This is a genomic window from Nostoc sp. NMS9, from assembly GCF_017114995.1.
Lineage (GTDB): Bacteria > Cyanobacteriota > Cyanobacteriia > Cyanobacteriales > Nostocaceae > Nostoc.
This window is the reverse complement of record NZ_JABXKL010000087.1, coordinates 1-45,880: the sequence shown is the minus strand read 5'-3', so window position 1 is coordinate 45,880 and position 45,880 is coordinate 1. Positions and strand designations below refer to the sequence as shown.

The 45,880-nt window shown below is 41.9% G+C and carries 42 protein-coding genes and 3 pseudogenes; 35 read left to right on the top strand and 10 right to left on the bottom strand.

All coding sequences use genetic code 11. The features are described from left to right. The first annotated feature begins 600 nt into the window (after positions 1–600). The 17 genes and pseudogenes from nifH to HWQ40_RS28255 all read left to right on the top strand — a co-directional run bounded on the left by nifH (position 601) and on the right by HWQ40_RS28255 (position 15,736). Positions 601–1,425 (top strand): nitrogenase iron protein, encoded by an 825-nt coding sequence (gene nifH, locus HWQ40_RS28335; protein ID WP_292784833.1) that lies wholly within the window; start codon positions 601–603, stop codon positions 1,423–1,425. A gap of 164 nt (positions 1,426–1,589) precedes the next feature. Continuing rightward, complete coding sequence (locus HWQ40_RS28330; protein WP_292784831.1) at positions 1,590–1,985, top strand: hypothetical protein; 396 nt, start codon at positions 1,590–1,592, stop codon at positions 1,983–1,985. Between the two features lie 424 nt (positions 1,986–2,409). Beyond that, on the top strand, positions 2,410–3,666 hold the full coding sequence (locus tag HWQ40_RS28325) for a substrate-binding domain-containing protein (protein ID WP_292784830.1): 1,257 nt from the start codon (positions 2,410–2,412) through the stop codon (positions 3,664–3,666). Between the two features lie 315 nt (positions 3,667–3,981). Then, complete coding sequence (nifV, locus tag HWQ40_RS28320; RefSeq protein ID WP_292784827.1) at positions 3,982–5,100, top strand: homocitrate synthase; 1,119 nt, start codon at positions 3,982–3,984, stop codon at positions 5,098–5,100. Between the two features lie 256 nt (positions 5,101–5,356). Continuing rightward, positions 5,357–5,485: pseudogene (locus HWQ40_RS28315) on the top strand (CopG family transcriptional regulator); the annotation flags it as partial. A gap of 185 nt (positions 5,486–5,670) precedes the next feature. Continuing rightward, complete coding sequence (locus HWQ40_RS28310; protein ID WP_292784824.1) at positions 5,671–5,802, top strand: hypothetical protein; 132 nt, start codon at positions 5,671–5,673, stop codon at positions 5,800–5,802. A gap of 48 nt (positions 5,803–5,850) precedes the next feature. Continuing rightward, the gene (locus tag HWQ40_RS28305; protein WP_292784823.1) at positions 5,851–6,597 is read left to right on the top strand and encodes a 2OG-Fe(II) oxygenase; all 747 of its coding nucleotides are present in this window, start codon (positions 5,851–5,853) and stop codon (positions 6,595–6,597) included. Between the two features lie 510 nt (positions 6,598–7,107). Then, positions 7,108–7,929 carry an NADPH-dependent oxidoreductase gene (locus HWQ40_RS28300; protein ID WP_292784821.1) on the top strand — a complete coding sequence of 274 codons (822 nt, stop codon included), beginning with the start codon at positions 7,108–7,110 and terminating at the stop codon, positions 7,927–7,929. A 431-nt stretch (positions 7,930–8,360) separates the two neighbouring features. Then, the gene (locus HWQ40_RS28295; RefSeq protein ID WP_292784818.1) at positions 8,361–8,591 is read left to right on the top strand and encodes a hypothetical protein; all 231 of its coding nucleotides are present in this window, start codon (positions 8,361–8,363) and stop codon (positions 8,589–8,591) included. A 136-nt stretch (positions 8,592–8,727) separates the two neighbouring features. Further along, a complete protein-coding gene (locus HWQ40_RS28290; RefSeq protein ID WP_292784835.1) occupies positions 8,728–9,228 on the top strand; it encodes a phosphate-starvation-inducible PsiE family protein in 501 nt (166 codons plus the stop codon). A gap of 270 nt (positions 9,229–9,498) precedes the next feature. Then, on the top strand, positions 9,499–10,062 hold the full coding sequence (locus HWQ40_RS28285; protein WP_292784816.1) for an ISAs1 family transposase: 564 nt from the start codon (positions 9,499–9,501) through the stop codon (positions 10,060–10,062). 369 nt (positions 10,063–10,431) lie between these two features. Further along, positions 10,432–10,923 (top strand): DUF2231 domain-containing protein, encoded by a 492-nt coding sequence (locus HWQ40_RS28280; protein WP_292784814.1) that lies wholly within the window; start codon positions 10,432–10,434, stop codon positions 10,921–10,923. Further along, positions 10,923–11,528, top strand: a complete 606-nt coding sequence (locus HWQ40_RS28275) for a DUF2231 domain-containing protein (RefSeq protein ID WP_292784811.1) — start codon at positions 10,923–10,925, stop codon at positions 11,526–11,528. The genes HWQ40_RS28280 and HWQ40_RS28275 overlap by 1 nt, the downstream gene beginning before the upstream one ends. An 82-nt stretch (positions 11,529–11,610) precedes the next feature. Next, complete coding sequence (locus tag HWQ40_RS28270; RefSeq protein ID WP_292784808.1) at positions 11,611–12,573, top strand: cytochrome c oxidase subunit II; 963 nt, start codon at positions 11,611–11,613, stop codon at positions 12,571–12,573. A gap of 86 nt (positions 12,574–12,659) precedes the next feature. Then, positions 12,660–14,306 carry a cytochrome c oxidase subunit I gene (gene ctaD / locus HWQ40_RS28265; protein WP_292784806.1) on the top strand — a complete coding sequence of 549 codons (1,647 nt, stop codon included), beginning with the start codon at positions 12,660–12,662 and terminating at the stop codon, positions 14,304–14,306. A gap of 182 nt (positions 14,307–14,488) precedes the next feature. Next, positions 14,489–15,091, top strand: coding sequence for a heme-copper oxidase subunit III (locus tag HWQ40_RS28260; protein WP_292784803.1), 603 nt, complete (start codon positions 14,489–14,491; stop codon positions 15,089–15,091). 414 nt (positions 15,092–15,505) lie between these two features. Then, positions 15,506–15,736: a hypothetical protein gene (locus HWQ40_RS28255; protein ID WP_292784801.1), complete on the top strand. Its 231-nt coding sequence runs from the start codon at positions 15,506–15,508 to the stop codon at positions 15,734–15,736. Here HWQ40_RS28255 and HWQ40_RS28250 read toward each other — a convergent pair. Further along, positions 15,709–15,858, bottom strand: a complete 150-nt coding sequence (locus HWQ40_RS28250; RefSeq protein ID WP_292784798.1) for a hypothetical protein — start codon at positions 15,856–15,858, stop codon at positions 15,709–15,711. The genes HWQ40_RS28255 and HWQ40_RS28250 overlap by 28 nt on opposite strands. Positions 15,859–16,092: 234 nt before the next feature. Here HWQ40_RS28250 and HWQ40_RS28245 point away from each other — a divergent pair, with 234 nt between their 5' ends. The 4 genes and pseudogenes from HWQ40_RS28245 (at position 16,093) to HWQ40_RS28230 (ending at position 21,973) form a co-directional block, all read left to right on the top strand. Further along, entirely contained in the window at positions 16,093–18,819 is a 2,727-nt protein-coding gene (locus HWQ40_RS28245; protein ID WP_292784796.1) for a TonB-dependent siderophore receptor, read from the top strand. A 68-nt stretch (positions 18,820–18,887) separates the two neighbouring features. Continuing rightward, a pseudogene (locus tag HWQ40_RS28240) lies at positions 18,888–19,658 on the top strand (alpha/beta hydrolase). A 258-nt stretch (positions 19,659–19,916) separates the two neighbouring features. Continuing rightward, on the top strand, positions 19,917–20,936 hold the full coding sequence (locus HWQ40_RS28235) for an iron ABC transporter permease (RefSeq protein ID WP_292784793.1): 1,020 nt from the start codon (positions 19,917–19,919) through the stop codon (positions 20,934–20,936). After that, positions 20,933–21,973, top strand: coding sequence for an iron ABC transporter permease (locus tag HWQ40_RS28230; RefSeq protein ID WP_292784790.1), 1,041 nt, complete (start codon positions 20,933–20,935; stop codon positions 21,971–21,973). Before HWQ40_RS28235 ends, HWQ40_RS28230 begins: the two co-directional genes overlap by 4 nt. Positions 21,974–22,020: 47 nt before the next feature. Here HWQ40_RS28230 and HWQ40_RS28225 read toward each other — a convergent pair whose 3' ends face one another. Next, on the bottom strand, positions 22,021–22,224 hold the full coding sequence (locus tag HWQ40_RS28225; protein WP_292784789.1) for a hypothetical protein: 204 nt from the start codon (positions 22,222–22,224) through the stop codon (positions 22,021–22,023). Positions 22,225–22,297: 73 nt separating this feature from the next. Between HWQ40_RS28225 and HWQ40_RS28220 the strand changes: the two genes are divergently transcribed. From HWQ40_RS28220 to HWQ40_RS28200, 5 genes are all read left to right on the top strand, one after another. After that, positions 22,298–23,110: an ABC transporter ATP-binding protein gene (locus tag HWQ40_RS28220; RefSeq protein ID WP_292784787.1), complete on the top strand. Its 813-nt coding sequence runs from the start codon at positions 22,298–22,300 to the stop codon at positions 23,108–23,110. 286 nt (positions 23,111–23,396) lie between these two features. After that, positions 23,397–23,789, top strand: a complete 393-nt coding sequence (locus HWQ40_RS28215) for a hypothetical protein (protein ID WP_292784785.1) — start codon at positions 23,397–23,399, stop codon at positions 23,787–23,789. A gap of 6 nt (positions 23,790–23,795) precedes the next feature. After that, the gene (locus HWQ40_RS28210) at positions 23,796–24,797 is read left to right on the top strand and encodes an iron-siderophore ABC transporter substrate-binding protein (RefSeq protein ID WP_292784783.1); all 1,002 of its coding nucleotides are present in this window, start codon (positions 23,796–23,798) and stop codon (positions 24,795–24,797) included. 303 nt (positions 24,798–25,100) lie between these two features. Further along, a complete protein-coding gene (locus HWQ40_RS28205; RefSeq protein ID WP_292784780.1) occupies positions 25,101–26,120 on the top strand; it encodes an iron-siderophore ABC transporter substrate-binding protein in 1,020 nt (339 codons plus the stop codon). Between the two features lie 252 nt (positions 26,121–26,372). Beyond that, entirely contained in the window at positions 26,373–27,593 is a 1,221-nt protein-coding gene (locus tag HWQ40_RS28200; protein WP_292784778.1) for an acyl-CoA dehydrogenase family protein, read from the top strand. A gap of 113 nt (positions 27,594–27,706) precedes the next feature. Here HWQ40_RS28200 and nifE read toward each other — a convergent pair whose 3' ends face one another. After that, positions 27,707–29,065: a nitrogenase iron-molybdenum cofactor biosynthesis protein NifE gene (gene nifE, locus HWQ40_RS28195; protein WP_292784776.1), complete on the bottom strand. Its 1,359-nt coding sequence runs from the start codon at positions 29,063–29,065 to the stop codon at positions 27,707–27,709. 1,001 nt (positions 29,066–30,066) lie between these two features. Here nifE and HWQ40_RS28190 point away from each other — a divergent pair. Then, entirely contained in the window at positions 30,067–30,192 is a 126-nt protein-coding gene (locus HWQ40_RS28190) for a hypothetical protein (protein ID WP_292784774.1), read from the top strand. 186 nt (positions 30,193–30,378) lie between these two features. Here HWQ40_RS28190 and HWQ40_RS28185 read toward each other — a convergent pair whose 3' ends face one another. Beyond that, the gene (locus HWQ40_RS28185; protein WP_292784771.1) at positions 30,379–30,756 is read right to left on the bottom strand and encodes a hypothetical protein; all 378 of its coding nucleotides are present in this window, start codon (positions 30,754–30,756) and stop codon (positions 30,379–30,381) included. A 21-nt stretch (positions 30,757–30,777) separates the two neighbouring features. Continuing rightward, positions 30,778–31,185 carry a hypothetical protein gene (locus HWQ40_RS28180; RefSeq protein ID WP_292784768.1) on the bottom strand — a complete coding sequence of 136 codons (408 nt, stop codon included), beginning with the start codon at positions 31,183–31,185 and terminating at the stop codon, positions 30,778–30,780. 896 nt (positions 31,186–32,081) lie between these two features. Between HWQ40_RS28180 and HWQ40_RS28175 the strand changes: the two genes are divergently transcribed. Further along, complete coding sequence (locus HWQ40_RS28175; RefSeq protein ID WP_292784766.1) at positions 32,082–33,266, top strand: AbrB family transcriptional regulator; 1,185 nt, start codon at positions 32,082–32,084, stop codon at positions 33,264–33,266. A 612-nt stretch (positions 33,267–33,878) separates the two neighbouring features. Next, positions 33,879–36,281, top strand: coding sequence for an FAD-dependent oxidoreductase (locus HWQ40_RS28170; protein WP_292784763.1), 2,403 nt, complete (start codon positions 33,879–33,881; stop codon positions 36,279–36,281). A gap of 10 nt (positions 36,282–36,291) precedes the next feature. On the opposite strand, the gene HWQ40_RS28165 is transcribed toward HWQ40_RS28170, so the two are convergent. Further along, positions 36,292–37,359 (bottom strand): NAD/NADP octopine/nopaline dehydrogenase family protein, encoded by a 1,068-nt coding sequence (locus HWQ40_RS28165; RefSeq protein WP_292784760.1) that lies wholly within the window; start codon positions 37,357–37,359, stop codon positions 36,292–36,294. Between the two features lie 896 nt (positions 37,360–38,255). On the opposite strand from HWQ40_RS28165, the gene HWQ40_RS28160 reads away from it, so the two are divergent. The 5 genes from HWQ40_RS28160 (at position 38,256) to HWQ40_RS28140 (ending at position 42,497) form a co-directional block, all read left to right on the top strand. Then, complete coding sequence (locus tag HWQ40_RS28160) at positions 38,256–39,533, top strand: substrate-binding domain-containing protein (protein WP_292784756.1); 1,278 nt, start codon at positions 38,256–38,258, stop codon at positions 39,531–39,533. Positions 39,534–39,537: 4 nt separating this feature from the next. Then, complete coding sequence (locus HWQ40_RS28155; protein WP_292784838.1) at positions 39,538–39,708, top strand: hypothetical protein; 171 nt, start codon at positions 39,538–39,540, stop codon at positions 39,706–39,708. Positions 39,709–39,756: 48 nt separating this feature from the next. Then, positions 39,757–40,635 carry a substrate-binding domain-containing protein gene (locus tag HWQ40_RS28150; RefSeq protein ID WP_292784753.1) on the top strand — a complete coding sequence of 293 codons (879 nt, stop codon included), beginning with the start codon at positions 39,757–39,759 and terminating at the stop codon, positions 40,633–40,635. Positions 40,636–40,719: 84 nt separating this feature from the next. Beyond that, entirely contained in the window at positions 40,720–41,418 is a 699-nt protein-coding gene (locus HWQ40_RS28145) for an ABC transporter permease (RefSeq protein WP_292784751.1), read from the top strand. Further along, positions 41,415–42,497 (top strand): ABC transporter ATP-binding protein, encoded by a 1,083-nt coding sequence (locus HWQ40_RS28140; protein ID WP_292784748.1) that lies wholly within the window; start codon positions 41,415–41,417, stop codon positions 42,495–42,497. The genes HWQ40_RS28145 and HWQ40_RS28140 overlap by 4 nt, the downstream gene beginning before the upstream one ends. 71 nt (positions 42,498–42,568) lie before the next feature. Here the strand turns inward: HWQ40_RS28140 and HWQ40_RS28135 are convergent, their stop codons facing one another. Together HWQ40_RS28135 and HWQ40_RS28130 are read right to left on the bottom strand one after the other, a co-directional pair. Continuing rightward, entirely contained in the window at positions 42,569–42,970 is a 402-nt protein-coding gene (locus HWQ40_RS28135; RefSeq protein ID WP_292784745.1) for an HNH endonuclease signature motif containing protein, read from the bottom strand. Next, positions 42,970–43,329: a hypothetical protein gene (locus HWQ40_RS28130; protein WP_292784742.1), complete on the bottom strand. Its 360-nt coding sequence runs from the start codon at positions 43,327–43,329 to the stop codon at positions 42,970–42,972. Before HWQ40_RS28130 ends, HWQ40_RS28135 begins: the two co-directional genes overlap by 1 nt. A gap of 267 nt (positions 43,330–43,596) precedes the next feature. Between HWQ40_RS28130 and HWQ40_RS28125 the strand changes: the two are divergent. Beyond that, positions 43,597–43,707, top strand: a pseudogene (locus HWQ40_RS28125) (tyrosine-type recombinase/integrase); the annotation flags it as partial. Positions 43,708–43,769: 62 nt separating this feature from the next. Here the strand turns inward: HWQ40_RS28125 and HWQ40_RS28120 are convergent. Both HWQ40_RS28120 and HWQ40_RS28115 read right to left on the bottom strand, forming a co-directional pair. Next, entirely contained in the window at positions 43,770–44,468 is a 699-nt protein-coding gene (locus tag HWQ40_RS28120; protein ID WP_292784739.1) for a type 1 glutamine amidotransferase, read from the bottom strand. Between the two features lie 46 nt (positions 44,469–44,514). After that, a complete protein-coding gene (locus HWQ40_RS28115) occupies positions 44,515–45,138 on the bottom strand; it encodes a TetR/AcrR family transcriptional regulator (RefSeq protein WP_292784736.1) in 624 nt (207 codons plus the stop codon). Positions 45,139–45,880: the final 742 nt, after the last annotated feature.

The window sequence follows — 45,880 nt, the reverse complement described above, 5'->3', positions numbered from 1 at the left end:
TTAGCGCAAGTAAATTGGCCGGATGTATGATATTCTTGATTTATAGGGAATCTAATACCAGAAAAAAAACTCCTTAGATTCCTTTGAAGTGAGTATCAGCCAGCCTCATCAGTTATTGGTGACGGCATAACGTTAATCGAAGTGGAGCAAAACCGCCTAAAAATCGGTTTTTCGTTTGGCGAAGCCATTGCCATAGCGTAGGCTGGACTGATTTTTTTATGTATCTTCTTTGCAGCCAAAATAATGCTTGTCTTGCTGTGATGAAGTAAAAGTTTCTCATGCACCTGCCGTATCTTTGGAAGTTTTTTTAATTTTTGGTGACAGGATTGGAACTAATTTTTAGCACCCTTGTTGTATCTCGCATCCCACTAATATTTACTGACATATCTGTAAAAAGCTGTTTAACTTCTAGTAGATAACTGCAAGATTTATAGTACTGAATAGACAGCTAATCTCCACTATCTAACAGCATCAATGCAGTCACAAACTGGGTAGTAAATACTTTCAAGAATTACAACTCCAATTGGATTCAATACTCTGCTTGATTACACCATAATCTTGAAGCCGGATCAATAAGTCTGCGCCATTATTGAGGTTTTTATGCGGAAAATCGCTATTTATGGAAGAGGGGGAGTTGGCAAATCCACAACGACTCAAAACGTCGTAGCTGGACTGACCGATATGAGTCGTAAGGTGATGGTTGTAGGGTGTGACTCGAAAGCAGACTCCACTCGGCTCCTCTTGGGGGGATTCCACCAGAAGATTGTACTCGATACGTTGCGTAAAGAAGAAGATGATGTGAATCTAGAAGATTTCCGCCAGGAGGGATGGGGGAAGACGCTGTGTGTGGAATCGGGTGGGCCGGAACCTGGTGTGGGATGTGCAGGTAGAGGCATTCTGACATCAATTGGGTTGCTGGAACAACTTGGTGCTTATGATGATGCAGTTAGACTTGATTATACATTTTATGATGGTCTGGGTGACGTAGTATGCGGTGGATTTGTCATGCCCATTCGTGAACGCAAAGCTCAAGAAGTTTACATTATGACTTCTGGGGAAATTATGGCAATGTATACCGTTAATAACATCTGCCGAAGCATTCAAAAGTATGCTCCGATAGGCGGTATACGTTTGGGAGGATTGATTTGCAACTCTCGCAAAGTCGATGAGGAAAATGATTTGATCGAGGCTCTGGCAGAGAAACTGGGGACTCAAATGATCTACTCCATACCCAGAGACAACATGGTGCAACGGGCAGAGTTCCACCGCAAGACAGTGATTGAGTATGCTCCTGAGTCTGAACAGGCGCAGCACTATCGCAACCTGGCAACGGCAATTGACCAAAACACAGATTTTGTGACTCCGAAATCTATGTCTAACGATCAGCTAGAGGAACTGCTGGTGAAGTTTGGGTTGTTTGACTAGGACGATGCAGTAGGGGTTACCCCTCATACAAAGTGTCTGGAGCAATGGCAATCTCTTACTCGAAACAGCAGAAAAAACTGCGTAAACTTCTTACCACATTTGAGAAATCGGCGTTCTGAACTACGCCAAAATTCGTCTACCTCATGGAAGGAGGAGAACTCATTATGTTGACTGAAGAGGTTTTAGTCCAAAAATTTACTACCGTAGTCAAGGGACGCTGTGCCAAAGTCGGCGAGTTGCTCCAGTACTGCCACGTCGAACTCGTAAACTCTTACTGGGGCTGTCCTCCAAAACTTATACAACATTTTGTTGTTTATTATCCTAATATGCTGTTTGCCTCAATTAATGCCTACAAAGACGTTTTTAGAGGCGTTGCCCAAGATTTGGGGATATGTGAGGCTGTTTGCATAAATGCCACACGCATTATCCGCGATCCTGCCTCAAGGTTGAAGGAAAAGAACCCAATCTTATGGTTGGAACTCCAGTGGGTAGCGGTACCAACTAAAAAAGGCAATTGGCATTTAGATCAGGATTTACCGCACTCGGACGAATGGCACTAAGAAAAGCCCAAAGGTTTGTGTAGCCTCGTTCCTAGTCTTAAGACTGGGAATGTATTCCGAGAGGGCTGCTGCCTCTCGTCAAGAAAGAGGAGGCGGAGCCTACCAGAATGGCTTCCCAGCCTGGAGGCTGGGAACCAGTTAGGGCAAGGGCTGTATCTTAATTTAGTGCCATTCCGCACTCGGAATAAGTTTTCTTTTGGTGATGTAGGCATCGCCTTAGTTAGCGATCGCTAAATTGCTAAATAGTATCTAAAATTGCAAGTATTTTAGCAAGATGCATGTTATGCTTGCATAAAATAAGCGAAATTGTCAAAACATCAACATGTCTTCCAACAAAAACGGCAAACACTAGAAAACTTTGCTATTGACCCAACAAATTTAAGTTTGTCCGCTGCGGCTTTTTCTAACGGAGAGATACAGCCTCATGAAACTGGATGTGAATCTTTGCAATAACCTGAAGTCAATTAGAACTCGCTTGGGCATGAGTCAACAAGAATTAGCTAATATAGCTGGCGTAACTCGTCAGAGTATTGGTGGTGTGGAATTGGGACAATATGCTCCTTCTGTTGCTATGTCACTACGTTTAGCTAAAGCGCTTGGTTGCCAAGTCGAGGACTTATTCTGGTTTGAGGAAGATTTACCAGAAGTTGAGGCAATTCTTGTGGGATCAGCCCCTAAGCAACAGCAATCACGAGTTAGTCTAGCGCGGGTTGGGGATCAATGGATAGCTTATCCCCTTGTTGGGAATGATGCTTTTCGGATCGAAATGATTCCAGCTGATGGTGAGACAGTTGCGGTGAGTCATCCCGTTGGGAGTGGGGAACCCGTTCATCCTTACGGGTTTCCCAGCATTAGCAAATTGCCATTAGCGTTAGAGGTAGCTAGTAACGAGCCTCACTCTGAAGGTGAAGCACAGAGCCAGAATGGTACAAATAAAGTCCAGGTTCGGCTTCTGGATGATATAGATAAACTGCACAATACAGTTGTGATTGCTGGTTGTACACCTGTGCTTTCCCTCTTGGCAAGAGCAACTGAACGTTGGCATCCAAAACTACGAATTCATTATCGTTTCGCCCATAGTGCGGCTGCATTGCGTAGTTTGTGCCGAGGTGAAGTTCACATTGCAGGTATGCACTTATACGATGCTGATACTGGGGAACATAACATTCCCTTTGTGCGGGAAGCTTTAACAGGTAAGAGTGCCGTTTTGATTACCCTTGGAGTTTGGGAAGAAGGTTTGTTAGTCGCACCAGGAAACCCGATGGGAGTTAAAACAGTTTCTGACTTAGTAGAATTTGGAGCAACTATTGTTACCCATGAAGTGGGTTCTGGTAGTCGGATGCTTTTAGAACGGAAACTCCAAGAAGAAGGAGTGCCATTGCACAAAGTTAAAGGATCTGACCATATCGTTCACAGCCATCAAGATGTTGCCTTATCTGTAGTCTCAGGAATCGCTGATGCAGGTATCAGTACGGCATCTATAGCTGCTGCCTTTGGGTTGGGATTTATCCCCCTTCATCGGGCGCGATATGACTTGGTGATTATTAAAGAATACTTGGAAGAAGTACCAGTAAAGCAGTTTCTCAGTATCTTGGGACATCAGCTAGTGCGATCGCAACTAGAGATTCTCGGTGGCTATGACACTAGCAATATTGGGGAAGTTGTAGCAAATATTTCATAATTCGTAATACTCGCCAAAGGCGAGAAGCAAGCTACGTAATTCGTAATTATTACCGCACGGCTAAGGAATATGTCTTTTACTTTCCACAACTCAAGTTAGCTGCTCTGTCTTTCAATTACTAATTAACGCGATGTGCAACTTATCCTTAGAATCCTACTTCCATTCCTCTTCCCCACTCCTGAGAGGCTTTGATTCTTAGTCCTCAACGCTACAAGGGTTGGGGTTAGGTCTGAAGGAAAGTTGCACACGGCGTCAATTATTCAAGTAAATCAAAATCACCCAACAAGTTAGCTGGTCATGAATCATCACTTCACTATGAACAAACATCCCGTTCAGATTAACGATACAACCTTGCGAGATGGTGAACAAGCTGCGGGTGTAGCCTTTAACGTTGAAGAAAAAATTGCGATCGCCACTTTTCTTGATGCCATTGGTGTTCCAGAATTGGAAATTGGCGTTCCGGCAATGGGACAAGAAGAAGCAGAATCGATCCGAGCGATCGCTAATCTGGGATTAAATGCCCAATTACTTGGCTGGAACCGTGCTAAATTGTCCGATATTCAGGCATCTATAGATTGTGGTTTGGAACGGGTGCATATTTCCGTTCCCGTCTCGGAAATTCAGATTGCCGCCAAGTTTGGGGGTAAGCAGCAGGTAATGCTGGATCTTCTGCGGGATGCGATTAATTTCGCTTGCGATCGCGGCTTATCTGTATCTGTTGGCGGAGAAGATTCTTCCAGAGCCGATCCATCTTTTCTATTGGATGTGGCGTATTATGCTCAAGAGTTGGGAGCTTTCCGGTTTCGCTTTTGTGACACTGTAGGAATTCTCGACCCTCTAAACACTTACAGCAAAGTTCGCTCCCTTGTGCATCATCTATTCATTCCCATAGAAATGCACACGCATAATGATTTTGGATTGGCAATGGCGAACTCGCTAGCTGGTATTGAAGCAGGGGCACGATCAGTCAACACTACAGTAAATGGGATTGGCGAACGCGCAGGTAATGCGGCGCTGGAAGAAATGGTGATGGCACTGAAACACCTCTACGGCATTCCAACGGGTATTAATACAAAACGATTGCTGGAACTGTCACGGTTAGTTGCTAAAGCTGCTAACTGGCCGATTCCTCCCTGGAAAGCGATCGTGGGTGAAAATACCTTTGCACACGAATCGGGCATTCATGCTCATGGTGTGTTGCAAAATCCCGGTACTTACGAACCGTTTGCGCCGGAAGATGTTGGTTGGGAACGTCGCTTGGTAGTAGGCAAACATTCCGGTCGGCATCTGATCATCAGTGTGCTGCAAGAACATGGAATCATACTCAGTCAGCCAGAAATTCAATCAGTGCTGGATGCTGTAAAGCATGAATCAGTAAAAGTTAAGCGCAGTCTAACGGTTGAAGAACTCCTGAGTTTTGTTCCCCAAAGGTAAATGCACAACACCTATCAAAACATTACAGGGAAATGGAGAGTAGGGAGTGGTGTAGTTAAATTACTTGAAAAACGCTGAAGTTAGATTGTCCTTTTACCAATTAAAACGTAAGTATATGAGCTTGTAAGCTTTCAGTCAGTTTGACCAGAAATCAAAAGTGAAGTTGGTTAAGAAAGCATCACAATTCTCTCCCAGGTTAGCGATCGCAATCATTGTACCAACTGCTAGAATATTACCAATTATGTTGGTAGCAACTATGCCAAGAAAAGAGCAAGGATGGATCACTTTTCAATTGTCTCCAGAAGAACGGCAACTTCTAGAGCAGTACTGCAAGCAGTTCCAACGCACTAAGACTGATGTTTTGCGCTCCCTGTTGCGTAGTCTCCAAGCACAATCACTCAAACAGGAGGGAAAGCAGTTTGATTCTGGGGAGGTTGATCTCGATCTACTTTGAGCAGTGTTGAAGAATCGCTATCGGTAAAGCCAGTTTTCTTGTAGTCAAACAAATTTGTAATGGGGTTGGTAATCCCTCTGGAATTGTAAAAAAGCGTTCAAGTTCAAAAGTTGACTATGACAAATCCTACAAAACTATTGCGATCGGGTGAAATTCCTTTCAATTCCGAAATTGATTGCAATGACTCTCTAAGCGTTCCGGTGTTGAAACTTCTGCGGCTTGAGCAAAGCTTCTTGATGCAGAGCTAAATCGATTGTTGATCGTCTAATGCCACTTGATATCCAGGGTAGTCAGGATTGGTTAATTCTACTAAAGCATTTTTTTCTACCATGCTTAATTTTGATTCCATTCGTGCCACAGCAATGCAAAAAGTCCCATATAATTGGGCTTTGATCAAAAACCTGCTTTCACCAGAAGCAAGCTTAGAACTAACTGCGAGTTTTCCCCACGAAGAGTTTCGCCTGTCGGAGGGAGAGGGATACGGATACTCTTGGGGAAAGATGCTTGCCACTAGCGAGGATATTTCCTTGATGCTCAAATCTAGCGATAATCGCTGGCGAGAGCGGATGGCACAAGGCAGACTTACTTATGACTTGAGACACCTGAGTAAAGTCTGGCGACAGTTGATAGAAGGACTGTGGACAGATTCTTACCGCGCAGCAATAGCTGAAATGTCTGGGTTGGAACTAAAAGACTGTGTAATGGATATTGGATTTCGCCGATATCAATTAGGACAGTTGCATCACCCTCATACAGACGAGCCGAGCAAAGTTTTAACTCATCTGCTATTTTTCAATCAACAATGGTCTGTAGACTGGGGAGGCTGTTTGCGAATTCTCAAAGATTCCCAGCCGGAATCTGCCTTCCAAGATATTCTACCCCTTAGTGATTCCTCAGTTGCGATCGCGCGTTCTGACAATTCTTGGCATATGGTAACTCCGCTTACTTCCCCTGTATCTGAGTCTCGGCTAGCTTTACGAGTTGCTTTTTTTCGGAATAATCGCCTAACTTCAGATTTTGGAGAAACCCAGCTAGCTGCGTAGCAGTCAAGTATTCTTCTATAGAGGCTTAATATGAATAAAGGGCGTTGCAGAACAGCGGGATGAATTGGGGTAAGCAGGGGGAAAGATTTTATCAGTTGCTAAATCATCCTGCTTTCTCTGCAACACCGAATAAATGATTCTATGATTTCACGAACATTCTGTCCGAATAGTTCTAAGTTAAACTGTATAGTAGCCTGTGTAAGGGTTGCTTCAAGGGCGGAGGGGCAAAGGGGCTTTAGCTTCAAATGATAGAGTATTATCCTCCTTTTGTTACTTCCGTCAGAGAAAATTCCAAAGTTCATATTTCAAAAGGCTTTTATCCATCAGATATCGATGGGCTTAACGAGTGAAACTTAACCAAGCTGAAATCCTTGATTAACAATGTCTTGCTTTTCTAAATTGACAGAATAAGGATCGTATCGATTTTTGTTAGTTAATCAACCTCCTTGTTTTTCGTCGTTGAGAGTCTCTTTGAAAACATAAAAAAGTGTTGGAGTTCAAAAGCTGACTATGACTAATCCTACAGAACTACTGCGATCGCGCTACGGTGAGATTCCCTTCAAGTACGAAATTGACTGGAACGACTCTCTACAAACGCTACTATCTCACCGTTCAGTTCGGTCTTATCTATCTGACCCTTTACCACCAGGAACCCTAGAATGGCTAGTTGCAGCTGCTCAATCTGCTGCTAGTTCAGCTAATTTGCAAACCTGGAGTGTGGTAGCGGTTGAAGATCCAGAGCGCAAAGCAGAATTATGCAAGCTGTCTAATAACCAAGCATGGGTTAACCAGGCTCCTGTCTTTTTGGTTTGGTTAGCAGATTTAGGTCGTATGGCTCATATTGCTGACAGTCGCGGACTACCTCATGTGGCTCTGGATTACATAGAACTGTTGTTTAAAGCAGTAATCGATGCCTCGGTAGCAGCGCAAAATGCGACTCTAGCTGCTGAATCTATTGGTTTGGGAACGGTATATATTGGCGCAATCCGCAATAACACGCAAGAGGTGGCAACACTATTAAATTTGCCACCTTATGTGTTCCCCGTATTTGGATTGTGTGTGGGTTATCCCAATCCTGAAGTACAACCTGCTATTAAGCCGCGTTTACCCCAGTCAGCTATACTGCACCGGGAAATCTATAAATTGGCAGAACAAGATGAAGCGATCGCTCACTACAACGATATCATGAAGGAATTCTATACTGAACAAAAGATGAATGCCGCTGTTGATTGGTCGCAAAACTCAGCCGAGCGGATCGCAACCTTAGACTATTTAAAAGGATGCAAAAACTTACGTGAAACTCTCAACAACTTTGGCTTAAAGTTGCTATAAAAGGATTCAGCAGCCAGAAGACACAGAGAACTCTGAGCATCTACCGTACCCCTAGTAGAGAGCAAGCTACGCGCAGTAGGGACTAAAGAATAACTTCTGATATCTGCACCAAAGCTTCTGACGCTTAAAGACTTGTTACCGCTTCACTAAAGACTCAAAACTCTACACCTGTCTTAAAAGATAATTTCAGTGCGTAAGTCCTAAAATAGACCTGCTAACTTGCCACATATAGCAATTCTGTTGCTTGAAACCTTTGTACGAATTTGGGGAATCTGAAGGCATTTAAGCAGTCAACAGGCGAACGATTTAATGTGTATTCCAGCAAGCTTTATCTTTCAAAAAAGGGCTGAACTGTAAGAATTGCTCTTGTCATCAGAATTGCTAACCAAAAATGTAGAATTAACCTGCAAAGCAGAAAGGAGCTTCAAACAATGAATAATTTGTCTACTAAAGACCTCAACAGACTACGCTCTCAAGCCAAAATAATTATGAATCGAGTAGAGATTTTCATAGAAACTTACTTATTAGAAGCTCCCCCTGATGAAAAACTGATTAACGAAACCTTACAAGAGATCATCAAGGCTACGAATAGCTTAACAACCGCAGCATCAAAGATGAAAACTGCAGAACCCGTACCTCATGACGCCAACAGAGCAAAATAGTTTAATAGGGTTGAGTGGAACCCCATAGCTAAATAATGGGGATTGAATACAGTTGCGAGTGCTGAGTAATCGACGATAGATACTCAGCACTATTTAAGTTATGGAGATAGATGAATCTAGACCGTTAGGAAGTACCATGCTAAAAGGGCTAAGTTCAAACTTAAAAAACTGGTTACAAAGAAATAAAATTGTGCGTAACCTAGAGTTTTTTCAAGACTTTATTATCATTTCTCTCTGTCTTGGTTTATTCTGTGTAATGCTTATTCGACTGGGAGATATGTTCTTCTCCTTTTTGCATCCCTTGGATTTGCGGCAAGTAACATCTGATATCCTGTTCATTTTGATTTTAGTAGAATTGTTCCGCCTGTTAATAGATCATCTACAACAACAGCGGACATCCGTAACCGCAGCAGTAGAAATTACTATTGTTTCTGCTTTAAGAGAGGTAATTTTACGCGGTGTACTCGAAATTCCCCGCGACCAAATTTGGGGAATAGCTGTATTTTTAGTAGTTTTAACAGGAATTATGGTGGCTTTACCTTGGATATCTCGTTTTTTAGAACAGGTCAAAATTGCTAATCCAGAAACAGCAGAAAAAGCGCACCTGTTGGATAAAAGCTCTCTAGCTTCTGATTAATTGTAACTACAAATACTGTTTGAAAATTAGTTGGCGATCGCAAGTACTTTTAACAAATGTATGATATTCTTTATATATGGAGAATCAAAAGTACAAAATTCTTCAAAAAAATAAAGTACACTCCAAGACCAGCAATTCTCATTATGAGCTTAGGGCATAATAATATCCGAAGCCTATTTAGTCATTGAAGAGGACAAGGGGCAGGGAGCAGGCAGGGCTGTTTCATTCCCTAAAACAGGTAAAATTGTAAGTGTTGAGTTTAATATAATCATGCCTGCTTCTCTGATTGAACATCTGCGGCAAGTAGAAGACTTCAGAACAAGTGATGGTCGAAGACATCCACTGTGGTTGGTGTTGCTGTTTGTAATAATGGGCACTATGAGTGGATATGTTGGATACCGCGCGTGGGGGGATTTCGTCAAACGGCATCGTCGAGTGTTGATCAAAACGTTTGAAATACAAAAACACGGTGTTCCCTCATACTCAACTATCAGGCGCATAGCGATGGGAGTCGATTTTGATAAACTGGTGACAAAATTTAATCACTGGGCGCAAAATTACGTTGAAATAGAAGAATCTGAGTGGTGTAGTATCGACGGTAAAAGCATTAAGGGAACAGTCCAAGACTACGAAAAATCATGTCAGAATTTTATCAGTATCGTATCAGTGTTTGCGAGTAAAAGAGGACTAGTTGTCAATATGGAAAAGCTCCAAAACAATGAAGAGAGCGAAATCGTAGTGGTGCAAAATTTAATTGCGGCTTTGGAGCTAAAAAATTCTGTATTTAGCTCTGATTCTTTGCACCGCCAAAAAAACTTGCCAGTTAATCCATAGACTGTGGAAATAATTACGTGATTGCGGTCAAAGACAATCAGCCAAGGATGATTCCAAAATACGTAAGGGTAATGCCGCTCCCAATCTCTCCATCATTGTTTGACTTCACAGATGGAAAGTAGTAACTCGTTCGTTAGCATTTACCAACTAGTAAAACCTTTTTCGATAACTTGCTATTCTATATTCATTCCAGTGAGCTTTTGCCTATCAGAATCAAGCTACTCTGTGAAAGAATTCTCCTCATCAGAATTGCTGTTGTTATTTAGAAGGATTTTAAGTGCAATCTAAATTGTTGTAGAAATTAAAAGATTGTGAAGTATTGATTGTTAAGCACTAAATACTAACTAACTAACATATCAGTAGAATACCATGCTTGAGAATCTTCTGAATAACCATAATTTACCGTATCCTGATACGATACATCCCATCATTGTCCATTTTGTGATTGCGATGGTGTTGTTTGCCTTCTTGTGTGATGTAGTTGGATACTTTACTAGCAACTACCGTCTTTTCGAGGTGAGTTGGTGGAATATGTTTTTCGCTACAATCTCCATCTTCGTCGCCGTTATTTTTGGTCAATTTGAAGCAGGTTTAGCAGAACCTTATAACGCAGCCGAACGAGTACTTAATTTACATATGATTCTTGGCTGGGCACTTGCAGGAATTCTGGCAGCCATTACAGCTTGGCGTTACGTGATTCATTGCCGCACTCCAGAAAAGATATCAGTTTATTACCTAGCAGCAAGTCTACTTTTGACTGTTTTGGTAGGCGTACAAGTGTATTTCGGAGATGAATTGGTTTGGGTATATGGGCTGCACACTGTACCAGTTGTTGAAGCCATAAAGGAGGGCTTACTGTAATGAACCCTGAAGTTATTGAGCAATTAAAGACTCAGATGGGAGCAAATGGGTTGCCCTACACTATACCCATTCATCCAAATTTAGTTCATCTTACTCTAGGTTTGTTCTTCCTTGGGATTACCTTTGATTTTATTGGTGTGTTCTTCCCCCTACAAGAACCAATCTTCAAGTTTTTAGCAGTTCCTGCCAATCGTTCCAGCTTCTTTGATGCTGGCTGGTACAATATGCTAGGTTCGGCACTCATCACAATTTTTACAGTAGCAGCAGGTTTTTACGAAATCATGTTGGCAGAACCACTCACTGGGATAAAGAGTGCCTGGGGATTGGAAGCAATGGAGACAATGCTTTGGCATGGAGTGGGTGGTGTTTTTCTACTAGCACTGATTCTTGGGATGGCTATTTGGAGAGGATTTCAGCGTTATATTTGGCGTCAGGATGACAGTCAACAAGTGCAGTGGACTTATTTACTTTCTGGAGTGTTCATTATGTTCATCATGTTCATCCACGGAACGCTAGGGGCGCACTTAGCTGCTGAGTTTGGAGTTCACAATACTGCTGATATGTTATTGCGCTTGGGCAAAAACCCCAACTTACTGCTGAAGTAATCGATGTTAGTCCTTTGTATGAGTATGACCATTGTAGAGACGCGATTAATCGCATCTCTACTGACCAATGACTTTTATGGCCATGAAAATCCGAAATATTTTGATCTTGAGTGCGATCGCGATCGCCTTAGCTGCTGTTAGTCTTTTGATAGGGCAGTGGACGTATTCCTGGATGCCTCCTCAAGCCGCAGCAGAATCGCAGCTGGTCGATAAGTTGTTTAGTTTTTTAATCACGTTGGGAGCATTTATCTTCCTTGGAGTCACAGGAACACTTATCTACTCAGCGATTTTCCATCGAGCAGAGCAATATGATACCAGCGATGGCCCTCCTATTGAAGGAAATATCACACTAGAAATTGTCTGGACTGCAATTCCTGTATTGCTAGTGTTTTGGATTGCCACTTACAGCTACCAAATCTACGAGCAAATGGGAATTCAAGGCCCAATGGAAGCTATGCATATACATATTCCAATAGGGATGCAATCGGCATCTGCTGCACCAATTAACGGAGATGCAGGGATAGTTTCCGCCTCCCCGACTTCTTCAACTGTATCAACTGATGTCACATCAAATGTAATCCCATTTGAAGACATTGAAGTGAATGCCAAACAGTGGGCTTGGGTTTTTCGCTATCCAAAAACAGGAATCACCAGCACCGAACTACATTTACCCGTTAATCATCGCATCCGTCTAGCAATGCAATCTGAGGATGTTCTCCACGGCTTTTATATTCCGGCTTTCCGAGTCAAGCAAGACATTATTCCCAACCGCAACATTGACTTTGAATTCACCCCCATCCGCATTGGCAAATATCCATTGACCGATTCCGAATTCAGCGGTACTTACTTTGCAACCATGCGGGCAAATGTTGTTGTCGAGTCTTCTGAAGATTATAAGAAGTGGCTTGCAGAAGCAGCAAATCGTAAACCATGTACTGCAAATAATCAAGCAGCTTCCGAATATGCCCAAGAATCAAAAGAATTAATCAAAGGCTGGGTTACGGTAGCACCCGCACAAGCCCCTGTAGTTAATTACAGCAATTAGTCGTAGAGACGCGATTAATCGCGTCTCTACAATGGTCATTAGTTTTGGACAAGTGACAAATGACAAAAAACAAAGGATAAAAGACAATGACAAATATTTCCGTTGAAGATATTGATGACGCACCTCAACAGGAACCGAGAGCAGACTGGAGGCAATACTTTAGCTTCAGCACAGACCACAAAGTTATCGGTATTCAGTATATTGTTACCGCTTTCATTCTCTTTTTAGTTGGTGGCATATTTGCAATGATCATTCGTGGGGAATTGATTACCCCAGAATCAGACCTCGTTGACCGTAGTGTTTATAATGCAATGTTCACCATGCACGGCACTGTGATGCTATTTGGATGGACATTCCCCATACTCACAGGTTTTGCTAACTATCTCGTACCTCTGATGATTGGGGCGCGAGATATGGCGTTTCCCAGACTCAATGCTGTTGCCTTCTGGATGATACCGATCGCTGCTATCCTACTGATGGCCAGTTTCTTTGTACCCGGTGGGCCAGCGCAAGCCGGTTGGTGGTCATACCCTCCCGTTAGTCTGCAAAACCCGACAGGCAACTTAATCAATGGTGAAGTAATCTGGCTTCTAGCAGTGGCAATATCAGGTGTTTCCTCAATTATGGGGGGGATTAACTTTGTCACCACGATTGTGAAGATGCGCGCACCTGGGATGACATTCTTCCGTATGCCCATCTTTGTTTGGAACGTATTTAGTGCCCAGATTATCCAACTGTTTGGACTACCTGTATTAACAGCAGGTGCAGTCATGCTTTTACTCGACTTAACAGTTGGAACTAGCTTTTTTGACCCCGCCAAGGGAGGCGACCCAGTTCTATTTCAGCACTTTTTCTGGTTCTACTCCCACCCTGCTGTTTACGTGATCATTCTGCCAGTCTTCGGAATCTTTTCAGAGATATTCCCTGTTTTTGCTCGTAAACCTCTGTTTGGCTATAAGATTGTCGCTATTTCATCACTCCTGATTGCTGGAGTTAGCGGTATAGTCTGGGTACACCATTTATACGTCAGTGGTACTCCAGGCTGGATGCGGCTGTTTTTCATGCTCACAACAATGTTTGTTTCTGTGCCCACTGGCATTAAGGTGTTTGCCTGGACTGCAACGATTTGGGGTGGCAAGCTACGATTTGATACACCAATGCTGTTTGCGTTTGGTGCATTAATAATGTTTGTGTTTGCAGGTATCACTGGCATCACCCTTTCCTCTGTTCCCATTGATGTCCATGTCAACAACACTTACTATGTGGTGGGTCACTTCCACTATGTTCTATATGGCACGGTAACAATGGGGATGTTTGCTGCTATTTACTTCTGGTTCCCCAAGATGACTGGACGTATGTATTACGAAGGCTTGGGCAAGTTGCACTTCTGGCTGGCGTTCATTGGCACTAACCTCAACTTCTTCCCAATGCACCCATTAGGATTACAAGGAATGTTGCGTCGAGTTTCTTCTTATGCCCCAGAGTATGAATTTTGGAATATTATCGCCAGTATCGGCGGATTTTTGCTAGGTGTATCCACTTTGCCCTTCATTCTGAATATTATTGGTTCTTGGATACATGACAAGCAAGCACCGAAGAATCCTTGGCGAGCAATTGGACTGGAGTGGTTAGTTTCTTCACCACCTCCTGTAGAGAACTTTGAGGAAATTCCAGTTGTTATAAGTGAACCCTACGGCTACGGTAAATCTGAACCATTGGTAGCCGAGCATTAGAGGGCAGGCCAAATGTTTGATTTGATTTTTAAACGCATAGGCGCTTCGCCTTCCCGCAGGGTAGGTACGCAGAGGGACGCAGAGAGTTTGAGGTGAGGTATTACGCGATCGCAAACTACTACTTTACTCTCTTTTCTTGCTCTGTGCCTCTGCGTGAGATAAATATATAGGAGTTTCAAGCAATGGACAGTTCTATCATTTCAGAAGAATCAGATCATCCCTCACACGAGCATACCCATGATGAAGAAGGCAGCAAGATGTTCGGCTTCATTGTCTTCTTGCTGTCAGAGACTTTCATTTTCCTCGGTTTTTTTACAGCATATATTGTCTATAAAACAGCAAATCCTGACTGGCTACCAGCTGGTGTTTCTGGACTGGAAGTCAGAGATCCGGCAATTAATACGGTAATTCTTGTTTCTAGTAGCTTTGTCATCTACTTGGCAGAACGCGCCCTTGCAAGCCACGACTTGTTGAAATTTCGCCAGTTTCTAATGCTTTCGATTGCAATGGGATCTTACTTTTTAGTCGGACAAGCGATCGAGTGGAGCCATCTTTCTTTTGGCTTTACCACAGGTGTCTTTGGTGGAATGTTCTACTTACTGACAGGCTTCCACGGTTTACACGTTCTTACTGGCATTTTGTTGCAGATACTTGTTTTTGGTCGCTCTTTCATTCCTGGTAACTACGACACAGGTCATTTTGGTGTCAATGCCACTTCTATTTTCTGGCACTTTGTTGATGTCATTTGGATTGTTTTGTTTGTCCTGATTTATATCTGGCAATGACACTCTGTGGTTTGAGGTTTTGGGTGGAACATAGATATTAGGACTTACACAACACTACTAAATTTCCTCTTACGATCGCTCCAGCATTAAATCATAAAACAGGAGCTGTTGCCAAAAGAAGGAAGAATCTCCGATAGCAGAGCATATTCACGAATCATGTCAGCATTCGTCCGCGCACAATTGATGAAGTTATGAGTGCCAAGCACCTGAGAAATTGGTTGCCTTGATTTGCTCAAAGTTGCCTAATTAATGACTTAATTAAAATACCAAAGGCGCATTATATGCCCTTGGAATAATGAAATCACGAACCTTATTAGGACATCCCAGGAGGGTTATATTTTGCAACTAAACTAACAGACTTGGAGCAACTATACGATTTATGCTCGACAATGTACTCTTGTACCTTAAAAACCAATGCCGATCGTATTTAATGTTGTAGACGTTGAGGATAAAGAGCATTACCTGAACTATGAAGACATAGAAGAAACAAAGGTAGCTGATGAAGGATTACACAACGAGGATTACCTTGATGCTCAATGCTTTTTTGTCCTCCTCAAAAATGGAGATATACTCCTTCTGGAAATGGCTAGACAAAACCAAGTAAGTAAAAACTTCCTTTACCGCCTACTTATGCCAGGAGAATAGCCTCCTTTAATATCTAGGGCTGCCTGGATGCCTCCGGTTGCTATTCTTAAATCTATCGTGGACACACGAACCTGTTGCGATCGCAGTCTTTGATGAACTGCGATCGCGTCCCTTTTAGCCACTTGTATATCAGGCTTGACGCATAGTAGAGATATATAAAAAGTTCCTCTAAAGTAACGCCACGCTATGTAAAAACTCAGATGTCAGCATTTTGTTAAGAATCTTTCTCATCATCATAATTGTTTGGAAAACAACATAAATGGTTGATTTCCTACTCAATCTTGCTTATACTTCCCAATGTAAGTTTTACTTGCGAAGGTAAAGAATATTGGCACGTAGATTGGTAGGAAAGTGGAATGAGCAATCATCGAGGTGTGTGCAATGGGTGTTTGCTAAGTTTGGTAGCGAGTGTTAGCGTCGGTTTTGGTAGTAACCTAGTCAAGCAAGAGCTAACTCTTGCACAGTCCCCAGTCAATAAAGAAGCGATGCCTGCGGCGGGCTACGCCTACGCATCGTTAGTCAGAAAAACCTCTGTTCAATCTGCTTTAGTCACCAAGTCGAAAGCGAAGCGGGAGCAAACACTCATATCAGAAGTTCGCCAACTCAATTCTATAGAACGTCCCCTCAGCGGCACATCATATGTATTGAAGGCTAACAGAGTAAAGAACTTTATCGTTCAAATAAGTCAAGCCACAACCGATGTCGTGTCAGTCACAGATGTGAAGGTGAATAACACAGATAAAGGCATAGATTTAATTTTAGTTACGCCCAATTCTGATAAATTGTCCGTTTCTGGGAAAACTGAAGGTAATTCCTACATTGTGAATATACCCAATGCTCAGTTGCAATTGGCGAATGGAGAGAGTTTTCAACAATCAAAGCCAGTAGCAGGAATTGAACGAATTACAGTAGCCAATGCAGATGCTAACACTCTGCGGGTGACAGTAGTTGGGGAAAAGGGTGCGCCTGCGGTGGAGTTATTTGATAGTCAGAGTGAAGGTTTAGTGTTTGGGGTAACTCCTGCTGTATCCACGGTACAGCAGCCAACACCAACACCAAAGCAACAACCACCCATTGAGTTACAGGTGATTGGGGAGGCTGAAGGAAGCTATAACGTTCCTGATGCGACTACAGCCACAAAAACACCAACACCACTACTCGACATTCCTCAGTCAATTCAAGTGGTTCCCCGGCAGAGTTGGGAGGCTCAAGGAGCCGTTAACGCTATTGATGCTTTAAGAAGCGTCGGTGTTATCCAGGCTTTCAATTCGCCGAGCAATGGTGATGTGTTCACAATTAGGGGTTTTCAGACTACTAACATCCTTCACAATGGTCTTAAGGACTATGTAGGAGGAGCTACAACGGGACAAACTCAACTCAACGACATTGAACAGATAGAGGTTTTGAGGGGGCCTGCCTCTGTCCTTTACGGCCAAGGCAATCCAGGTGGTACGATTAATTTTATCACCAAGCAGCCCCTGAGTGAGCCTTACTTCGCTGCCAGTATGACTGTCGGTAGTTATAGTTTGTATCAACCAACTTTAGATATTTCTGGGCCTCTTAATTCTGACAAAACGCTCCTTTATCGGTTAAATGTTTCTTACTTTAATACAGAAAGCTTTGTTGACTTTTTTAACTCCCAGCGTTATCTAATTGCGCCCGTTGTTAGTTGGCAAATAGATCCCAATACAAAAGTGACTTTTGAAACAGAGTTCCGATACCAGCACCAGTTTCCGAGAACAGGGCTACCTGCTGTAGGAACTGTTTTATCCAACCCAAACGGAAAGATTCCGCTCAGTCTTAACACATTGGATGTGAACGCCAAAAACGACACTAGCTCTGTTCTGTTGGGCTATAACTTTGAACATCGCTTTAATGATAACTGGTACTGGGTGAATGCTTTTAAGGTTAGGTTTGTCGGCTTTCTAAGAGATAGTGCCAATTCTGTCCCAATACTGCTCAATGATCGGACTCTGAGACGCTCAGAGCAAACCGATATAGGAGGACCAGGTGTGGATAACGAGTATGCTCTAGACAATCATGTGACAGGTAAATTTAAAATCGGCGGCCTTCAGAATGAATTAGTCGCAGGCTTTGACTTGTACAGAGAACTCAATATCTTCAATCGGACTATGAGTCAAATTGGTTCTATAGATGTATTTAACCCCGTCTATGGTCAGCCGATTGGTGCTGTTACTTCTAGACTTAATCAAAAAACGATCAATGATGATATCGGCCTTTACGTTCAAGATTTAGTAACCCTTGCTCCTAACCTGAAGTTGGTTCTCGGCGGACGAGGAGATTTTGTCCAGAGTAGCGTTACCAACTTTATAAATTCAAGTCTCAATAATACTCAACCTGACCAGGCATTTAGTCCTCGTGTAGGTCTTGTCTATCAACCTATCCAACCCATCTCACTCTATGCCAGCTACAGTCAATCCTTCTCGCAAAATATTGGAACCACGTTTGGGGGTAGTTTATTTAAACCCAGTACTGGCACTCAATACGAAGTGGGAGTCAAGGGTGATTTTCTTAGCGGCAGGCTATCTTCAACCCTTGCTTTGTATCAACTGACTTTATCCAATGTTTTGACGCCTGATCCTAATCGTCCCACCACAACATTTCAGATCCAAACGGGAGAACAACGCAGCCGAGGCATTGAACTCAATGTCACAGGGGAGATATTGCCAGGCTGGAATGTGATTGCCTCCTATGCTTACACGGATGCACAGGTGACAAAGGACAGCAACCTATCTACTATTGGCAATCGACTGCCGAATGTCCCTTTCAATAGCGCGAGTTTATGGACGACTTATACTTTTTCTAAGAGTAGCCTGCAAGGATTAGGGTTTGGCTTGGGTTTGTTTTATGTGGGCCAACGGCAGGGAGATTTGAACAATGCGTTCAGTGTACCCAGTTATTTACGTACTGATGCAGCTGTCTACTACCAAAGAGATCACCTTGGCATCGCTCTCAACTTCAAGAATCTGTTCAATGTTCAGTACTTCACCCCTCGAACTATCCAACTTGTTTATCCTGAAGATCCATTTACGGTGCAGGGGACAGTGAGTTGGAAATTTTGACAGGGCAATAGTAGAATGACACGCTTGAAAAATTTATTATTTCCAAATTTTGATGTTTGAGAGTATTTATGTCTAATGATACCGATGTTGTTTGGATCAGTTCTAGTCATGTATTGCAGCGTTTTGATCGACCATTATTACAATACATATCGCAGTATATGAATGTGGATCAGTGGGAATATCACCACGATAAAGATGAAGGTAGTTCCATAGATGAAGCTGTAAATTTATTGGATGAGTTTTTGTCACAATCTTCTCATCCAGTACATTTAGCAGGTCATGGTGCGGGTGGTGCGATCGCCTTAACTTTTGCTCGTCGCTATCCCCAAAAAGTGCGTAGTTTACCGCCGTAGGCATCGCTGGTCTTATTGGCTGTAGCTTCTCAACCTGCTAATACTTGGCATGTCCACTATTATTTTCAAAGAAAATTATTTACTATGAGTCGTGAGCAAGTTTTAGCAAGCTGTGTTCGTCATCTCTTTGGTGAGCAACCCCATAATACTAGTAAAATATTAATGGCAGTGTTAAATAGAGATTTAGAACAATCCCCTCTTTCACACTCTCTTTTCAAGTTAATTGAGTTACCTCAAGGCGGGGTTTCTATGCCCCTGATGGTATGTGGGAGCAGAAACGATACCATTGTTAATTCACCTGCATTAAAAGGCTGGTTAAAAAGGTTTAAGCCTGAAGATCATCTGTGGGAATATCCCAAAGGTCATCATTTTTTTCACTACTTTTATCCTCAAAAAGTATGTGAACAAATGTTGAGCTTTTGGCAACCATATCATCTACAATCAATGCTGATATCTCAACTAGTTTATCGAAATTTGACAAATTAACAAGTATTGTTTAGAGACATATATACTCCTTTTTGCTCTTGCACAACCAAGACGCGATCGCTCTACCATAACCTGTGTCTTCTTAACTGTATATGCCTAAGTTCTGGTTTGTTGTGCTGCTTACGCTCCTAGTGGTTTCTGCTTGCAGTTCCTTTGGTCATCTGTGAAATATCAAGATAAGCTTACTTTTGTCAATTAGTAATTATGCTTAAAAGTTAGGAAAAGTAGAGGTATGAAGTTAACTCTTGTCATAAATCCATGAACACAAATATTTCTCACCCTGAAAAATACTATATCCGCATTTTCAGCTTAGGCATAGGTATCTTAGTGATATTGTTAGGTATTTTCGCTAGCATTTCTTACGGTGCAGCTGACATTCCCATTGCCAAAATACTTACTGCATTCACTAACTATGATGACTCTACCGAACACATAATTATCCGGTCGATGCGCCTACCGCGTACACTGATTGCAAGTATGGTTGGTGCTAGTTTGGCTATAGCTGGGGCGTTAATGCAAGGACTGACTCAAAATCCCTTAGCCGCACCAGGAATCTTGGGGATCAATGCAGGTGCAGCCTTAGCAGTGGTGACAGTAGTTTTTGGCTTGGGTACATCTTCACCAGCCTTGATTCCCCTTGTAGCATTTCTCGGAGCCTTAATCGCAGCCTTAACAGTTTACTCCCTTGGTTCTCTTGGACAAGGAGGCTCAACACCATTGAACTTGACTATTGCTGGTGCAGTTCTAACTGCATTGCTATCTTCAATTACCACAGGTGTACTGATTTTGAGCGATCGCACTTTAGAAGAAGTTCGCTTCTGGCTAGCAGGTTCCCTCGCCGGACGAGACTTCAATCTATTCCTAACTGTGCTGCCCTGGATGGTAGTAGGATTATTAACAGCTTTTGCCTTGAGTAGACAAATCAACGCCCTCAGTTTAGGAGAATCGGTAGCCACAGGCTTAGGTCAGCAAACAGGTTGGATCAAGTTGGCAACAGCATCGAGCGTTGTAATATTGGCAGGGAGCGCTGTCGCACTAGCAGGGCCTGTAGGCTTTGTCGGTCTGGTAGTTCCCCATCTGGCGCGGGGAGTCATGGGTGTTGATTATCGTTGGGTATTGCCTGGTGCAGCTGTGTTTGGTGCAGGTTTACTGATATGGGCAGATTTAGCAGCCCGTTGGTTAATTAGACCCCAAGAATTGCCTGTTGGCGTGATGACAGCCCTTTTGGGTGCGCCCTTTTTGTTGTATTTAGTGCGTTGGCAGGTGAAGAGAGGATGATAACAATTCAAAATTCAAAATTCAAAATTCAAAATTTAATACTCGGTAACCAGTCTGTAACTAGAGTATTGTTACTACTGCTATTAATAACCCTCGCTGTCTTGGGGATGAGCCTCAGTTTGGGAAATTATCCTTTGCCACCAGTAGACATAGTGAAAGCTGTTCTTGGTTTACCAACTCAAGACCCAGAATCTGGCTTTGTTGTTGTTACCCTGCGTTTACCGAGAGTGTTAATCTCCTGGTTGGTAGGAGTCGGCTTGGCAACTGCGGGTGCAATTTTACAAGGATTGACACGTAATCCTTTAGCTGACCCTGGTATTGTTGGGGTAAATGCAGGTGCAGCCTTAGCGGCGGTGACTTTGATTGTACTATTTCCGGCTGTACCCACTATGTATTTGCCCTTTGCTGCCTTTGGTGGTGCTTTTATTGTGGGCTGTCTAATCTACTTGCTAGCTGGCACGGGAGAAAAATCACCTCTGCGTTTAGTTTTAGTGGGAGTTGCACTCGCAGCAATTATGGGAGCTTTCACGACTTTAATGTTGACTTTCGGTCAAATCACCGACGTTACTAGAGCATTAGTCTGGTTGGCGGGTAGTGTGGCTGGTAAAAGTTGGGAGCAAGTTTGGCAACTGCTACCTTGGATAGTTATCTTCGCTCCCTTGGCGTTACTACTGGCGCGAGAACTTGATACTTTGCAACTGGGTGACTTGGTAGCTAAAGGACTCGGTAGCCGAGTCACATGGCAAAGGAGCAAATTATTATTAGTGAGTGTGGCGCTGGCTGGGTCAAGTGTGGCGATCGCCGGTACAATTGGCTTCGTTGGATTAATGGCTCCCCATTTAGCACGTAGACTTGTGGGGTCAATACATCAAAATTTACTACCAGTTGCCGCCTTGATCGGGGGATTATTGGTAGCAGCAGCAGATTTTTTGGGTAGGACTTTATTTTCTCCAACACAATTACCTTGTGGTTTGCTAACTGCTGCCTTAGGAGCGCCTTATTTTATCTATTTACTGTATCAAAGGCGGCAAAGATAAGTAGGAGATGAGAATCTCATGTCAGGGTATTTTTACCAAGTGCAGAACTAAGTACCCAATATTATTGGTAATATCATCGTAATACGATCTAAATATCTATCCTGAAAGGCGATCGCTAACTTTAAAGAATGACCCATAAGATACTCTGCTCCGGGATTTTGACTAGCTTGAAAAATCGGATTTTGGTCATTACCCTGCCAACAATTATCAATTGGATTCAAAAGCGTTCGCAAGAAGCCACTAGGCTGCAATGCGATCTGCCAGCATCAGCCGCTTTGCAGCTACGCACTTTCAGACCACTTATTCTTGCAATCAGAAAGTCTTATGGACAACACAGTCCTTGAAACCCAACATCTGAGCCTAGCTTACGATGGCAAACCGATCATATCCGGTCTTAACCTGTTAATTCCCACTGCACAAATTACTGCTCTAGTTGGCCCGAATGGCTGCGGGAAATCTACTCTACTGCGAGGTTTAGCCAGATTACTCAAACCTCATATTGGTACTGTATATCTTAATGGTGCTGATATTTTTCGACAGTCAACGACCAAAGTTGCACAACAACTCGGTATTCTTCCTCAAGGACCAGTTGCACCAGAAGGATTGACTGTGCGAGATTTAGTAGCACAAGGTCGTTATCCATATCAAAAAAGTTGGCTGCAATCTTGGACAACTGAAGATGAACGTCAAGTCCGCAAAGCACTAACAACTACAGACCTCAACGAATTAGCCGATAGAGCCGTAGATACCCTTTCTGGTGGACAGAAGCAACGTGCTTGGATAGCCATGACTTTAGCGCAAGATACACAAATTTTACTATTGGATGAGCCGACAACTTTTTTAGATTTAGCTCATCAAGTGGAAGTGCTGGAGTTGCTGTGGGATTTGAATCAACTTGAGGAGCGAACAATTGTCATGGTGTTGCATGACCTGAATCAAGCGTGTCGTTATGCTCATAACCTAGTAGCCTTACGCGATGGCGCTGTTATGGCTTATGGAACTCCAGCAGATGTGATGACAGAAGAAATGGTGCAGGAGGTGTTTGGATTAGCTTGTCGAATTCTGCCAGACCCAGTAATGGGTACACCTTGGTGTGTACCTTTGAGACGACAACCTCATAAATATTCACAAGATTGAAGATTCAAAAGCGATTTGAATAATTTTTATTTAGCAGTAGAACATTAAAAAAGGGCCGTTTAATTGCCCCTCCCTTAATAGAATGCCAACAATCATTTGGTACACAATATTGACTCAACAATTGAAATCGTTGTAATGATAGGCTTTTGAGTCCATGTAGGTATATTTGCAGGGGGAAGTTCAGCTTAAATAGTTGATTTCCTACTCAATCTTGCTTATACTTCCCAATGTAAGTTTTACTTGCGTAAGTCAAGAATATTGGCACAAAGATTGGTAGGAAAGTGGAATGAGCAATTATCGGGGTGTGTGCAATGGGTGTTTGCCAAGTTTGGTAGTGAGTGTTTGCGTCAGTTTTGGTTGTAACCTAGTCAAGCAAGAGCTAACTCTTGTACAGTCCCCAGTCAATAAAGAAGCGATGCCTGCGGCGGGCTACGCCTACGCATCGTTAGTCAGAAAAACCTCTGTTCAATCTGCTTTAGTCACCAACTGGAAAGCGAAGCGGGAGCCGTTCGCGGAGCGTTCCGCAGGAAAGGCGGCTCTTAAAGGAGCATCGCAAACACCCATATCAGAAGTTCGCCAACTCAATTCTATAGAACGTCCCCTCAGCGGCACATCAGATGTATTGGGGGTCAACAGAGTAAAGAACTTGATCGCTCTAACATCACCTGTATCTTCTTGACTGTATATGCCTAAGTTCTGCTTTGTTGTGCTGCTGACGCTGTTGGTGATTTCTGCTTGCAGTTCCTTTGGTCGTCAATTACCGACCCGCGATATAGCTGTTGTTCCCTCAAGTCAAACATCACCTGTGCCCGTCCACTTAGTCCAACACGCAATGGGTCAGACTCTAGTTCCCGTCCATCCTCAACGAGTCGTCGTCATCCAACGATGGCTCGTGCAAATACCTCTAGTTCTGGGGGTCAAGCTGGTGGGCGCTCCAGGTCTGGCTTTAACTCTCCAGGGGCTAGGGTTAGAGAATAAGCACCTCGGTATTGAAGATATTGGCGCGGCTTTTACGCCGACGAACCTAGAGAAGGTTATGACCCTTAAACCCGACTTGATCTTGGGCACGATTGATGAGAACCGGGAAAATTACAGTTTATTGTCTCACATTGCACCCACCGTTCTGGTTAAGATGCCAAACAGTGGAGACTGGAAACAGTCGTTTATGCCGGCGGCAAAAGCTCTGGGTCAAACCGAGACAGCAAAACGTGTAATCGACAAATATAACGCACGCATAGCCGAGTTCAAAGAAAAGATGGGTTCCCAACTCAAAAAGACTCGAGTTTCCGTCGTGCGCCTCTCGCCAAAGCTAATTCACGCGACAACCAAGGGTTCATTCTCTGGAGTGATCTTAGAGGATGCCGGTTTAATCCGTCCTCCTTCGCAAAATCTGGATGCAATAGGAACTAAAAAGAAAGAAGGTAACCCTGTTGGCTACAGTATATCTCCAGAAGTACTCACCCAGATAGATGGAGATGTCCTATTTATCTTGCGCTATGGCTTCAAAGATCCAGCAGAGTCACAGAGCGTTCTCCATCAACTAATGGCAGAACCTCTGTGGTCAAAGCTTAATGTTGTCAGGCAGGGTAAAATTCATATAGTTGATGAATTTTGTTGGCTCGCTGGTAGCTATCTATCAGCCAATCGAGTTCTTGATGATTTATTTAGCTACATATTGGTACTCTGATGCAGGCAACTGATCACTGGGCTACTCAAATTGAGTATTGAAGCCGTTTTTTATTAAAATAAGCTGGGAAAATACTATTAAGTTGACTAATGTTGCTGATTGATCGGATGAATTTTGTTTTGTGCAGAGGCGCAAAGAATCTATCTTTAGCCTTGGTCAAAAATCTCAATTGATCCCGCAAATATGCAATGCCAGAAAGCTGTATGGTAAAGGAATTTGTTCAAAGCTTAGAGAGTTGACTCTGCCTCTTGCACAGCCTTTTTTGCGATTGCTCTAACATCACCTGTATCTTCTTGACTGTATATGCCTAAGTTCTGCTTTGTTGTGCTGCTTACGTTCTTGGTGATTTCTGCTTGCAGCTCCTTTGGTCGTCAATTACCGACCCGCGATATAGCCGTCGTTACCTCAAGCCAAACATCACCTGTGCCCGTCCACCTAGTCCAACACGCAATGGGTCAGACTCTAGTTCCCGTCCATCCTCAACGAGTTGTCGTCATAGATCCGTGGCTAGTGGAAATACCTCTAGCTCTGGGAGCCAATCTGGTAGGTGCTCCAGATCCAACTAAAACTCTCCAAGGGCTAGGTTTAGAGGATAAGCACCCAGGCGTTGAAAACATTGGTGCGGTTCTGACACCACCGAACATGGAGAAGGTTATAACTCTCAAGCCGGACTTGATTTTAGGCACGACGCGCAACCGGGATACTTACAGTTTATGGTCTCACATTGCACCCACCGTTCTGCTGAAGGTGCAAAGCAATGGAGATTGGAAAAAACCGTTTATGCCAGCAGCAAAAGCTTTGGGGAAAACTGAGACAGCAAAACGTTTAATGGATAACTATAACGCACGCTTAACTGAGTTTAAACAAAAGATAGGATCTCGACTCAAAAAGACTTTAGTTTCCGTCGTGCGCCTGATCCCAAAAACAATTAACCCGTTAACTAAGGGTGCATTCTCTGGAGTAATTTTAGAGGATGCTGGTTTAATCCGTCCTCCTTCGCAAAATCTGGATGCTAAAGCAACTAAAAAGAAAGCGGGCAACCCCGTTGGCTACAATATCTCTCCAGAAGCCCTTACCCAGATAGATGGTGATATCCTATTTATAGTGCGCTACGGCTTTAAAGACCCTGCACAGTCAAAGATTGCTGTCAATCAACTTATGGCAGAACCTCTGTGGTCAAAGCTTAATGTTGTTAGGCAGGGTAAAGTTTATGTAGTAGATGATTATTATTGGCTCACAGGTAGCTACATATCAGCTAATCGAGTTATTGATGATTTATTTACTTATATCTTGCAACCACTGAAAGAAACTAACAGTAAATGAATAAAGCGTGCAAAAGTGTAACCTCATTTTTATTGGTGGTTAATTTTCGAGTTGTCAATCTCAAATTCACATAAAAAAAGACAAACAGTATGTAATTATGTTCTTATGATGCATATTACTAAGCTGCTTTTATTTGCCAACATAATTATTATTCATACCGTATTAAAATAACCTACTTACACAAATTGCCATAAACCAACGGGTGAAAATGTAAGATTAGCAACTAAAAACAAGTCTATGAAACTCTATTAAATGATATTCAATCTAACTCTCAATAAGCAAACTCTGATTGAGCGCATTAGCCAACTTGCACGTGATAAGTTCGCCTCTCGCGCTGCTGGTTATGACCACAATGCTAGCTTTCCAAGAGAAGATTTTGAAGACCTTTTTCAAGCAGGTCTGAATGCACCAGTTGTGCCAACTGAATACGGTGGTCTAGGGTTAGGACATGATAGCGATATCTTTACCCTGTGGATGATGACTAAGGAACTGGCAAAAGTGGATTTATCCCTAGCCCGTTGCTGGGAAGGACACGCAAATGCCCAAGTTTTACTAGCGGCTATGGCTAATGAGTCCCAGAAAAAGCGCTGGTTTGAGGGTATTGTCCAGCGTGGAGAGAAATGGGCGGCTTGGAGTGGAGAACCCCAGTCTCCGATTCCAGGTCAAAAAGCCAGCCTTGGCACAAGTGTTCAAGTGGTAGATGAGGGATACATTATTGATGGCACAAAGGTATTCGCCACCAGTGCCCCAGAAGCACAGTGGGCAATTCTTTTGGTCAACACAGCAGGGCCTGGGGGAGCGCGTCATAACAATGGCTTACCGACATCAGTATTGTTACTAGCCTGCAACCTATCCGATCCCAGTATCAGCTTTGATGATAGTTGGTGGCAGCCAATTGGGATGAGAGGTACAGTGAGTTACTTAGTTCGCTTTGAACGCACTTTCATCCCTAACGAAAACTTGATTGGCTATCCAGGACAGTACATCCAACAGGAGTGGCAGACGCGGTTTACCCCTCTGTATGGCGCTGCTTTTCTCGGAGCTGCTGAAGGAGCCTATGATTATGCTTTAGCATACATCAACAAACAGGAAAAAGGACACGACCCCTACGTACAACACCGAATTGCTAAGGCAGCAATTAATATAGATACTATGCATTTATGGCTCCGACAGGTAGCCACTCTTTGGGAAACAGGCCAGGTCTTAGGGGCAAAACAAGCAGGCAATCGCGCCCGTTACATAACTGAACAACTGGCTTTGGAAACGGTGAACGACTGCATACATGCTTGTGGATCTCGCTCCTTGATTAAACCGAGTCCTGTGGAGCGAATATTGCGAGATTTATCCTTTTACGTATTGCATGATAATTGCGATCGCGTTTTGTCCTCAATTGGTCAGGAGATTTTGGGGCAATCCTTTGATCGTGCCTATTTCAACACCCAGCCAAATCGCCAGGAAAACCTTACGGAGTAAAAGTTTTATAATATAAAATACACCATAAAGATTGAGGCAACTTGTGGTAAAAAAGATGGTTCGTGCGATTCTGTTGCCTGACAAATAATTTTTCAAGTGATATCATCTTTGATTTATTCATCCCAAGGAGCAGGTTTGCTGACTTGCTCCCACACAGGACTATACAAGGCTTTATACAATTCTCGTGCCAGTTCCACCAGCCCGATATAACCAGCGTAGGCATGATGGCGTTCATGGTTAACATCCAAAAAAGGAATTTGTGCTTTGAGTGCTGTATATTTATTGCCAGTCCCAGTAATCAAAACATCGGCTTTTGTATCCTTTAGTACTTTTAATAATACTTGCGGGGTTGCTTCGGGCAAAAGAATGCCATCTTGACCAAGATATTGTTTAATTTTGGCTTTCTCCTCTTCTGTAGTCTTTGCGTTAGTGGTAGCAATCACTTCCATTCCTAAATGTTTGGCAGCTAAAATAATCGACCAAATTTTTACACCACCAGTAGAAAGAATAATCCGCTTGCCTTTCAACTGGGCACGGTAAGGAGCTAGGGCAATATCTAGGGATGCATTTTCTTCTCTTATCAACCATTCTGTACGTTCTTGAAGATATTTATCCCCTAATGTTGCTGCAATATTTCGCAAGCAATGGTTTAAGTTTTCTACACCGAAGAAAGATTCTTCAACATAAGGAATTCCATAAAGTTCTTTCATTGTTTGCGCCATTGGCAGCACTACATTTGAGCAAATGACTACATTCAACTTGGCACGATGAGCATAGCAAACTTCTTTATAACGAGCATCACCTGTAATTTTGGAGAGAACGCGTATACCCAATCTCTTGAACAGTGGTAAAACATTCCACAAATCACCAGCAACGTTGTACTCACCAACAATATTGATATCGAAAGGAGTGGTAAATTCCGGTTCTGCCGTTCCGATTACATATTTCAATAAAGTCTCATTGCCGATGCGATTACCTAAATTTTTACTACCAAGAAATCCAGGCGAATTTACATAGATAACTGGAATATCAATTTTCTGTGCAGCCATTTTACAGACACTATCGATATCATCACCAATCAAAGCAGTAATACAAGTAGCGTAGACAAAAATAGCCGCAGGATTATAGCGTTGAGCAACATCGAGAATAGCTTTGTACAGTTTCTTTTCACCACCAAAAACGACATTATTCTCACCAAAATCAGTAGTAAAAGCAGTTTGGTATAATTGAGAGCCTGATGAGAGGCTACCATGAGTCGCCCAAGGATTATGAGTACAAGCAACAGCACCATGTACTAAATGAACAACATCAGTAATAGCTCCGACAGAAACCATCGCTCCATCTAAAGGACAATTTCCTTGGTTTGCACCTGGTTGTGGTGGTTTTGTGCAAGTTAGTTTTTTCTTGTCACCCAATTTTTTTTGGTTATGTTTACAAGCTGTTTCGTTGATTGTTACTTGAGTATTTTTCATGCCTTTCCTCGTACTGAAGATTAATACAAAAGAATCAAGTTTTAGGATTTAGAAGGCGTAATGTCGTTTGCCAAATTATTTATTAGCCTAAAATATGCTCTAGATAAGCAATAGCCAAAATCTTTCATCTGAGTAGCGTGTATCTTAATAAATACAGTTTTTGCTACTAACAGCACGAATGCAAAGATGAATAAAACTCGTTCTCTGGTTCTAGATTGACACTAATTTTGCAAATAGCCATTTAATTTATCAAACGACAATAGCTGATATCAATAAATATTCTTCGATACTTTGTATTCTGTAAATATTTTTTGATTCTCTTGACTTAAAAATCATAACAAAACCTGTAGCTGATAATCGTAAAAATGATAACAATAGCATGAATAAAAAATGAATATTCAGGTATAAAACCAATTAAATTATAGACAGATCTGTCTATAATTTAAGGTATAGTTGTCTGATAAATATAACATTGTTATTAATAATATACAGAATATTCTAACTGTACATGACAAGAATAATGATTTAATATCTATATTAATAATGGATATTTTTTTGGAGAGAAATCAGCGATAAATGGCCAAAATTAAAACAATAAAAGAATGTATTTATTAGCTTATTAGACTCTCTAGCTAATGACTAATTGTAACCACAAACTATGTTGGTAAAGTTATTCTACGCTCTAATGCTCCTTCACCGAATAATTATCTACACAAGTAATGTCACTAGTTAATTCTTTAATTTCTTTATGGATAGTTTTTCTATCCCACTTCAATTATTTTGGAGCCAGCAGTTGTCCTCCGTAACTTAATCCCATTACAGTTTGCGTTGCACTTGGAAACGCTGTCTTGCTACACCAATAAATTGGGCGTTGCTGAATAATGGGATGATTGTGGCTGACACCGAGACGCGGTGATTATGTATTGATCGAAATTCTCAAATCATCCCGCAATTATGCAACACCCTAAATTGAGTTGCTGTTTCTTTAAGCAGACTTTTCCATGAGTCAGTTAATTCAATTGACATTCTTAGATACCCAAAAACTTGAACCACACATAGTTGAACTTACTACAAAAAGGGGAGTCAGGGCTGCGATCGCAGCCCTGACTCCTTACCCTCTACAATGATTATTATTCCTCTTTACTGAGGATTTTATTTTTTGGAAATCCCTTATCACCCAGTCCCTTAAAAAGTGTTGGTAATGACAAGGCCTTTAGTTCCAGCGTTTACATGGGTACACTGTAAACCCTAGACTGTTTTGTACAGCGAGCCTTATGAGCTTTTTTAGTACAAATGCAAGCAGGAACTTCATCTTAGTCCGGCCGATAGTAAAACTCCCGACACAGAAAATTAGGTTGGCTGCCATCCTTGAACTTGTGAAACGCAGCAATAACCCACAAGTCTTTGTTCATGTTCGCTGCTAACAAGGATTCCACTGAATCGTGATCGTATCTTGCACAGAAAGCCTTCTCATTGATATTATCTACAAACGGTGTTACCTCAGTCTCACCCCAATCTTTGAGGGACTGGGCACCATAAGCGTGCATAATAATTTGCTCATTATGCTTGGTTAGAGTAAATTTCTCGATCCATGTAGTCTTTGTGTTGGAATTTATCCAGCTTCCTAAATAAGGCGTGAAATCAATCACGGTGTCCTTGGGCTGGTTACCGTAAATTTCGTTTCTTTCCATCTTGAAATCTTCCTCTTCTTACTAGCGATGAAAAAACTCACGGGCAAAATGATCAGTTCGACCACTACCATCTACGTAGCGGGTATAGGACTGAATGACCAAGATTCCCAATTTTTGGTTTGCCACCAGATGTGTCTCAATCCCGTCTAGCTTGTAAAAAGCGTGGAATCCTCCTGCTATAAGTGAGGTTCCGACACCGTAAGCCACCGCCTCAACCTTACCCCAGTCAATTGGTGAGGGTTCGTTGGCTCCATAACCTTGAAACAGAAGGCGACCATCTTGTTCAGTCAGAACTACCCGCACCAAATAATTAGTATCTGATTTAGTATTGATCCAGTTACCGACTAAAGGTGAGAGTTCTATCGGCTCCTTAATACTAGGGCGTTGGTCAGCCTGCATATAGTGTGCGTATTGAGTTGTTTGTGTCACTAGTTAACTCTCTAATGAATAAATTGCAGCATTTTAATAATAAATATAAACGACTTATTAGCGTATATCTCATTAAGATAATATTTTATTAATAAATTATAAGTTGCTAGTTCCAGTAAAACACTAATGGCTGTAGTTGTTCCAAATACAATGTTGTTCATAATGAAGCAATGATTCATGACTCTAAATATTTGCTACATTTCCCCAATCTTTCTGATGTCATAGCCACTGATCACCTCTAATTGCGATCGCACTAATCGAGATCCCAAGATATTGAGAAACTACAAAAAGCCGTAGCCGACACATTTAATCTGACTGGAAAAAGGTTGTAGCCGAATAGCCTGCTGTAAGCATAGTTGCCTTAAAAACTGTGTTTGCGTCCTCGATTTTGACGAAATTTGAAGTACTATTAATTATTGACAAATGGTTGATGATCTTAGATTAGGTCAACAATTGTCAGTAAACCAAAAAGTTTTTCTCAAAGAGCGATGCCTAGGGAAGGCTGCGCCTACGCTAATCATATTTACGTAAAACAAAGTTCTATATAATACTGAGCAGAAAAGAATACTTATGTTGTTCTAAAACGATGATACATTTAATTATTGGTTCCCTAACTTGCTGTCTAATATATACATATGTCTGCTAATTAATAAATTACGTATTTGAGAGTATGGAATACTACTAGTTATTTAGCGTAGGCGCAGCCTGCGGTAGGCATCGCTCTTCGGAGAAAAATTTTTTGGTTTAATGTTAATATATCTTTACAGCGGACAATTGAGTTTTTGGAGTTGGATAAGTGCCAGCTCAATCAAAGCTTGAATTCAGATACTGGTAACTATCATTAACTCAATGACCATCATTGCTGTCCTACTTGAATAGTTGGCAATATTCTTCAGATGAATAACAGTGTGAACGTTTTCCCAAGTAATGTCTCAGATATTCTAAGAATTGCGAAAACTGCCGCATTGCTATTTGCTGCCAGCGTCGCTGGTTTCCTGTTGGACTGGCTGAATGCCCCCCTTGGCTGGCTGCTTGGTCCATTGGTTGTGGGGATTGTCTATGCCATGAGTCAAAAAAGCCCTCAACCGATGTCTCCAGCCTTTTCAATTATTGGCCAGGCAGTTCTTGGTATTTCGGTTGCCACCGAATTCTCCTGGGATAGCGTGACTATAATGTCAACCTATGCGATACCGTTACTTATTTGTATTGCGATCACAAGTAGTGCGAGTATCCTCAACGGTTACCTTCTCAGCCGCTTAGGTGGACTGGATTGGTCAACTGCACTTTTAGCGTCTATCCCCTGCATCATCCCTAGTCTGATTACATTGAGTGAGGAAGTCGGTGCTGATGCGATCGCCGTTGCGATTCTCCAGTACCTGCGTAGTATACTAATTATTGTGGTAGTTCCACTTGCAGTTGGTTTATTCGTTCCAGGTGTTTACTTAGATTCGCATTTGACTGCGATCGCAACACTGCCTGCAACGAGTAGTATGCCAATACAAATGTCTTTGAATTTACTCATTATAGTTGCGTGCGTCGGCTTGGGTGTCTGGTTGGGTAGCCAAATCCACTTTCCTGCTTCCACATTTTTCGCACCTTTGTTTGTAGGATTGCTCGCCTGTTGGACACTGCCGTACAATATACAGGTTCCCGATATAATCTTCGACAGCGCATTGCTATTTATCGGTTTCGCGACAGGTTTGCAGTTAAACTTGCAAGGTATTCGTCGCCTGGTGAAAGCAGTTTTGATTGAAGTTGTTTTGGCACTGTTGCTAATTGTAATTTGCTCGGTAGTCGGATACGAGTTTCATTTAGTTACGAACATCGATACGATAACCGCTATACTCGGCTCAATGCCTACAGGAACACAAGCGATGGTTGCCAGCACCGTTCATTTCGGTGGTGATACTGGCGTAGTTGTGTCGATGCATACGATCAGAATGTTCGTTATTCTGGGGCTACGTTCACTATTAGTTGCTCCCCTGCTTAAATATGGGCTATCTTCTAAAGATTCCCAGCTTGTTGGCAGCTTTATTGATAATGGGCGCACTGGAGAGAAGACTTTAGATGAGTTTTCTTAGCTCGACTTTATCCAAAATTGGGAAATCATAGAGCAATTGCTACAAAAGTATGAAATCCGGCTTTGCACAAGACTTGTAGACAGAAAAATAGGTACCAAATGGGTTCTATAAAGCCATGTTTAGCAGCCATTAGTAATAGTTTTGAGGCTATTAATGCCTATTTTTATGGGAACAAATATATATGTAACTTTAGATTGAAATCAATCGATAAAAATTTTTCACTCCAGATTTTCGCTATTGCTCGTAACTTTACTCTCAATTTGTATCGTGATCTAGGTTTTTAAAATATGGCTCAAGGTCAACGACTATGTTCGTTTTGACTAGACACACTCAAACAACTTTTTAGAGTGAAATAGCCCTGCTCTTAATGGTTCTGTGTATACGTATCTACAGCTTATGCCCTCAGAGCTTTTTTTACTCGCCACTCATTTTTACCATTATTAATACTGTTTATTTATTAACTAAAAAGTATTGCTAAGTAATACTCATAGCAAATACCAAATGCTAAGAATTTCTTAACGCTACGCCAACCCTAAAGCGCCCGAATTAATATTATTTATGGAGAAGATAATGCATTTGTTTTGTACTGCAAAAAAATCGAGATAATCTTTAATGAGCAACCGATTGCTGGACAATGATGTGAACATTTTAGTAATAGGGGCGGGAGTAAGTGGCCTAACAACCGCTATCTGTCTGAGAGAGGCAGGTTTTAGGGTTGTGATTGTTGCAGATCGTTTTGCCCCAGATTTAACCTCTATTGTGGCAGGTGCATTGTGGGAATGGCCACCGGCAGTCTGTGGTAGTCATGGTGCTCCCAGATCCCTGGAACGCTCTAAAGACTGGTGTATGACTACCTATAATAAATTCAAGAAAATACACGCAGAGTTTGGTTCAGAAGAAACAGGACTTTATTTGAGGGATGCGTATTTCTATTTCAAGGATGTTTTAGAAAATCGACCTACTGACCTTCGCAAAATGAATGAGTTGAAGGATAAGGTTGATGGATTTGAAAGAGGCTTACAGATTGTCAAAGAAACGATTGATTTGAGTTTTAAAGGAGGTATAAAAGATGCTTATAAACACATGGCACCGGCGACAAACACCGATGTTTACATGAAGTGGTTACTTCAATACGTAAAGAATATTGGATGTGAGATCATCCAAGAAAAAATCACTGTCAATGTGGTTCAAAATGAACAGGAACTACTTCGTCGTTTTAATGCAAGGGCAATTGTTAACTGTGCTGGACTAGGTTCAATAGCAACTACAGGCGATACTTCCATGTATCCCTTGAGAGGCGCACTTGTCAGGGTTAAGAATCTGGGTGGAGTGGTGACAGACGCTCATTGTATTTCCCACGAACAATCTTCTTCAAATGAGCAAGACATCGTTTACATAGTTCCTAAAGGGGATGATTTGGTGGTCTTGGGAGGATTAACGCAGCAAGACGAATGGAATACAAACCTATCTCTTGAAGTTCCAATTATCCGACAGATGTATGATGGCTGTTTGGAGTTTCTACAGGAATTAAGAGAACTCCCACTAGATGAGAAGGAGCCTGTTAGGGCTGGTTTACGACCATTAACAGAGGAAAATGTTTGTGTAGAAAGGGTTTTAAACACACACGTATTTTATAATTACGGACATGGAGGGTCAGGAGTAACTCTGTCATGGGGATGTTCACAGGAAATTCTCCAGTTGGTACAAGAAATGATCCGCGAGGAGGCAAATCCACTTGCCTTTTCTAGTAGTAAGATAGATAGCAATAAGCAGACTGTTTTTGTGCTGCATGATATGCTTCCCTACGAAACTGATTTTAAGCATATCCAATCAGATAATAGAAATCTGGTTTTACTCTGTAGTAGACGAGGACTCAGTAAGGTTATACCCTCGCAGTATCAGTACTTGGATCTTGTACGAATTGTAGAACCTTATAATTTGCAAAATCTGCTCCAAACCTATCAACAGATTCAGACTGATTATAAACTTTTGGATAACAATCGAATTGTTACCAATGATGAGTATTCGGTATTGTTAGCTGCACAGTTGCGTGAAGCTTTAAATTTAGTAGGCGATCGCCCAACCATGATCCGCCAGTTTACCGATAAGAGTTACCTCAAATCTGCCCTCAAAAATTCCCTAATTCGGGTGCCAAAGTATCTGATTTTTTCTCAAGACCAATACCGTAAAGAGCCAGTTTCATACTTAAATTTTGTTTTAGAAGAACTAGGTAATCACATCTTTATCAAACCAGTTACCGGAGCCGGAAGTGAAAAAACTAGAAGAATTCATACTGTTGATGATTTGAAAGCTTGGTGTGACAGCAATGTAGATTCAGATGAAGAATTTGAATTCAATGAATTTATTAAAGGTCAACTATACAACACAAGTGTTGTCATCAAAAATGGTCAACCTTGTTATTTTGCTGCTTGCAAGCACTATCGACCTAATGATGAGTTTATTTATGGTCATCAAATCGGCAATATTGTTGTTAGAGAAGAAGATCCAGAATTTCAGAAACTTTGGCAATTTTCAAGTGACACGTTACAAAGTTTAGAACACGGTTATCCCAAAAATGGTGTAATCAATATTGATTTCTTCCTACAAGAAGGTAGCGAAGAACCGATTCTGATGGAAGTAGCTGCACGCAGTCCTGGAGAGCTTGTATCGAGAATGTTTGACATATATCAGGGGGTACGTCTAAACGAGTTACATCTTCAATTACAGATTGGTGATTCCCCTGACATCATTCTCAAGGATAGATTCGAGTGGAAGTACAGTGCTTACTCGATTCATCCTAAGCAGGACGGTGTTGTTACAGCAATTGAGAAGCCAATTCTCGAAAGTGATGTGAAAGTTTATTGGCAGATTTATTTGGGAGAGAGACTGAAAAGATCACAAAGTATGATGGATGTTGCCATTGCCATTCTTTTAAGCCATCATGACTTTTCAACCCTTCAAGGGGATTATGAGGTAGCCAATTCTACCAATTTCTACAATACTAAGAAAATGTGAGTTCGATGAGTTAAAGTTCTTGACTGAGCTGATGCCGATCCAATTCCAGAAACTCAGCATTCCACTCCAGAGGTATGTCAAGGAACTTATTTCCGATTGTGATGCAACTGTCCAGAAATGGTGTTTCTACTCCAGCTAGGCGAGCTAAAACTTGTAAGGGAAAACAGCCATAAAGTAGATCCTCAACCAAATAGCGGTGATGAGGGTTATACAGCGTCGTACTGGAATAGGCTCCAACCTGCTGCATATGTTCATAAAGAGATGATCCGGTGGTTCCGTATGCGATTTGATAGTGGCTTTTGATATCAATTAAGTTGAAGACTCCCAGTGCTTCACCCACTGCTATGCGATCGCAATCCAGGTGGTCAATGAGTCCAACAGTACGCGAACTAAGATTATCATAGGGGTTGTAATCCTCACCAGATTCCCATCTAGCTAATGAAACTAGAATCAGGGGAAGGTGAATAATGTCATTAACTTTATTCAGATTAATTTCTAAAACCGAAGCAGCAGCCCATAAATTACTAAATACAGCTTGGTAAGCGCTCACAATCCGATTTGTCATGATTCGGTTCTGAGCCGCCACAAAAAATTTGTTGGTAAGTGTGCTAATCCTGATTTGATCCTCCATATTACCGCGACTCACGAACGGAATATTGTTGACATCAGCCACAGCAGGCAATTGTTCCTTAGCTATTCCCAGTCTCTGGAGTACCTTACAAAAAACCCGACCTGCAAAGCGGCTAGAACAGAAAACCAGAATGTTCATTTGAGGATTGACATATTCAGCTAAAATCCTGGCGTAGGGTTCGATGTCTTGACCGCGACAACAGATCAGCAGGTTGAGTGGTAGTTTCCCACCATTTAGTGCCGCCAACTCATAAATGTTATTGGAACAAGCTGCAACTAGATAATTTCCGGGAGAAACTGATCCAATTGAGTGAATGGTTCTTGTCTGAGCAACAATGGAAGAACGGCGAGAGAAAAGGTAAACAGTATGTCCTTGATTACTCAAATAGGCAGCTGTTGCTAAACCAATGTGTCCTTTACCTACAACCAGGTACTTAGTCTGTAGCATGTGCCAATTAGTTTATCCGAAAACCATAAACAAGGATATCTTAAATTCACCATTCGCATAAGAATTTTGTCTGAGCATTGCTGAATCCAAGTGTGAATTATGCACTCCCCTAAAAGTTGCAAGCGTTGTGCGCCTGCATCGGTACATAACCATATTTAAGATAATAACTACAAATTATTATTCCGATGGAACACATCAGCAATCAATTTTTCAAATGCGATGCCTGCGGCGGGCGGAGCCATTGCTAATAAAAATCTGATGGTTAACGTTAACATCTGGACAAAGGTACGTTGCACGTAAATATTTAAGCTTAAAATCGTTCATCATCGTTACAAAATCAGGAAAAATTCTGTAGCTATAAATACACTTTTCATAAAAAAATCCCAGGTGAAACTTTTTATTAGTTTAGCAATTATTTTGGACATGTGTATGATATGCTTGCTACAAAGGGATAAAAACAGTAATAAACTAACAAAAAGTCTAGAAATTACTTGACTTCCCGCAAAAACAAAAATCTGGCAAGTATTTTGACAATCAATATGTATGCAAAATTACAAAAGCATTAACAAAACTTTCAGTAGAAAAGGCACACGCTATAGCAATCCGATTTGATTCGGTGAATCACTCATAGATATAGGGAACAGGGAAGAAAGAATAAAGGTATACTGAGTTTTTTAAAAAATCAAATACAACAAATACAAATAGAAGACCTTGCTACTCTTAGGCAGTCAATCATGAAAAATTTCACAGTCAGTCATAAAAATCGACTTTCCCCTACAGACGCCAGTTGCTACAAGTCGGGAAACCGCAAGGGCGCACTGGCCTTTTTCAAGTCAGATTAAATGTGTCCGCTACGGCTTTTTGTAACCGAGAGATACAGCCTCAGAAAGCAGGATATGAATATTTACAATAACCTGAAGGCAATTAGGAATCGTCTGGGCATGAGTCAGCAAGAATTAGCTAATATAGCTGGCGTAACCCGTCAGAGTATTGGTGCTGTGGAAACGGGACAATGTGCGCCTTCTGTTACTATTTCCTTGCGTTTAGCTAAGGCACTTGGTTGCCAAGTTGAGGACTTATTCTGGCTAACAGAGGAGGATTTGCCCCAAATTGAGGCGATTCTTGCCGGTTCGATCCCTAACCTACAGCGATCGCAAGTGACTCTAGCGCGGATTGGGAATCGATGGATAGCTTATCCTTTATTAGGCAGAGATGCTTTTCGTATCGAAATGATTCCATCTGATGGTGAGGTAGTTGCAGTGAGCCACCCTATTGTAGGGAGTGGCGTTAGCGCAAGCGGTAGCGGCGTAGGAGCATCACCTGTAGGGGTGGACGGGTTGCCCAGCATAAGCAAACTGCCATTAGCTTCAACGGTAGCGAGAAACGAGCCTCACCCTCCGGGTGAAGCACAGAGCCAGATAGGTACAAATAAAGTTCTGGTTCGGGTTCTGGATGATATGGACAAATTGCACAACACAGTTGTGATTGCTGGTTGTACACCTGTGCTTTCACTCTTAGCAAAAGCAACTGAACGCTGGCATCCGCAACTGCGAGTTCATTATCGTTTCGCTCATAGCAAGGCTGCATTGCGTAGTTTATGCCGAGGTGAAGTTCACATTGCAGGGATGCACTTATATGATCCTCAAACTGGGGAACATAACATCCCTTTTGTGCGGGAAGCCTTAACAGGTAAGAGTGCCGTTTTGATTACCCTTGGAGTTTGGGAAGAGGGATTGTTAGTTCCACCAGGAAACCCAATGGGAGTTAAAAGAGTTTCCGACTTAGTAGAATTTGGAGCAACTGTTGTCACCCATGAGGTGGGTTCTGGCAATCGGATGCTTTTAGAACGGAAACTCCAAGAAGAAGGAGTGCCATTTGAGGTTGTGAAAAGATTTGACCATATCGTTCACAATCATCAAGATGTTGCCTTATCTGTAGTCTCAGGAATCGCCGATGCAGGTATCAGTACGGCATCTATAGCTGCTACCTTTGGCTTGGGATTTATTCCCCTTCATAGTGCGCGATATGACTTGGTAATTCTCAAGGAATACTTGGAAGAAGCATCAGTACAGCAGTTTATCAATATCTTGGGACATCAGCTAGTGCGATCGCAATTACAAATTCTCGGCGGTTATGACATCAGCAATACCGGGAAAGTTGTAGCAAATATTTAAAGTCATGAATCATTACTTCACTATAAACAACCATACCATTCAGATTAACAATACGACCTTACAAGATGGCGAACAAGCCGCAGGTATAGCTTTCAACGTTGAGGAAAAAATTGCGTTCCCTCTTAGGGTTGCCGTAGGCATCGCTCCTGTGCTGTCTCAATGTGCTTTTGTGTAACAGCTTATTACTCTGTCAATGCGTAAATCATATATTTCTAGAGGTTCTATGATTCGGAGAATTTTCATTGCATTTTTGGCATGTTCCTTGGCGATTTTGAGTGCTGAAGCTAGTGATATGCTGGTCAAGCAAAACCCAGCTATTGCACAGTCCCCAACGAATAAAAATGTGATTGTGGCGATGACAACCAGCATTGAGGACAGTGGACTACTAGATGATTTAGTTCCGGCGATTGAAAAGAAAACAGGATATACGCTAAAAAAGGTTGCAGTCGGCACCGGACAGGCTTTGGCTCTGGCTGAAAAAGGCGAAGTTGACGCGCTATTCGTCAACTCACCTAAAGCTGAACGCAAAGTTTTGGCAGGTGGTGCGGTAATTAATCGTCACTTGGTAATGCATAATGACTTTGTGATTGTTGGCCCAGATGCTGACAAGGCAAAGATCCGAGGGAAAAAGAATGCTGTAGAAGCATTCTCTCTGATTGCTAAAAATCAAGCATTGTTTGTATCGCGGGGTGATGACTCAGGTACTAACAAACTAGAAAAAGATTTATGGCAACAGGCAAAAATCACACCATCTGGTACTTGGTATCAGCAAACAGGTTCAGGAATGGCGCAAACTTTGCAAGTTGCTAATCAAAAACTAGGATATACCTTAGCAGATCGAGCAACCTATATATTTCAGAAGAAAAACCTGTCTTTGCCAGTACTGGTGCAAGGAGATAAAAAACTGTTAAATCTCTACCATGTCATGGAAGTAAATTCTCAGAAATTCCCCAGGGTGAATAGTGCAGGAGCTAAAGCGTTTATTAATTATGTCTTATCTCCTGAAGGACAGACACTGATTGCAGCCCACGGGAAAAAAGAGTTCAAACAACCGCTATTTTATGTTGATGGCGGTAAAACGGAGAAAGATTACGGCTTTTAGAAAAACTTGAGCATCAGATCATCAAGGGTTGCTCTACTGCATATTTCACCATTATTTTCCAATTTTTTATCCTTATTTGTATTTGTGAATACAATCATCGAAGGGGCTGTGAAAGCTCTTGAGCTATTAACCAGTGGCGATAGTGACGTTTTCCAAGTCATGACGATGACATTGTTCGTATCTGGAACAGCTACAGCTATTAGCGTTTTACTGGGACTACCATTAGGACTGTGGCTAGCATTAGTGGATTTCGTCGGTAAGCAGACTCTGACTAGTTTGATTAACTTCGGTATGGGATTACCGCCGGTTGTAGTCGGTTTATTTGTCAGTCTGTTTTTGTGGCGATCTGGCCCTTTAGGAAATTTTGATTTGATGTACACGCCCACAGCTATGATCATAGCCGAAGCCATCATTGCTTTTCCAATTGTAGCTGGCTTCAGTTTTGCGGCAATTATCAGTATTAATCCGAAACTACGCTGGCGACTGTTATCAATGGGGGCGACACAGTGGCAAGCCAACTGGTTGCTAATCAAAGAAGCACGGTTAGGGTTAATGGCTGCAATCATGGCTGGTTTTGGTCGCGTCATCTCGGAAGTTGGTGCATCCATGATGGTGGGTGGCAATATCAAGGGGCAGACAAGAGTCCTGACTACAGCGATTGTTTTGGAAGTAGGGAAAGGAAATTACGATGTTGCGATGGCGATCGCATACATTCTGCTGATCATTACATACACCGTTATCGTATTGCTGACTATCCTACAGCATGACAGGAAAATTCTATGAGTACTAACGAGTATGCCTTGAATATGCGGCAGGTGAGCGTCGATAGCAAAACACGTAAAAATATCCTGTCAATTGAAAATTTTGCAGTCCGTCCTGGAGAATTGGTTGCTGTACTTGGCCCCAATGGCGCTGGTAAAAGCACTTTGTTAAGAACAATCAATCTTTTGCAACCTTACCGTGGTGAGATGCAATTATTTGGAGAGGATGTCCGCAATACCAATAAAACATTGTTGCGTCGTCGTTCGGCTTTGGTATTTCAGGAAACATTACTACTGGATGACACTGTTTTTAATAATGTTGCCAAGGTATTAAAGTTTCGCGGAACACCAAAACACAAGATTAAGCAAACGGTACATACTGCACTTGCAACTTTTGGCTGTGAACACCTGGCAAATCAGTCAGCTCGTTCTCTGTCCGGTGGTGAAGCAAAGCGAGTTTGTATTGCCTGCGGTTTAGTTGCTGATTCAGAATTGCTGCTTTTGGATGAGCCTTCTGCGTCTTTAGATGTGGGAATACGTCCCCAGATGATCGAGAAAATTAGACAATGGGCGCAAGCGAGGGGATCAGCAGTCATATTAGTCAGTCATAATTTTACAGATATACTGCATTTTGCCGATCGAGCGATCGCTTTATTTGATGGTTGTATTATACAGGATGATAACTTGGAAACTATCATCCGCCGACCAGCTAACGAGCAGCTTGCCAGACTGGTAGGAATAGATAATATTATTCCGTGTCGGGTAGAACGGAGTAGCCGTGGAAGTTTTATCAAACTTGCAAACGGGATAGAGTTTTTATATCCTGGGGAAATCACAAAGCCAATTACTGCATGTTGTTTATCTGGCGATACTTTCAATCTTTACGATGCCAGTTCTTCAATGCGACACAATTCATGTTCGGTAATTATTGAAGGGCTAGTAGAACGGGTTTTAAATGGTATTGGGATTTCTAGTATTTGGGTTAAGGTGGGAGAACAAACTTTAATTGCCAGAGTGCCTCGAAATCATATATTCGGCAATGTATATCCCCATGAAATAATTAAGCTGGCATTCAATCCTAAAGATGCACATTTTGTTTAGAGAAAATGGTGTTATTGACCTACCGATAACCTCTCAATGGTCGGCTGCATGGGCGTTGTTGTGTTGCATGACTAAGGAAACAACCCCAATCTAATCCATAATTGCCGTGCTGCTACCTGAGCAGGACTGTTCATCGCCAAATACTCTACTGTAACTTCTCCAACTGGAGTCATTCCTCTAATTTTGCCAGATTCAACATCAACCTGAAAATGTTCACTCCACTGATTTTCTCTTGGATGGAATAACCAAACTTCAGTATTGGAATCAGGCAAAGTGCCATTGATACGAGTTCCTTTACACAGATTACAGGAGCGACATGCAAGGGCTAGATTTGCTTTATTATTTGCACCTTGCCGAGAAATTGGAATAATATGCTCCACCTCAAACGGAAAATTGAAAACGACTTCAGGAGCTTGGCAGTACTCACAACGATGGTTGGCTCGTTGGGCGATCGCAGTATAGTACGGATTCATCAATTCTCTGGCTGCATTAACGCAGCAGTGCGGGCTGTTGCCGCTCTCAATTCAGCCTCAACTAATTCATCCAGTTCTGCCTGTTGTTCTGGTAGCAATTCTTGCCCTTGATTTCGTGTTGAACGCCATAATCTCATCAATTCTGATAACCGTTCTTGTTGCTGGGCATTAAAGAATGTGTCAGGGCGAAAGCTTTGAATGACCAGTAGCGCACTAAACTCAGTCTCACCTAACTGGGCAGTTAACGCATCTAAAGCTTGCCCCGCAGTTTTGCCAACAGAATGTTTATCTCCTGCGATCGCACGATAGGATTTCTCACCGCTAGGGTCTCTTGTTGGTAAAATTGCTACTGTAGTCATGCTTCTAGCCTCAAGTTGCTGCCTCAAATTATAGCTTTACGCCACACTTTAACCCTAGTGTCTGACCAAGTAACCTTCAACCACATCCCTAACAGATAATGTGAAGCAGCGCTTGAGCGGCTGCAACTAATCTTATGCAACACACCAGGATCTTTCGTCAGTCCGCTCCAAGCGAATTGTTAGGCATCATCTAGCAATCAAGTAACTCGTCGTCACCATCTACATAAAAGTGGGTTAGAAAAGTCTTTAAAATAAGCTGTTAGAAAAGCAGGCATTCAAAAACGGGTTGGCTATCATACGTTTCGCCCCAGTTTCGCTACGCATTTGCTACAAAATAGCTATGATATCCGTACGGTACAAAAGATGGGCAGTTTTTGAGAGCCACTATTTTCCCAGACAACAAAACATTAACTGAACTGTGTTGCGCGAGCAATAATAATTTATTTTATAAAAGTAGCAAAATAATCTAAAATTTTACACATAACAGTGTTTATATTACTAAAATTATCATCAAGTGCTAGCATTTCTTCGGTTTTCTGAATATATTTACCTGTAACTAATTCCGAAGCACAATTTTCAATAATTTGCCGAACGCTGTCTTTAGTTGATTCTAGGTGAAATTGTAAACCTAATACTCTATCTCCATAAATGAAAGCTTGATTTGCACATACTTCACTATAGGCTAGTCCTACAGCACCCGGTGGTAAGTCAAAAGTATCACTATGCCAATGAAACACAGTAAAAGTTGCAGGTAATGAAGCAAAAACAGCAGAATTTTGTGCTTCTGTTGTCACTTTAATCGGATACCAACCGATTTCTTTTTCCTGACCTTTGTAAACCTTGGAACCTAAAACATCAGCGATTAGCTGCGAACCAAGACAAATGCCAATAACTATTTTGTGCTTTTTGATTGCTTCTTCAATAAAATATTTTTCCAACGTCAACCAAGGATACTTATCATCCTCGTAAATATTCATCGGACCACCCATTACTATCACCCAATCTAGGTCATCAACAGATGGTAAAGTGTCACCGTTATAAAACTTAGTTGCGGAGAGAGTATGATCTTTCTTTGTCAGCCACTGTTCAATACTAGCAAGTCCTTCAAATGGCACATGTTGTAAGTAATGAATTCTCATCCCTGACTGCTCCGAACTTAGTTGCAGTGTGATTTTTTACATTAAATCATATCATAGACTTTTTACTCAGCACTGTTTCGGTAACGCCGGATTTTGATGCAGTCTGGATTAAGATTGCCGCGACTTTTTTCGCCTGTGAAGCGGTTGACCAACTTCCTTCCATCATCGCAACCACGATCGCACCTTGCACGAGGAGAAGCAGTTGCCTGGCTAACTGTTCCGGTGATGAAACTTCTGCGGCTTGAGCTAGGCTCTTGATGTAGCGGTAAATCGATTGTTGATGCTCCAATGCCACTCGATGTCCAGGATGGTCAGCATTGGCTAGTTCCACTGAAGCATTAATGAATGCACAACCTCGAAAATCTGGGCCCTCAAACCATTCCCGCAGGGCATCAAATATTGCCAGTAGTTGTTGGGATGGGTTAGAAGCTTGTTGCTCAATCGTGGTTTTGAGCCATTCGCACCATTGTTCATCCTGTTGTCGCAGCCACGCTTCAATCAATGCATCTTTTGACTTGAAATGATTGTAGAGTGACATTTTTGCAACGCCAGATTCCGCAACGATTCTGTCAATACCTACGTTGCGAATTCCCTCTCGATAAAACAAGCCTGATGCTGTACTTAGGATGCGATCGTGAACAGATTTGCGGGTTGTTTTCGGTTTAGTCATTTAGATCGCATCCTTGAATAATGTATAAATCTTAAATACTTCATCAATAATACTGACAAAGATTTTCCTAACTTCACGATTATTTAAACCTGATGCTTTACTAGCTTTTTGAAGTTAGGCTGTAAACGTGTAAAATATTTGATATTTCTGTTAGATTTTTACGTCATAGTAATTGTATACACTGTAATTATCATAAATAAATACACCGTTATACCTTAATTTATAAAGTAGATTTTAACTCTATACAATAACGTGTATGAGCAGGATAAATTAACAAAGCTTGAAAATTTTAAAACACCCTTAACTATTCTTTTATTCCTTTGAAATACCAGGGTGTTTCATTGATATCGATATTAAATTAAGTTTGTTTTATCCAGTTGCTTAAATCGTAAACACTGTTATCGATTGCTTGTTCTATTCTTTCATTCGCCAAAACTTCGATTCTTTCTAAGGACTTAAGAAGAAACTATCTGTAAAGAATAAAGGGTTTATCCCAAAAGTGATTGATGAACTGCAAGCAGACCAAAGTCCCCCCGAACTCTGGAACTGCTACCGATCAAGTACTTCCACAATCCTCCAGAGACTTGTGGAGCAAGACCATCAGTTCATCAAACAATTGGTTAACTTATGGGATTTTGCTTCTTCACTAGAGCGCAAGTGCTTGGAGATCCTTTGTGCTTTAGCGATTTAGATTCCCTATAAATCAAGAATATCATACATCCGGCCAATTTACTTGCGCTAA

Excerpts from the sequence above, each read along its gene's own strand:
- ctaD (WP_292784806.1), top strand. The coding sequence starts at position 12,660 with ATGACAAATATTTCCGTTGAAGATATTGATGACGCACCTCAACAGGAA.
- HWQ40_RS28235 (WP_292784793.1), top strand. The coding sequence starts at position 19,917 with ATGAACACAAATATTTCTCACCCTGAAAAATACTATATCCGCATTTTC.
- HWQ40_RS28330 (WP_292784831.1), top strand. The coding sequence starts at position 1,590 with ATGTTGACTGAAGAGGTTTTAGTCCAAAAATTTACTACCGTAGTCAAG.
- HWQ40_RS28280 (WP_292784814.1), top strand. The coding sequence starts at position 10,432 with ATGCTTGAGAATCTTCTGAATAACCATAATTTACCGTATCCTGATACG.
- HWQ40_RS28190 (WP_292784774.1), top strand. The coding sequence starts at position 30,067 with ATGAGTCAGTTAATTCAATTGACATTCTTAGATACCCAAAAACTTGAA.
- HWQ40_RS28135 (WP_292784745.1), bottom strand. The coding sequence starts at position 42,970 with ATGAATCCGTACTATACTGCGATCGCCCAACGAGCCAACCATCGTTGT.
- nifV (WP_292784827.1), top strand. The coding sequence starts at position 3,982 with ATGAACAAACATCCCGTTCAGATTAACGATACAACCTTGCGAGATGGT.
- HWQ40_RS28325 (WP_292784830.1), top strand. The coding sequence starts at position 2,410 with ATGAAACTGGATGTGAATCTTTGCAATAACCTGAAGTCAATTAGAACT.
- HWQ40_RS28230 (WP_292784790.1), top strand. The coding sequence starts at position 20,933 with ATGATAACAATTCAAAATTCAAAATTCAAAATTCAAAATTTAATACTC.
- HWQ40_RS28140 (WP_292784748.1), top strand. The coding sequence starts at position 41,415 with ATGAGTACTAACGAGTATGCCTTGAATATGCGGCAGGTGAGCGTCGAT.
- HWQ40_RS28170 (WP_292784763.1), top strand. The coding sequence starts at position 33,879 with ATGAGCAACCGATTGCTGGACAATGATGTGAACATTTTAGTAATAGGG.
- HWQ40_RS28130 (WP_292784742.1), bottom strand. The coding sequence starts at position 43,329 with ATGACTACAGTAGCAATTTTACCAACAAGAGACCCTAGCGGTGAGAAA.
- HWQ40_RS28310 (WP_292784824.1), top strand. The coding sequence starts at position 5,671 with ATGACAAATCCTACAAAACTATTGCGATCGGGTGAAATTCCTTTCAAT.
- HWQ40_RS28160 (WP_292784756.1), top strand. The coding sequence starts at position 38,256 with ATGAATATTTACAATAACCTGAAGGCAATTAGGAATCGTCTGGGCATG.
- nifE (WP_292784776.1), bottom strand. The coding sequence starts at position 29,065 with ATGAAAAATACTCAAGTAACAATCAACGAAACAGCTTGTAAACATAAC.
- nifH (WP_292784833.1), top strand. The coding sequence starts at position 601 with ATGCGGAAAATCGCTATTTATGGAAGAGGGGGAGTTGGCAAATCCACA.
- HWQ40_RS28150 (WP_292784753.1), top strand. The coding sequence starts at position 39,757 with ATGATTCGGAGAATTTTCATTGCATTTTTGGCATGTTCCTTGGCGATT.
- HWQ40_RS28175 (WP_292784766.1), top strand. The coding sequence starts at position 32,082 with ATGAATAACAGTGTGAACGTTTTCCCAAGTAATGTCTCAGATATTCTA.
- HWQ40_RS28115 (WP_292784736.1), bottom strand. The coding sequence starts at position 45,138 with ATGACTAAACCGAAAACAACCCGCAAATCTGTTCACGATCGCATCCTA.
- HWQ40_RS28215 (WP_292784785.1), top strand. The coding sequence starts at position 23,397 with ATGAGCAATTATCGGGGTGTGTGCAATGGGTGTTTGCCAAGTTTGGTA.
- HWQ40_RS28290 (WP_292784835.1), top strand. The coding sequence starts at position 8,728 with ATGCTAAAAGGGCTAAGTTCAAACTTAAAAAACTGGTTACAAAGAAAT.
- HWQ40_RS28260 (WP_292784803.1), top strand. The coding sequence starts at position 14,489 with ATGGACAGTTCTATCATTTCAGAAGAATCAGATCATCCCTCACACGAG.
- HWQ40_RS28120 (WP_292784739.1), bottom strand. The coding sequence starts at position 44,468 with ATGAGAATTCATTACTTACAACATGTGCCATTTGAAGGACTTGCTAGT.
- HWQ40_RS28285 (WP_292784816.1), top strand. The coding sequence starts at position 9,499 with ATGCCTGCTTCTCTGATTGAACATCTGCGGCAAGTAGAAGACTTCAGA.
- HWQ40_RS28205 (WP_292784780.1), top strand. The coding sequence starts at position 25,101 with ATGCCTAAGTTCTGCTTTGTTGTGCTGCTTACGTTCTTGGTGATTTCT.
- HWQ40_RS28255 (WP_292784801.1), top strand. The coding sequence starts at position 15,506 with ATGCCGATCGTATTTAATGTTGTAGACGTTGAGGATAAAGAGCATTAC.
- HWQ40_RS28270 (WP_292784808.1), top strand. The coding sequence starts at position 11,611 with ATGAAAATCCGAAATATTTTGATCTTGAGTGCGATCGCGATCGCCTTA.
- HWQ40_RS28210 (WP_292784783.1), top strand. The coding sequence starts at position 23,796 with ATGCCTAAGTTCTGCTTTGTTGTGCTGCTGACGCTGTTGGTGATTTCT.
- HWQ40_RS28245 (WP_292784796.1), top strand. The coding sequence starts at position 16,093 with ATGAGCAATCATCGAGGTGTGTGCAATGGGTGTTTGCTAAGTTTGGTA.
- HWQ40_RS28220 (WP_292784787.1), top strand. The coding sequence starts at position 22,298 with ATGGACAACACAGTCCTTGAAACCCAACATCTGAGCCTAGCTTACGAT.
- HWQ40_RS28155 (WP_292784838.1), top strand. The coding sequence starts at position 39,538 with ATGAATCATTACTTCACTATAAACAACCATACCATTCAGATTAACAAT.
- HWQ40_RS28300 (WP_292784821.1), top strand. The coding sequence starts at position 7,108 with ATGACTAATCCTACAGAACTACTGCGATCGCGCTACGGTGAGATTCCC.
- HWQ40_RS28185 (WP_292784771.1), bottom strand. The coding sequence starts at position 30,756 with ATGGAAAGAAACGAAATTTACGGTAACCAGCCCAAGGACACCGTGATT.
- HWQ40_RS28165 (WP_292784760.1), bottom strand. The coding sequence starts at position 37,359 with ATGCTACAGACTAAGTACCTGGTTGTAGGTAAAGGACACATTGGTTTA.
- HWQ40_RS28275 (WP_292784811.1), top strand. The coding sequence starts at position 10,923 with ATGAACCCTGAAGTTATTGAGCAATTAAAGACTCAGATGGGAGCAAAT.
- HWQ40_RS28200 (WP_292784778.1), top strand. The coding sequence starts at position 26,373 with ATGATATTCAATCTAACTCTCAATAAGCAAACTCTGATTGAGCGCATT.
- HWQ40_RS28295 (WP_292784818.1), top strand. The coding sequence starts at position 8,361 with ATGAATAATTTGTCTACTAAAGACCTCAACAGACTACGCTCTCAAGCC.